This is a genomic window from Micromonospora arida (assembly GCF_003857035.1).
Classification (GTDB): domain Bacteria; phylum Actinomycetota; class Actinomycetes; order Mycobacteriales; family Micromonosporaceae; genus Micromonospora; species Micromonospora arida.
This window is the reverse complement of sequence record NZ_QGSY01000077.1, coordinates 1-50274: the sequence shown is the minus strand read 5'-3', so window position 1 is coordinate 50274 and position 50274 is coordinate 1. Positions and strand designations below refer to the sequence as shown.

Here is a 50274-nt window from a genome sequence, read left to right as displayed (position 1 = left end):
GTGGTGGGCGGCGGGGTCGTCGGTGGCGGCGTGGTGGGCGGCGGCGTGGTTCCCGAGCACGCGCCGAGGTCACGCCAGAGCGACGGGGTCGAGGCAGGGTTCCAGCCGGCGCCGGGGTGCGCGGTGTGGGTGACGAGTGCCTGGTAGAGCCGGCCGCTGTAGGTGACCTGGGCGCCCGCCTGGTAGGTGGGGCCCTCGGTCCAGGTGGGGGCGGCGCAGACGACCAACGGGACGGCGTTGGCCGAGGGCCCGGCCGCCATGCTGCTCGGGACGAAGGCGACGGCGGCCGTGACGGTCATCGCCGCCCCGGCCACCACTGCGAAAATCCGACGGCTTCTCATGGCCCACTCCCCAGGTTTCGGCGACCCGCGACCTCCACATATTGACGTTCGTGACGTTTAATATCAAGGGTTGTTTACAGATAGCGGGGCGTCGGGGAGCCTGGAGGATGTTGGCCGTAGACGTCGGGCACGGATCAGACGCCCTCTCAAGCACTACTGATCGGGACAGGGCGGTTCGTAGGGCGGCCCTGGGACGTAGGTCGCCCATTCGGCCGGGGTGATGTCGTCGCCGACCGCGGCACAGAGCTGTTCGGGGATCAGGTCCGGGTCGGTGTTCCAGAGCCAGACGGTATTGCCGGTGCCCCCGGCGCCGAGTGTGTGGCCGTTGCGGTGGAAAGCGACGGCGTAGGTGCCGCCGCCCGGGGCGGGCAGCACCGCGAACACCGAGGGCCGACTGCGGTCCCTGAGATCCCACAGCCAGGTTCCGGCACTGGTGCCAGCGGCTGCCAGCGCGGTCCCTTCGGGGTTGAACGCCAGCGCGTACACGTAGTTGGTAGGGCCGGTCAGTGGTGCCCCGACCGGAACGGGCCGATGGGGGCGGCTGACGTCGTAGAGGCTGATGGAGCTGTCGGCGCTGCCGATCGCAAGGATCCTGCGGTCGGGGCTGAAGGCGACGGCGTAGACGTAATGGCCGGCGGTCAGCGGCTCACCGAGTGGCACTGGCGCGTCCGGGCGGCTGGTGTCCCACAGGCGCACGGACCGATCGATGCTCCCGGCGGCGAGCAGGCTGGCATCGTGGTTGAAGGCGACGCTCGATACGTAGTTGCCGAAGCCGCGCAGCGTGGCCAAGGGTGTCGGCGCCGCCCGGCGGGTGATGTTCCAGAGGCGGACGGTGTGGTCCCGGCTGCCGGTCGCGAGGATCCGCCCGTCCGGGCTGATGGCGACGGTTTCCACGAGTTGGTCATGCGCTTGGAGGGTAGGGCCGTGAGGCACCGGACGGGTCGGTTCGGAGACGTCCCACAGCTGCACCCTGCCGGAGCGGGCAGAGACGGCCAGGGTGCGGTTGTCGGGAGTGAAGGCGAGCGCTCCAGAGAAACCGTCGGGGTTGGACAGGGCTGGGCCGATCGGTGTGGGCCGGTCGGGATACTCGACGTTCCACAGCTGAGTCGAGGTGCTGCCGACGGCCAGAGTCCGGCCGTCGGGGCTGAACAGAGTCGCGCTCACCACGCCGGGGGTGGCGAGCACCGGGCCGGGTAACGGCCAGAGTCGGGCCGTACCGTCGTTGGAGCTGGTGACCACCGCCCGGCCGTCCGGACTGAAGTCGACGGCGGTTACCGGAGCCGGATGAGGCAGTGTGGCGGTGATCCGACGGCTGGCCAGATCATAGATCTGGACACCGATGGCCGGATCCGAGCTGCCGACGCCGAGCAGGCTGCTGTCCGGGCTGAACGCGACGGCGTTGACGAAACTCTTCGGCCCGGTCAATGCCGGTCCGAGGCGAACCGGCCGAGCGGGGTGGCTGACGTCCCAGATGTGGGTTGAGAAGTCGGTGCTACCGGCGGCGAGGGTTCGCCCGTCCGGACTGAAGGCGACCTGGCCAACCTCCTTGGACGGCCCGGCCGGTTGGCTGAGCCGACCAGGCAGGTGTGGGCGGGCGACATCCCAGAGGCGGATGGTCCCGTCGACCCCGCCGACGGCGAGGATACGGCCGCCGGGGTGGAAGGTCAGCGACTTCGCACCAGATGGGGAGGCCAGACCGGCACCGATCAGGGTGGGACGGGCGCGGTTGGTGGTGTCGTACAGGCGGGCTGTTCCGTCGGCGCTGGCGGCGGCGAGCACACGTCCGTCCGGACGGTAGGCGACGGAGTACACGGTGTTTCCGGCATCGACCAGGGGCGGTAGCTGGACCGGGTTGGTCAAGTCGCTCAGATCCCACCGGTGCACCCGGTGATCGCCGCTGCCAACGGCAAGGGTGTGGCCGTCCGGACTGAAGGTGATGGAGTAGCCCGGCCCGGTCGGGCCGGTCAGTGGATCGCCCAGCGGCACGGGTCGTGGGCCGCTCACCACGTCCCAGAGCCGAATGGTGGTGTCGACGGCCGCGGCGAGCAGTCGCCCGTCCGGGCTGAGCGCGACGGTGTACATGGTCTGGTTCTTGCCCGTGAGCATTCTGATCGCGGGCAGGGTCGCCGACGAGCTGATCAGGCTCGACCGGGCCTCGGTGGTCGGGGCGATCCGGTGGGCGACCACCGCCAGTTGCCGGGAGAGCGAGACGTCCTTGTCGCGGAGTTGCTCGGCACGGCCTGCGATCAGCCGGGAGCGGGCCTCGTCACGCTGGTGGGCGACTTCGTGCTGCAGGGACACCGCCTCGCTGGTACGACGCACCGCGATCACCCCGGCGACCGTGCTGAGAAGGGTGAGGACCGTCAGGGCCGCGACGGTCTGGTAGAGCCGGCGGAGCCGACGGCGGGCATGCCGGGTGCTCGCCCGCAGGAATCGCGAGGGCAGAGCCGGTGGTGCCGGATGCCCGGCCAGCCACTGTTGGCCCGCGACCAGTCGACTGCCGCGCAGCAGCAGGGCCGGGTCTCGGCGCTCGGTGATCCAGACCTCGGCGGCGTCGGTGACCTGCTGCCCGATCAGCAGGCCGGCCCGGTCGGTGGTGAGCCAACCGCGCAGGTGTGGCCAGGCGATGAGCAACGCCTCGTGGCTGATCTCGACGGTGTCGTCGTCGACGGTGAGCAGCCGCCGGTCGACGAAGCGGTCGATCACCTCGTCGATGTCCTCGCTCGTGGTGCCGCTCGGGGTGCCCTGCAGGAGGTGGGCGCGGCGCACCCGCCGCCGGGTGTTGGCGGTGCCTTGACCGAGGTGCACGAGGCGAAGGAACAGACTCCGGATGAGCGCCTGGTGACGCGGGGAGAGACCGCTGTAGACGGTGTCGGCGGTCGCGGCGACCGCGCCGTCGATGCCGCCCGTGGCTCGGTACCGTTCGGCGGTAAGCCGGCCCCCGCCGGATTCCCAGGTGGCCAGCAGGGCGTGCGACAGCAGCGGCAGGGCGCCGGGATCGTGGGCCGCCGACTGGTCCCCAGAGCGGGGCGCGAGTTCCCTCAGCAGCAGGTCGACGAGGCCGTCCTCAATGTCGACACCGGCTCTGCGGGCCGGCTCGGTGATCGCCCGGCGCAGTTCGGCGGCGGTCATCGGTCCCACCGTGAGCTGGTGTTCCTGGGCGACCACTGCCAGGTTCGAAATGCGGAGCAGGTCGGCATAGAAGTCGGCTCGCAGCCCCAGGACGACGACGGCACCCAGCCGCTCGGCCCCGGTGGCCCGTGCCGTCGCGGCGGGCTCGCCCCGTTTCTCCGTCGCGGTGACCAGGGCTGCGACGAAGGCGTCCGACTCCGTGGCGTCGACTCCCGGTGCGAACACTTCCTCGAACTGGTCCACCACGATCACGGGCGCCCCCGCGAAGTCCAGGCCGGTGGCTCGTTCCTGCCACGCCCGCAGGGGCCGGGTCCCGGGAGTCAGGACGACGGTCTCGGGCGGTGCCGCGTCGCCGTCGGTGGTCGCCCTGATCGTGGAGATCAATCCGGCTCGGAGCAGGGACGACTTCCCGATCCCGGACGCTCCGGTAACCAGCAGGATGCCACCGCCGGCCTGTCGCAGGGAGTGAACCCGTTCGACGAGCTGGTCGGTCAGCCTCTCTCGGCCGAAGAACCAGCCGGCGTGGTCGGTGTCGAACCGGTTCAACCCGCGATACGGCTCCTCGCCGAGCCGGGATGTCCGGGTCCGGCGTACCCGGCGCAGTGCGGCCAGCCACCGCGAGACGTCGTCGTCGGTCACTCCGCACGCGCGGAGCACCTGTTCGAAGAGGGTGTGGGAGGACGGCTGGGGCAGGCCGCGTCCGGCGAACCAGTCGCCGATCGTCCCGTGCCGTCGCCCCTGGCGAGGAAGGGCGGCCACGACATCGCGGACCGACAGGCCCGCCCGTTGCCGGAGGTGCGTCAGCTCCCGGGCGAAGTCCTGCCGGGTACGGATCGAGTCGGGACCGGGCGGGGATTGTTCAGACACCGACGCCTCCCTGCTCAAGCACGGAATCGGCACGCCACGGATTCGGTGCGCCACCAATCGCGCACGGGACCAGGGCGTACGGCCTCGTACGGAGTCGCGCCCGAGGCTTCCCCGCCCTGGGGCGGCGGGCCAATTCTGGTGTCCGACCACCGGTTGTCCCAGGAATCAGACGGGAACCGGACACGCGATCTCCCGATCTGGAAGGAAGCCCGGTGATGAGAACCCGCACACTCCGAGGCGCCGTGGTGGCGGCCTTGAACACCGGCGCGGTGGCGAGCGCCCTCGTCCTGTCCGCCGCTCCCGCAGCCGCCTACCTGAGCAACTGCGGTGCCGTGCTCACCGACGGCGCCGCCGTGATCGGCTCCAACGGACAGGCGCTCGATCGGGTCTGCTGAGCGGCTTCCCCCGAAGACGGGACGTGGGGGCGGGACGGCAGCCGTCCCCACGTCCTCCCGGCCGTGTCGTCATCCTGACTATTTATGGCCCCGACGAACGCGCGTCTCCACCTGGTGCCGAGACCGGGTCTGCACGCAGTGAACGACCGCATGGCTGTCCCTCCACTGATCGCGAAAACCCACGTCATCCGGCATGTGGCCAAGGCCCAAATCCGTTTCCCACACTCCATTCGTGGTCCTCACCGACGAACCTGCCCTACACACGTCCGCCGCCGCTGGCGTCGCAGACCCATGGGTACGACGCTTGGTCAGTCGCCTCGACCGATCGGCGGTGGTCGAACCCGGGCGCGTCTGTCTTAAGGTGACAGTCCCGACGCGCTACGTAGACCCGACACGAATGCTCATCTTCTCCACCGTGCCCCCGACGATCGGAAGAGCGATGACCGGCCTCGCCGTCCTGTCCGACGCGCCCGTCCGCTGCGACGAGGACCAGCTGCGGTTCGACCGATACGTCGAGCCGATCCTCTCGTTGTTGACCAGCCCCACGAGCACGACACCCTTCACCGTTGGTGTGCTCGGCGAGTGGGGCAGCGGAAAGTCGAGTGTCCTCACGATGGTGGATCAGCGGCTGGGGGAGGAAAGCCCGGATGCCTTCGTCCGGGTGCATTTCAATCCCTGGGTGTACCGCAACGAGCCGAACCTGCTCGTGCCACTGTTGCACGCGTTTCAGGAGACACTGCTGGCGGATCGCAAGAAGCGATTCGCTCAGACCGTGACCCGGGTCGCCAGCGTCGCCGGAACCCTCACTGCGGATGCACTCCTGACCACCCTCACCGCCGGCTTTCTCACCATGGACAAGTACGACCAGGCTGTCGAACGTTATGTGGCGCAGCGGAGCCAGGTCGAGAGCCAGCTGCGGAACCTGCGAAACCTGCTCCGCGACGAGGTCGCGGGCATCCGCCGTCAGGGCGCGCAGGTCGTGTTCTTCATCGACGACATCGACCGCTGCGAACCGGATCAGATCGTGGATCTGCTCGAGTCGGTCAAGCTCTTCCTCGACGTGCCCGGGGTGTTTGTGTTGATGGCCATCTCGAAGGAACTGGTGGACCGCGGCGTGGCCATCAAGTATCAGGGCTTCGGCCTGGACCCTGACGGCATGATGGACATCGGAGACGAGTACCTCGAAAAGATGATCCAACTACCGCTGTACCTGCTGCCGCTGGACGCCCGCAGCGTCCGGCAACTGGTCGAGGCGCACGCTCACCCGGATCTGCTGGCTCGGCACGGCGACCTGTTGCAGGCGGTGCTGAGGCCGAATCCTCGCAAGATCAAGCGGGTGCTGAACTTCCTCACCGTCACGACCGCGATCGTCGCCGGGACTCCCGGCCTCGACGAGTTGCACGACGACCTGGTGGTTCGGTTGGCCGTACTGCGGGTGCAGGTGCCCAGGCTGTTCTCCGCCGTACTGACCGACCCGCGGGTGCTGCTGGTTCTTGAGTGTCTGTACCGGGATCGCCTCGAGTTCACCGAGGACGGCTTCCGCAGCCGATACGGGGACGACTCAGGCGCCCTCCTGTACCGTGCCGTCGCACCGCACTACCGACGACATCCCGAGCTGAAGGAGATATTCGACGCGTCCACCTTTGCGGAGGAGCACGACCGCATCCATGACTACCTCACCCTTTTCGGCGGGCGGGCGGCATGAGCGGTGGCGTCGGCTCTCGGGCCCGCAAGTCGCAGGGACAGGTGGACTTCAAACGGTACGGCCTCACCCAGGGCGACCCGTACCGTCATCGTGATCTTGATCCCCGGAACGAGCGGGATCGTGCCCTGCTGCTGGACTTCGTCGCGGCGCCGTTCGACGAAATCGAGCAGCAGCTCGGGCAGGCTGCGGCAAACGGCAGGGCCGCCGCCTTCCTGCTGTCCGGCCGCGAGGCCACCGGCCGAACCTCCTTGGCCAAGCTCATCGCGCATCAGTACAGAGAGCTCCATCAACTGGACGACACGTTCAAGCTGGTGGTGTACGACGAGAAGAATCACGACAGCCTCCAGCGTGCGCAGGAAGTGCTGAAGGCGATCCGGAACGAGCTGATGGAGCTGGGGGGCTGGGGCGAGCACCGCGACCGTCTGCTCGAGGTGGTCCCCAACGGCCCGACCCAGCCGGAGATTCTCGATCTGCAAGCCCAGGCCGGCTTCCTGGCGAACTACATGCGGAAGCGGATGAAGCCGGCCCACACGCTCGGCCTGTTGATCGAGGGCATGCAGGAAGACGACTTCCTCGACACGCTGGCCGTCGTGTTCGCACGGGTCGACCTTCTCATCGTCGTCACCCGGGACGACTACCACACGGCCGACACCGCCGACCTGGATCGAATGAACGAGCGTGAACGCTGGCGGCGGTGGGCACTGCCGGTGCAGGTGCCGCTGCTGAGCGGAGAGGACGTCGACCTGCTGGCCCGCAATCGGTGGCAGCACGAGGCGGCCGACCTGGAGTGTCCCTTCGAGTTGAAGGGTATCCGGGACACCTTCGACGCGCGCCGCCCGCCTGTCGGGCGGGCGCTGCACTGGCTCAGTTGGTTGCTGCAGTGGAGGCTGCGCAAGTATGACGGGGACGAGTGCTGGCCCGCCGCGCGGAACCTGCGCATCCCGGCGCAGTGGATCGAAGAATCCGTGCAACAGGCCGAGAGTGCTCCGCCCCACGCAGGAGGCTTGCGTCGTGTCCGCTGAGCTGCCCCGGCTGAATCCGTTTCCCGCGCAGGCCACCACCGCCATCGAGGAGGGGCCCTTCGCGGAGTCGTACCAGAGGTGGGCCGGCACCACGCCCACGCTGGACCTGCAACAGGTCCGCCGGCTGAGCCTGCTGGCGAGCAGGTTCCGCCGGTCCCACGAGCTGGGCGGCGTCTCCAGCGGCCAGGTCGCCTACGTCTACGGTGCCCACGGTGCCGGCAAGACCCACGCCATCCGGGTGGCCGTCGGCCAGATCGCCACCCACCCCGGCGACGCGAAGGTGCTGCCGCTGTACGTCAAGCTCGACGGCCCGAACTTCGTGCAGGCGTACCGACGGCTGATGGCGCAGCTCTCCCTCTCCGACCTCACGCAGCTGGCACTGCGGTTCCTCGGGTCCCTGTCGGCCGTGGCCGACCCGTCGCCGGGGACCTCCGACATCCAGGACGACCTCCGCGGGGATCCCGCCGTTTTGCTGCAGATGTTCGACAACCACCTGTTGGAGCGCGGTCTGCTGCTGGAGGCGCAAGCAGAGCGGATGCGGGACGCCGTACGCGACGAGAAGAACTTTCAGCGTGCCCTGACCTACCTGCTCGAACCGGACCTGAAGGATGCTGCGTACGACTGGTTGCTCGGGCGGCAGGTCAGTGAACCCGAGCTGCGGCGCGTTGGCATCTCGCGGCAGCTCGACACGCCGGACCAGTGCCGCTACGGCCTTCAGTTGCTGACGCTGGTCTGCGAGCAGGCGGGTCGGCCGCTCGTGCTCATCCTCGACCAGGCCGAGAAGCTGCTCCTGGATGCCCAGGAGCATGTGGTACCGGAGGGGGCTGGGCTGCTGCACTCCCTGGTCGAGGCGATTCCCGACCTCAGGGGCATGCTCATCGTCGCCAGCAACGACCGCGCGTGGGAGATGCTCCCGCAGGACCTGCGGCAACGCTTTGGCGCGAACGAGATCGCCTGCTCGACGTTGCAGCCCGACGAGGCGCGGGATCTGATCGGCCGGTACGTTGTCGCGTCCCTCGGCACGCAGATGTCGCCGAGCTACCGGGCCCCCTGGCCGTTCAGCGACGACGCCATGCGCAAGCTCCTCCGCAACAGCGGTGGCATTCCGCGGTCCCTTCTGCAGCTGGCATTTCAGTCCTTCGACGCGCTGGACGCGGACGCAAAGGAAATCGAAGCGGGCGACGTACCGGACGATCTCACGGTTCTCGACCGCGAAGGCGTCGACCGGGCCATCCGCCGCGTCCTGCGGCACATCGGGCCGGTCACCCGCGATCCGGAGTTGGGGTTCCACTACACGGTGGACACCCGGCACGGCGAACGCCTCCTGATCAGGCTCAGCGAGGCGATGTTCTACACCGACGAGACCGAGCGGGCCGAAGAGGACGTGGCGGTTCGGCTCACCATGCCCCCGATCAGGACTGACCGCACGGGCGGCCCCGCCGTGCCGGCCGGCATCCAGCCGAGACACGTCCTGATCGTGATCGGCTACGCAAGCACCGAGGTGCTGCGCCTGCTGCGGGATGTCTACGACGAGGTGCTCGTCTACCGTGATGGCGAATCCCTGGCAAGGGCCCTGGCGGCTCTGATCGGGGGAGTTCAGCAGCATGGCACGAGGCGAGACGAGCCGGTCGACTTCCCCAGGCTCTACGGCGAACTCGCCGACCTCGGGCTGGACCGGTCCCGTGACGCCGATGCGCTGCGGCGTTCGATCCACGGGGCGAACAGGCGACAGGTCGACAGCCAGATCGAACGGCGCTTCGATGAGTTGGCCCTCCGCTGGCCGGACGAGCGGCGGCGGTTGGTGGACAGGATCGAGGCGGTTCGGGCTCGGCGAGAGCGGGAGGAACTTGCCGAGATCCACGAGGTCTACCTGAGGCATCGGCGGCGCGACTGGTTCGTTGGTTCGCTGACGCTGCTGTCAACGACGGCTGCGGTGATCCTCTCGTTGGCGGTCGGTGAAGCCCTGCCGGACAACCTGCTGTATCTGGTGGCGGCATTCGCTTTCGCGTTCGCCTTCCTCGTGCTGGTCCAGGGCAACCGAAGCAGTACGGCTCGGGCCAGTGCCCCAGCGTCGAGGGCGGAACTCGACCGCATCGGTGCGGACCGGGTCCGAAATCGAGGACCTGCCCTGATACGGGCTCCACTGCAACTGCTCCGGTGGCTGCTGCAAGACCCGTTCTGGTCCGATCTCGAATCCGCTGATCCCTACCGCCGCTACGGCTTCGTGCTGACGAGTGCCCACCGCCGGTACGGCTTCGTGCTGACGAGGCCCCGTAAGGTCAATCGGAGGATGCTCAGGTCCGCGTTGGCCGTCGAGCGAGTGGCGGTGGTCCGCCGTGCCGTCATGAACGTCCTCGGTGAGTTGACCGAACAGGGTCAGCCCTCGTCGGAGGGCGCCGAGGCGGAATCCTCAAGCCCGTCTGGTGGCTCCCACGGCGTTACCGCGGCCGAAGCCGCCGATGTCGAGCTTCCGTATCAGATCCAGCATCAGCGGATCGACGGCTGGGCGAATATCGCCCGGCGGCCTCCGGCGCAACGGCTGCTCATCGCCTTGGCGAATCTCGATCGCCCGTGGGTGGGACGGCCAGAGCAGAGGGCGGACGAGAACGAGGCAACGCCCTCAGTCGGTGGGCCGGGTCAGCCGGCGTACCCGGGCGTCGTCGGCCAGGTCGACCGAAACGTACCGGGTGAGACCGACCCGGCAATCCTCTTCGTGCTGGATGTTGCGAGGGGCCGAGGTGCGGCCGGCGAGTTGTACGAAACGGGTCCTACCCGACACCCGGACCTGCTGTTGGACGCGCTGGCCGAGGTGTCCGAGGGCAGTATTCGGCAAGCCTCGCATCTGTTGTCCCCCTTCAGGCCATCGGGCCTGGGTTGGCACGACCAGCTACTTCTCACCACGGAGATCGAGCGGCTGTACCTCTTCGTCGAGCAACTGCTCTTCTTCCGAGACGGGGGAGTCGACCGCGGCACGGCCTGACCCCGACCGCTTACCGCGAGGGAATCGGGAGTTCCGGCGGAACCACGGCCGTTGTCGTCCATCCTCAGCAAGGCGCCCCGCCAGGTCTTTGGGGGTAGTCAGCGGTCAACCAGTGACGTACGCAACCTGCTCCACCAGCGCCTTCGCCGGCGCCCAACAGCAACGGTCACTTGATGATGAGCCGGCCCTGGACAGCCGTGGTCACGGTCCCTGTCCCGGCGCCTCGGCGATTCAGCCTGGGCGGCTGACGATGGTCAGCGTCTTACGGACGAACTCCAGTGCTTCGTCGCGGAGCGCCGGGGTTTCGGCCGACACGATGAGGTACCCAGCGCGTTCGGCGCTCCAGGTGGCCGCCGGCACGGCGTCGCCGGGGTTCTTCCACCAGCCGCACCTGACGAAGGCCGGGTGTGCTTCGATCTCGGCCATGCCCCGCATCTCGACCAGGATGCCGGGCGGCGCGACGGGGAGGTAGCTCGCCGCGTACGCGACGGGGCGTGGCGGTGGTTCGGGCAGGGGCATCGCCATGGCGAGCCGGACGACCATCTCGAACCAGTCCAGCCCGTAGGTGAGGCTGAGCAGATCCATCAGGTAGTCGCCGGGGGTCCGGACGGCGATCTCCATCAGGGTCGGCCCGTCGGCGGCGAGCCGGAACTCGAGGTGCACGATGCCGGTGCGCATGCCGACGGCGGCGACCACCGCGGTGCAGAATTCCGTCACCTCGGCCGCGGCCTCTTCGTCGAGCTGGATGCCGGTGCGATGCGCGATCTCGACGAAGTGGGGCGGCTCGGCGGTCTCCTTGGCGGTGAGGTTGGCCAGCCACACCTTCCCGTCGCTGAGCAGGGCCTCCCAGCTGTATTCCGGGCCGTCCACAGCCGTCTCCACCAGGAGCGGGCCCTCGTCGTTTCGGCGTGCTACCGCGTCCTGGAAGGCGTCCAGGTCTTTTACCAGCTCCACCCCCTCGCTTCCCGCGGAGGACAGTGGCTTCACGACAACCGGCAGGCGGGCGGCGGCCCAGTCGCGCGCCGATTCCAGATCGTCGGTCATCAGGTACTCGGGTTGGCGGATGCCCGCCGCCGCGAACAGGCCCCTCTGCAGGGCCTTGTTGCGCGAGAGGGTCGCGGCGTGCAGGGACGGGCCGGGAAGGCCGAGCCGATCCTGGAGCAGTGCCGCGCCGAGGACGTTGTTCTCGGTGAACGCCACCACTCCCGCCGGCTTGCGGTCAGCCGCGGCGGCCCAGGCTCCTTGGGCCCACTGCTCGTCATGATTGCCGGGGGCCACCCGGATGTGGTCGACGAGCCCGGCCGTGTCGGCGGCTCGGGACGCGCCCTCCACGGCTGCCACCTGCAGACCCAGCCGTCGCGCGGCAGTGAGGTAGGGCCTGCCCATGAAGCCGACCCCGACCAGCAGCAGCTCAGACATGGTTGTCCGCCTTGTCGGCAGCGGTGACCTTGATGGAGGCGAACATGTCCCGCAGGAATTGTTCGAGCACGGCCGTGGATGCCGGGCCGACGATACCGGCGATGGGTACGTCGTACTCGGCGTAGCTGAGGGCCTGACTGACCGGCTCGTCCTCGGTGCGTTGCACCCAGCGCCAGGTCAGCGGGCTGCGCCGGAACTCGTCCGCACCCTTGATCGTGCAGAACCTCCCGCCCACCGTGTGACCGGGGAAGATGAACCAGCCGTACCGGGCGTCCGGGCCGGCGTCGCGAGCCTCGGGGGCGGACGCACCGGGCGTCGAGAGGGCCCGCAGTTGCACCGACGGCATGTGCACGCCAGTCGCCAGTTCGAAGGTGTCGGCCACGCCGGCCCCGCCAAACCGGCTGGCGACCTCGAGGAAGACCAGGCCGTCAGGCGTCTCGATGCCTTCGAGGTGGAACAGGCTCGTGGTGATGCCGACGGCCTGTAGGCAGGCGGTGGTCCACTCCACGACGGCAGGCGGGGTGTCCGTCTGCACCGAGCCGAGCGGACTGCCCTCGGCGTACCCGAGGCAGGTGCCGACGTAGCGGCTGGCCTGGAGAGTGACCGGTATGCCGTCGACGGCCAGCCCGTCGACGTGGATGATCGGGCCGCCGACGAACTCCTCGATCTCGAAGCCGCTCGGGTCCGCGTCGGAGGGCAGGCCGCTCCGGCGTACCGCCTCGAGGGCTGCTTCGGCGGTGTCGAATACGCGTACGCCCTGGCTGGATGCGCCGTCGAGCGGCTTGAGAACCGTCCTGCCCGACCACGGGATGGCGGCTCCGGCGAGGGCCGAGGCCAGCGGGAGGTAGCGCGGCACACGCAGACCCGCCCGGGAAGCGGCGGCCTTCATCATGACCTTGTCCCGTACGGGAAGCACGTCGGCCTCGCGTGGGCCGGGCACGCCCAGCGCCTCCCGGATGCGGGCCGCGGCGATCAGGTCGAACTCGGACTGGGCGATGACCAGGTCTGGTCGTGGCTGGCCGGCGAGCGCTGTCACCACCTCGGTCTCCGTGGCGCCGGTCCCGGGCCGTTCGATCCGTGTGCCGGGCAGCCGTGCGGGCAGTGTCGCCATGCGCTCGGCCGTACCGATGAACGTCACCTCGTGGGCGTCGAAGTCGAGGCCATCCGCGTAGCGGATGATGTCATCGGTGATTCGGTGCAGGATCAGGATGCGCATGGGGATACCTCAGTTGAAGGACCAGTGGGAGCAACAGAACGGCGATGAGAACGGATCCGAGCACCGCGCCGAGTAGTACGGCCTGTGGGCCGTGCGCGGTGGCGAAGACGGCGACGACGAAACCCGAGATCGGCAGGGAGACCTGGTTCAGCAGGACGATGAGGCCGATCGTCTTGCCGAGGTGTTCGCGGGGAATGCGGCGGACTCGTTCGGCGCGGATGAAGACGTTCAGGATGCCGACCGTGCCGATCAGCATCGTGTAACCGATGGCGAACTGGGTGAACGTGGTCGCTTGGCTGATCGCGAGCCCGCCCAGGCAGATGATCACGAACGTGCCCAGGATGGCGACCAGCGGACTGATGCGCCGGGACAGTCGCGGGATGATGAAGAAGATCAACAGGGAGAGCACGCCTTCGGCGAAGGACAGAACCCCGAAGTAGCGGTCGGGCTTGCCGAAGGTGCCGGTGGTGATGGCGGCGCTGGTCGCCATGCCGACACCGACCATGAGGTTCACCATCATCGTCAGCCCGACCAGGCCCACCATCGGGGGGAGCTTGAACAGCGTCCGCCCGCCCTCGGCCACCGAGGCCAGCACGCCGCGTACCGTCGTGGGCTCTGCATTGGTGACCGCACTGCTCAGGCTGCCGCGCAGCGTCAGGACGTTGAGCGCGGTGAGCGCGAACAGCGCCCCGGTCACCAGCAGGAGATCGGTCGTCCCCAACAGTGTGGCCAGCAGGACCGCGAGGGCCGGTCCGAGCACCGTGCTCGCCTGCTCGGTGCCCTGGATGACGGACTGGGCCCGCACCATGTGCTCGGCGGGCACGAAACGGGGGAGGGTGGTCTCCATCGCGATGTACGCCTGAGCACTGGCCAGGGACATGGATGCGGCAAGAACGCTCAGCGTCACCACCGTCGCGTCCGGCCAGGCCAGCACGGCGGCGAAGGCGGCCGCGGCGAGGAGCGCCCGGACGCTGTCGGCGATCAGATAGAGCCGGTAGCCGTCGACCCGGTCGGCGAGCACCCCGGCGACGGGGACGAAGATGACCCGCGGAAGCCACTCGACCAGGAAGACGAGCCCGCTCGCGGCGACACTGCCGGTGGTCTTGAAGACCAGCAGCGGGATGGCGAACAACAGGAACTGGTCGGCCAGCGCCGCGACCCCGCGGCCTCCGACGAAGCGCACGATCTGATGCGGCCGGATGTCTGCTGTCTGGGGCTCTCTGGCGGCGGCACGCACTGGTCCATTCACGCAGAGATCCCCCGTCTGTCCATCGAGGAGCGTAACAGCGGTCGATCAGCGGCGACAGCCCCGTCCAATCGGTGCGCGGTGAGCAGACCGTGGCCGGTGGCCGGGTTCGGACTCGCGCCGCCGCACTCGTCCCCGGTGATGGAACGGCCCTGCGTAACCGGCACGCAGTCCGCGGCCAACGATTCCACAGTGCTCGCCCGGCCCTGCTGAATCACCAGTGCCACCACGCCGGCGGCGTACGCCGTGGCACCTGACGTGCCGCTCGAAACGAGCCAGCCGTCGTCCGCCCCCGTACCGTCGTACTTGCTGTTGCGGCGGTCGAACAGGCAACCGGGCTGGGTCGGGAACAGGATGTAGTTGCCGTTGGGCAACATGCCGCACGGGCCGGACACGTCCGGCACGGCCCGCCCGGGAAAGACCGCCGACCGGTAGCTGGAGGCGAGATCGGCGGCCCGCAGCGCGCCGTCGGGGCCGATGTGCACCCCGCCGACGGTGATCGCACCAGGGGTGGCGATGGACTGGAACATCGCTGTCGGCCGGTCGGTCGAGCCGTTACCCGCGGCGAACAGCACGGTGCAGCCCCGCCGGATCGCGTTGGCGACCTCGAGATGCAGGTGGGGTTCCGAGCGCAGGGTGCCCCAGCTGCAGGAGATGACGTCGGGTTCCAGCTGCACCGCCCGCTGGAACGCGGCGACGGGAAAGGAGAAGCCCTCGGTGGCCATCTTGACCATCGTGAGGGACACGTCGGGCGCCACCGCCAGGAGCAACGCCGACATCGCGGTGCCGTGGCCGCGTTCGTCGACGGCGGGATCGAGCTGTGGCAGTGCGGCCACGACGCTCGTCCGGTAGCCGTGCTGCCGGTGATGCGGATGGTCGTAGAGGCCGGTGTCGACCATGACGACCCGGACGCCCTGGCCGCGGATGCCGGCGGCGTGGAGTTTCTCGGCTCGGGCCACTCGGACCGCGTCGCCGGGAAGGTTGAGGTGGTGCCCGGTACCGCGCACCATTGGCGGCGACGCGGTCGCGGTCAGCTCGAATCCGGATCGCGGTGCCGAGACCGCACCGATGAGGTCGGTGCACACCCGGGAGCGCAGCGGGCCCTGCGCCACGAGTTCGTACCGCGGGGAATCGCGGATGTACTTGTTGCGGACCACGGCGACGACGCTGCCGAAGACGTCGCGGAGCAGGCCCTGCTCGCCGCTGACCGTCAGGCCCACGTCGGTTCGCGCATCGATCGCCAGGCCTTCCCGGGTGAGCGCCTCGGCGACCCGGTCGACGGTGGCCGGCGCGGGAAGGAACTCCTCGACAGGGTGGCGGAGCAGTTCGGTGGGGTCGTCGGCGAGGGTGCGCCCGGACGCCGCCCGTGGGACGACGGTCAGCACACCCCGCCCAGTGAACGCGGCGATCTCGTCATCGATCATCGGACGCCACCAGTTCGCGCAGGCGGCCCCGGTCGAGTTTTCCGGTCGGCGTCAGGCCGACGTCCCCCTCGTCGATCATGACGATCTCGGCCGGGACCATGTACGGCGGCAACACCCGGGCGAGCGCGGTGCCCAGTTCCGTCTCGGCTCCGGCCCGGTCGGCGCCGAGGACGAAGAGGGTGATGGCCCGGCCGGCGACGCGGTGCTGGGTCACCACCGCGCAACAGTCGACCACCCAGTCCACGGCGAGCGCGGCGGCTTCGACCTCGGACGTGTGCACGAGGTTTCCGGCGATCTTCACGGCGTCGTCACGGCGGCCGACGAAGACGAGCTGCCCGTCACCGGTACGCCGGACGAAGTCGCCCGACCGGTAGTACCGGGTCTCCGGAGAACCGCGCGTGATCAGCACCTGCCCGGTCTTCGCCGGCTCCTCGCAGTAGCCCAGCATGACCTGCGGGCCGCCGATGAGCAGCTCACCCGTATCGCCGTCGGGCACCGGTCGCAGGTCGTCGTCGACGATCAGGACGTCGACGGCGGGCAGCGGCGTCCCGATCGGCAGAAACTCCTCGTCGTGGCTGGCGATGTCGTCGGTGAGGTAGAGGGTGGCGCTGTGCGTGGTCTCGGTCGGACCGTAGCCGTGCACATAGGTCAGCCCGGGAAGCTTCTTGTCCAGGGCCCGCAGGAGCGAGGTCGGGCACGACTCGCCGCCGAACCACAGGCGCCGCAACGAACTCAGGTCGCGGCGGTCGATGTCGCTGAACCGCCCGAGGAGCATCCGGATGACCGAGGGCACCAGCAACACATCGGTGATGCGCCACTGCTCGCACGCCTGCGTGACCTGGCCGGCCATCGACAGCCGGGGCAGCAGGTGCACGCTACCGCCGACCAGGAAGGTGGAGTACAGATCGACCACCGACGCGTCGAAGAACAACGGCGCCACGTTCAGGTAACGCATCCGTTCCGGGAAACCGACCACCTCCTGTACGCCTTCGAGTAGCGCGCACAGACTGCGGTGGCTGATCATGACGCCCTTCGGGCCGCCGGTCGATCCCGACGTGAAGATGACGTACGCCTGGTCGTCCGGTGTCCTGTCCCCGTACGCCGAGGGCCGGTAGTCGGCCTCGGCCCGCACGTCCCAGAAGTCACCGGTGACCACCAGGGTGCCGGCCGCCGCCTCGGCGACCAGCCCGAGGTGCTGTGGATGCGCCACCGTCACCGTCGGGCGGCACCTGGCGAACAGCAGGGCCGTCCGGGCCGGCGGCGACGACTCGTCGACGGGGACGTACCGCGCGCCGAGCCGGAGCGCCGCCAACATGCAGACCACGGAGTCGACGGACTTGTCCATCACCATGGCGACGGTGTCGTGCCGCCCGACGAGGGGAGCCAGCAGGTCGGTCAGCGCCTGGGTGCGCCGGGCCAGCGTCCGATAGGAGACCTGAACGTTGGTGGCCAGGTCGACCACCGCCACGGCGTCGTCGTCGTGGCGGCGATCGAGGACCTCGTCGGCGAAGCGGAGCGGGCCACCGGTCACCGGTCGACCGTCGCGAGTTGCTGGCACACGGCCTCCAGCAGTTCCGGGAAGGTATCCAACTTCTGGTCGTAGGACCCGAAGTGGCCCATTCCCTCCATCAGGGTCAGGCGGCTGCCGGTCAGCCGATGCAGCTCCCGGGCCACATCGACGGGGACCCAGGGATCGTCCGTCGAGTGGAACTGGACGATGAAGCGCTGATTCCGCTTGATCGCCGCCCAGTCCCATGGCTGGTCGAAGAATCCGCTGCGCCGTTCGAGTTCGAAGCCGCAGTCGGTGTGGTGCCCGGCCACCACGAAGGTGCCCAGCAGCGGCGCCGACTCCGCGTACCGCAGTGCGGTCAGGGCCCCTGACGAATGCCCGACGATGACCGTCTGGTCGTCCGGCCGGATGACATCTGTCAGGTAGGGCAGCCAGTACCGCATCCGGCCCTTGATCGGATCGGGGAAGGTCTGTGCCACCACGTTGTGGCCACGAGCCTCCAGCTCCCGTTTGAGGTACGGGAACCAGATGCCGTCGATGGTTGCGCCGGCGTTGCCGTGCACCAGGACGACCCGGACACCATCAGACATAGGAGTCGTCGTTGAGCTGGTCCTCGAGCATTGTCGCGAGCGAGCCGAGGGTGGCGAAGTGCTCCACCGTCAGCAGCTCCGGTTCGAGCTCGATGTCGTAGTACGACTCGAAGGCCAGCGTCAGCTCGATCATCTGGGTGGAGTTCAGGGAGAGCCCGCCGTTGAACAGGGGTGTGTTCGAGGTCAGCTCGACGTCGTGGTTCGGGAAGACCTCCGCCGCGATCTTCCGCAGGTCATCCTCGATGTCCGCGCGGGTCTTCCGGTCAGCGCTCGTCACGTCAGCCCGCCTTCTGCCCGGTGCTGGAATCGGCGGGCCGGGTCGCCAGCTTGGACTGCAGGAAGACCGGAGTCCGGGGGATGTTCATCTCGTCCTGGTGGAACGGGTTGCGCTTGTTCTTCAGCGAGAGGTACATGGTGCGGCGCGCCCGCGCCTTCTCCTCGTCGGAGTAGAACAGGAAGGCAATGTTGCCGGCGTTCTCACGGCCGACCTCGGTGAGGGTGATGTCCTCGTCGGTCTCGATCGCGTACCCGCTGTCGACCATCCAGTTGATTTCCCGGCGGTACTTCTCCAGGTTGGCGACATCCGCTTTGCGGACGGTGCCGAAGACCGGGAAGAACACCATGACCCGGTTCTCGACCTCGTCCTCACTGCAGATTCGGCCCTGCTCGATGGGGATGATGCCGTCCTCGACATCCTTGATCCAGCGGTCCACGTTGGTGTGGTTGCGGTAGCTTCGCTCACCCATGTAGTTCTCGGCGGCCGGACCGATGCCCAGGGTGTAACTGGCGCGGTAGCCGTTGCCTCCGCAGGCGTGGTCCAGCCCGATCGGGCCGGTCTCGTCGAGGTGGGTGAAGAAGTTGATCAGAAGCTGCTTGTCGTACCCGTAGTCGGCAAGGCTCTCCTTGATCTGGCGGTACTGGACCCGCTCGATGCTGCCGGACGGCAGCACGTCGCTCACCTTGCCGGCCCGGATCTGCTTGTCGAGCCGGGTGCCCTCCCACTGGTTGAACCGGTACGTCTGGACGAAGCTGGGGCGCAGTTCGGCGCAGATGCCGTGGATGTCGGAGGCGAGAATCTCGTCGGTCTGACCGGCGAGGTTGTACATGAGGTCCAGGGCGAACGTCCTGATCCCGGCTTTGCGGATGTTCTCCGCCGTCTGGTACACCTGCTCGACGGTGGCCTTGATGGTCAGCTTGCGCCGGATCTCCTCGTTGAGCGTCTGCACGCCGAACGAGATGCGGGTGATACCCAGGGACTTGAGCATCTCGATGTAGCCGTCCGTGGACAGGCCGAGCGGGCTGCCCTCCAGCGAGATCCCGTCGACCTCGCTCAGGTCGAACTCGCGATGCACGGCCTGGATGATGGTCGCCATCGACTCCTGGTCGAGCGCGGAGGGCGTACCCCCGCCGAACTGGACGTACTTGATCTTCGTGCCCTGGAAGTACGCCGAGCGGGCATTGCGCTCGATCTCCTTCACCATGGCCTTGACGAACCGCACCCGCTGCTCGCCCTGGTACTTCGCCGAGGACTCCTTGAAGCAGGCACAGAAGTTGCAGAACGCCTCGCAGAAGGGGATGTGGAAGTACAGCAGGATGTCCGTCTGCTGAGGGTGCGTCTGACGGTCCAGGAAGGAGAAGTACTCCGCCTTCTCCTGCTCGGTGCGCAGCGCGTCCTGGAAGCCGCAGATCTTCGGATAGAACCAGGTGACGTTGGTGCGCTTCTCCGGGCTCTCGAAGTCGTCCTTGAGGTAGAAGTTCGAGTCGAGACCGAGCATGAACGAGTTCTCGGTGGTGGTCATGTCTGTCGATCCCATCCCTTATGAGGCGGACTTCTTGCTGACGGAATTGGCGTCGCTCTGGTAGATGACCGGGTACTGCTGGCTCATCTCACCGTTGATCTGGATCCACTCGAACTTGTCCTCGGGCAGTTCGACGTCGGCCCAGATCGCCTCCGGCGGGCATTCGGCAACGCAGGCGTTGCAGTCGATGCACTCCTCCGGATTGATGTAGAGCATCTCCGGGCCCTCGTGGAAGCAATTGACCGGGCAGACGTCCACGCAGTCGGTGTACTTGCAGCCGATGCAAGCATCGGTGACGACGTAGGCCATGATCTGGGTCTCCTGATGGGTTGCGCTGCCGTGGTCAGGCGTGGACGGTCGAAACTTCGGTAAGCCGTCGCATCCAGCCGAACCGGTCGATCACATCGCCGCGGTGGATGCCCTCGAGTACCTCTCGGAGGTGCGACGCCACGGCGGCGGTGCCGGGCAGCCGGTATTCCTCCCCGTTGTAGCCGAGGCCGTTGATGGAGACGACGCCCTCGACCGTGCCGGTGCCGAAGCACTCGGTGATCCGGCCGTCGGCGACGCCCTGCAGCACCTCCGTCAACGGAACCGGCCGTTCGTCGACTGTGGTCCCCGCGTCACGCGCCAGCTTGATGATCGAGTCGCGGGTGATCCCCGGCCGTACGGTGCCGTCCAGGGACGGCGTGGTCAGAACGCCGTCGATGACGAAGAACGCGTTCATCGCGCCGACCTGCTGGACCCTGCGCTCCGGATCGCCGCCGACCCACAGCACGTGGTGGTAGTCGTAGTTGGCGGCGATCTCCCGTGGGACCAGCCCCGGCCCGTAGTTCCCGACGGCGTTGATGTCGCCCGTGCCGCCCGGCCACGCCTGGACGTAGTCGTTCACCACCATCGCCCGTACCGGCAGCTCGGCCGGAGCCTGCCGCGTCAGCGGGCTCGCAACGATCGTGAAGAGGCACTCCTCGGCGGGGGCGACCTCGAGCGTCGGGCCGTTGCCGGCCAGGACGGAGTGCAGCAGCAGCGCCGATCCGGGCTCCGCCGGGATCCACTCCGCGTCCAGATCCACGAGCCGGCGCATCGCGAGCCAGACGCGGTCGAAGTCCAGTTGCGGGAGTGCCATCCGACGGGCCCCGTTGTTGAACCGCTTGACGTGGCTGTCCGGGCGGTACACCGCGACGGACCCGTCGGTCATCCGGTAGGCCGCGAGGTCGTCGAACACCGCCTGCCCGTAGTTCAGCCCCGAGGACGTGGGGCGCACCGACGGCAGTGCGTCGCGGTCGGCGATGATCATGCCCTGCCAGGACCGCCGCTTGCTCCACCGCATCGAGTACGCGTGATCGGTGAGGGCGCCGCCCGGGCGCGTCGGCGCGTCGGCCTCCGGCTTGGAGCGAGGTGTGGTCGTCGCCTCGACGACCAGGTCGTTGTCCTTGCTCACGATCAATTGCCTTCCTTGTCGGATATATCAACCCGCACGTCGCGGAGCACGGCGCCGACCAGGTCCTCGACCCGGCCTGGTTCGCCGACGAAATGGACCTGGGCGACCCGGTTGTGGAAGATGTCATCGGGATCGAGCGCCGCGCCGCGCTCGGCCTCGAAGACGATCCGTACGAACTCGTCCGCATCGAGGAACGGCTCGATGCCGGACAGGCTGCCGGCGAAGACGCCCGGCCGATCGGTGGTGACGAAGGCCAGCCCGGCGCTCACCGAGGAAACGGGCTGGTCCACGTAACGGCCGCCGCGAGCCGCCTCGGCCGCCGCCAGGTAGAGGTCCACCCCGGGCCCCGCCATGACCAGTTCGGGAATGCAGTCGCCGGCCAGCCGAGCGCCCACCTCGATCAGCACCGGGTGGCCGTCCGCGGCGATGCGGGTCTCGATGTGGAACGGCCCGACGGTGATGTCGAAGGCGGCGACCACCTGCGCGGCGAACTCGTGCAGCAGCCGTCCGTGCGGCGAGCGCTGCGGCGGTGTGGCGACGTGGCCCATCTCGAAGAACTGCGGCGGCGCGCTGAGGAGTTTCGTGGTGATGCTGACGATGTGCGGCCCGGCTGCGTCCACCCACCCCTCGAGGGAGAACTCGGGGCCGTCGACGTACTCCTCGACCAGGGCGACCCGTCGCGGATCGTGGTGGAACTTGACCTCGCCGTACCGGTGGATCTCCGCGCAGGCGCGCTGGTACTCGTCGGCGTCCCGGACGAGGCGCACCATCAGGCTTCCGCCCCAGTCGGCCGGCTTGACGACCGCCGGGAACGCGAAGGGGCATTCGCCCACCTCATCGGCCGAGATCGTGATCGACGCCGGGACGGCGATGCCATGCTTGACGCAGCGCTCCCGCATCACGTCCTTCTGCCGGACGGCCTCGGCCGTGTCCTGGCTCAGCGCCGGCAACCCGAGGGAGCGGGCCAGCTCGGCCGCCGCGCCGACGGCGTACTCGAAGCCCGCGATGACGCCGGTCGGCGTCACCCCCAGCCGGTCGACGAGGTCCAGCAGAGCGGGCACGCCGTGGTCCGGATGCCAGTCGACGACGCGCGCACCGGAGTGGACCTCCGCCGGCAGCAGGTCGGGGAACTGCGTCGGGATCAGGCACGGGACGCCGGCGGCCACCAGCCGGCTCGCCAGCTGGATCCCGGCCGACAGCGGCTGGACGACTATCAACACGCGGGGCCGGCCTTCCCCACGTGCAGGGTGAACACCATCGGCACCGGACCGAAGTTCTCGAGCGTCCGCAGCCCTTCGGCCTGCGCTGCCCGGTCGGTGGTCACGCAGGCGTCGTAGTCTCCGGCGGCGCAGACGGCAGCGGCCACGGAGTTGCTGCTCGCGTACGAGATCGTGCCCCGATTCGTGACCAGGCAGCTGGGGGCGGGATGGGTGACGATGGTGTTGACGGCCTCCTGGCCCGGACGTGCGGCGAGCACCATGTCGTACGTGTCCAGGATGAAGCTGTCGGCCATCGTGAGCCGATGCAGGTTGCCGAATACCAGGTCGTGCAGGCGCGGGTAGACGGCACAGGCGAGGATCGCCTCGGTGCCGTCGAACGTCATGACGTCGAGCCCATCCTCGACCTCGGCGTGCAGGATCACCCGGCCCGTGCGCTGTCGGTCGGCGAACCAGCGGTGAGCGGCTTTCTCCAGGTTCGTTCCCGTCGGTCCGAGCGTGTGGATAGTGGTGACGTGCGGCAGTGCGGTGGTGCCGGAACCTGCTGTGGAACGGCCGGTGGCGTCAGGCATCCGCCATCTCCCTTACTGTCGGTCGGTCGAGCTGTGAACGGATGCAAGGTCTTTGCGTACGCTCCGCAGCCATCCATGGGTGTCTGGACGGTTGCCGTGCTGGATCTCCATGAGCGTGTGCCGCACCCGGGCGGTCACCGCGCCTTCCTGCCCGTCGCCGATCACCGTGTCGTCGTCGCCGTCGGCGATCCGGCCGACCGGCACGACCACGGCGGCGGTCCCGCACGCGAACATCTCGACGAGCTGTCCGGACCGGGCACCAGTCATGAGGGCGTCGATCGGGGTCGGTTCCTCCGCGACCGGAATGCCGAGATCACCGGCCAGGGCGATGACGCAGTCGCGGGTCACGCCCCGCATGATCGTTCCCTGGCACGGCGGGGTGGTCAGCCGCACACCGTGACGCTCGTCGTCGTCGCGCCAGACGAAGAACACGTTCATGCCGCTGAGCTCCTCGACCCAGCGGAAATCGAGGCCGTCGAGCCACAGCACCTCGTCGTAGCCGCGCGCGTTGGCCTGCTTGCGGGTCAGCAGGCTGGCGGCGTAGTTGCCGGAACACTTCGCCTCGCCCATGCCGCCGCGTACCGCGCGTACCGTGCCTGCGGAGGTCAGCACGGAGATCGGTGTGAAAGCCCGCCCGAAACACGGGTCGGCCGGATACGCCAGGAAGGTGCACCGGTAGCGCCGGGAGTCGCGGAGCCCGAGCGCGGACTCGGTCGCGATCATCAGCGGGCGCAGATAGAGGCCCTGGCCAGGCCCCTCGGGAATCCACCTGTCGTCGGCGGAGACAAGGTGGGCGCAGGCGTCCAGGAACAGGGAGACCGGCATCTCGGCCATCGCCAGCCGTCGTGCCGATCGGGCCAGCCTGCGGGCATGGTCAGCGGGCCGAAACAACGCGGCCGAGCCGTCGGGCTGGCGGAACGCCTTCAGCCCCTCGAAGACGCTCTGTCCATAGTGCAGCACCAGGGTGCCGGGATCCATGGTCATCGGGGCGTACGGCTCGAGGGAATGGTCCGACCAGCCGTGGTCGGCCGACCATTCGACGACGACGGTGTTGTCGGTGTGGAAACGGCAGAAACCGGGATCGCGAAGGGCAGCGGCGCGGTCGGTGATGGTCAGGGTTCCGTCAGACATGGACCTCACTGCCCCAGAGGCTCAGGGATGCCCGGGGGCCGCCGTACCTGTCCGTCTTGTTTTCGGGCTCCAGGAGCAATCTCTCGTACAGGAAACCGGTGATCTTCTCGCGATAGGTCTCGTCGTCGGTGATCGCCTCGAATTCCTCGATTGTCCGGACGAGTTCCTTGGCCGACGCCACGATCTCCGCCTTGCTGGCCAGCCTGCGCCGGCCGTCGTCGCCGATCGTGAACAGGCCGTGCTCGGCAAGCCACGTGCCGAGGGCGAAGCCGGTGCCGGAGTCGAAGTTGCGCAGCGGGAGCGGCTCGGCCGGGTAGCGGAAGAGCCGTTCCAGGATGATGTACTCGAAAATGACATCGCCGTACGGCACGGATTCCTCGTAGCAGGCTATCGCCGATTTCAGATCGACCTTGAGCTCCTCGGAGAGGCCGGTGCGCCATTTCGTCTTCAGTGCCAGGTGCTGATCCAGCGGGCGGGGCCCCGTGTGGTGGTAGTAGTCGTGCAGGTAGCCCCAGACGCAGCGAGCCTGATAGACGTCTTCCGGGTCGACCTCGGCGGACGCCAGCACCTTCGTGTCGGCGAACGGGGAGCCGACGCCACAGAGCCGGGCCACGATCTCCAATGTGTGGGCGTAAATGGTCGTGTGCCGGTTGAAGAAGAACCAGGCGAAAGACTGATTCACTGTCGGTGTAGCTGTCGGAATGTTTTCCGGGAAGAAGACGACGCAGTTCCCGTCGCGCAATCCGGGAGAGGCGGAAAGGAGCCGGGTCGACTGGAACACCGCTTTGTCGTGCGGATAGCGGGACTGCAGCTCGGGGATGCAGTGCGGGTCTTGGCGAACGACGGTGAAGGCCTCGAGGAAGGCGCCGCGGGAGCCGTCGCCGTTCGGGAGGGTGACCGGTCCGACGAAGGCGGCGACCTCCCCGTCCTTTGGTGCGGGGACGGTGTCACGGGTGGCGTCGAAGGCCGGCTTCTCCAGGAAGCCGGCGTCTGACCAGGCCCGCAGGTCGTGAACCGTGGCCTCGATCTGGCTCGCCGGCATCAGCGGGTCGAGCTGCTCGACGTCGCGGCAGAGCCGTTCGAGCTGCGCGGTCGCCTGGTCGCCGTCGCCGCGGATCTGGGCCGCGCGGATCAGGCCGGCGACCGGCACTATACGACGCTCGAATTCCAGGACCTGAGAGAGCGTGCGTGGCTCCACATTATCCTCTCGGCAGCATCGACGCCGTTCGGCATCCCACCCCTGATGCACCTCGAAGTATGCACGAAGCAGCCCATCCCCCGAGGAACCCCTTGATCGGAATCTTGCGGTGCTGCTCCGGCTCCGTCAAACAGGCTCTCGACATCTGGGATATAGACGTCAGTGCCTTGACGAGATCGATGATCTTGCTCACTCCTCATTTTGTCCGATTGTGCTGCAATTATCTGCTCATGGTCAGAGCCGAACCTCGCCGCGCCGCTCCGCTAAAAGCCAATAATGCGGCATCGGCCCGTCAATCAAAGGGTATGAGCTGTATGTCCAACTTGGATTGACGGGATAATGGGACGGCGCTCAGGATGGTTGGCCGACACCCGCGACGAAGGCATAAGCCAAATGTCGGCTATGCGTCAAGGTGATCATCCATGAATGGACACCGGCCGCTGCGGCGAGCGCCGCCGCACGCCCGGCCAGTGCCAGTGCCGGCTGACCGGAGTGACGGCGGAGCACCTCGATCTCCCGCAGGGCCACCCCGGTCAGGCCGGTCCCGAGTGCCTTCAACACCGCCTCCTTGGCGGCGAAGCGGACGGCGAAGCGTTCCGCCGGGTCGCGCTCGAGCAGGCAGTAGGCGCGCTCTCCCGGGGTGAAATGCCGATCCGCGAACCGGGGCTGCCGGGCCAGCAGAGCCCGGATGTCATCGACGTCGACGAGGTCGGTGCCCGCACACACGACCACCCGGCCCACCACCTGGCGAGCGACGCTGTCGGCGGCCGCGGCGATCCATTCGTCACCCCGACTCACGGCCGCACCGTCCCTCCGAGTCGCCGCAGTCTGTCTACGATCGGCGACAATACGGTCGGTATTCTGCACCTGTCATCCCACAATCTTCCCCTGCGTGTTCGTCCTCGGTGACCTGAGCGCCCAGGGATGCGGCCATTGAGAGGACCCGGCGATGAGCCTGTCGTTCCCGTTGCATCAGAATCCGAGCCCGGCGAGCGCGCAGCGGCGAGCCGAGATCCTGGCGAATCCGGGGTTCGGCACGTACTTCACCGACCACATGGCACGGGCGGTGTGGAGGCCGGACGGCGGCTGGCAGGACTCCGAGATCGTCCCCTTCGGTCCGATCCTCATGCACCCGGCGGCAGCCGTCCTGCACTACGCCCAGGAGATCTTTGAGGGGATGAAGGCGTACCGGCACCGTGACGGCTCGATCTGGTCGTTCCGGCCGCAGGCCAACGGCGAGCGCTTCGCCCGGTCCGCTCGGCGGCTGGCACTGCCCGAACTGCCGGTCCCCGACTTCATGGCCTCGGTCGAGGGCCTGGTCCGTGCCGATCAGGTGTGGGTGCCGGACGAGGACGAATACAGCGTCTATCTGCGGCCGTTCATGTTCGCGTCCGAGCCGTTCCTGGGGGTTCGCCCGGCGAAGGAGATCACCTACATGGTGATCGCCTGCCCAGTCGGCGCGTACTTCTCCGGTGGCGTCAAGCCGGTCTCGATCTGGCTCTCCACCGAGTACACCCGGGCGGCGCGGGGCGGCACGGGCGAGGCGAAGTGCGGTGGCAACTACGCCTCCAGCCTGGCGCCGATGGTCGAGGCCGCCGAGCACGGCTGTGAGCAGGTCTGCTTCCTGGACGCCGCCGAGGGCCGCTACGTGGAGGAGCTCGGTGGCATGAACCTCTACTTCATCACGGCCGACGGCCGGATCATCACCCCGGCACTCGGCACGATCCTCGAGGGCGTCACCCGGGGGTCGATCCTCATCCTTGCCAAGGATCTGGGCCTGGAGGTCGAGGAGCGCCCGGTGGAGATCCGGGAATGGCAGGAGGGCGTGGCCTCCGGCGCGATCACCGAGGTCTTCGCGTGTGGCACCGGCGCGGTGGTCACGCCGGTCGGGCGCCTGGTCTGGGAGGGCGGCGAGGTGACGGCCCCGAAGGCCGGCGTCGAGGACTCGGTGACCATGCGGCTGCGCCGCCACCTGCTCGACATCCAGTACGGCCGGGCCGCCGACCCGTACGGCTGGATGACCCGCCTCGTGTGACGAGGACCGTCGCCACGGCCGCTCAGGTCAGCCTCTGCTGCCGCGGTGGCCCCGTGGGCGCGCGGCGGGTGTCACGGCGTGCGGTAATGGCCGCTGAGCCGACCGAGCTTCATGGCCAGGTGCAGGCACAGCCGTTCGTTGCCGTCCTTGAGGTCGGTCCCGGCGAGCTGTTCCACCCGTTGCAGCCGGTAGTAGAGGGTCGTCCGGTGCAGTCGGAGCTTCTCGGCGGTCGCGTGCGCGTTGCCCGCCAGGTCGAGGTAGGCCTCCAGGGTCTCCAGCAGCACCTGGTGGGCGTCGTCGCGCAGCAGCCGCTCCAGCCCGGGATGGACACCGGCGACGTCGAGGTGCTGGCTGTCCAGCTGAGACAGCACCCGGTAGATGCCGAGGCCGGCCCAGGAGACCACCCCGCCCAGCGCGGGCAGTTGCGTGCCCACCCGGGCGGCCTGCGCGGCCTCCTGGTAGGACTCCACCGCGCTGGACAGCCCGGCGCGGGGCTGGCCGATCCCGGTCACCGTCCGGTCCACCGAGGCCAGGCCCCGGGTCGCGGTGCCCAGTGCGTCGTTGAGGTGCCCGGCGGAGGCTTCCGGTGAGGGCCGGCCGGCGACCCGGTCGCCGCAGACCAGCAGCACGCCGTGGTCGTGCCAGACCAGGTGCAGCGTCTCCCGTACGCCGATCCACCGGCGGGTGGTGACCAGGGCCTGTTCCAGGGCGATCCGGGCCACCTCGTCGGGCTGCCGTCCGGCGGCCGGCACGAGCTGGGCGACGAGCGCGACTGTCGACCCGTCGGCGACCACCACGCCCTCCTCCAGCAGCGCCCGCGCCGCGTGCTCGCGCGCCTGCCGGCTCTCCACCAGCAGGGTGCGGGTCGCCTCGGTCTCCCGCTGTGAGGCGAGCTCACCGAGCAGGTTCTCCCGGTACAGGGCCAGTGACAGGTCGGTGAAGGGGCCGGTCGCGGTGGCGATGTCGGCGTCGGTCATCGAACCGTCCGCGTCGATGAACCAGACGAACCCGAGGAGCAGGTCGTCGTGCCGGATCGGCACGCAGACCCTCGCCAGCAGGTCCAGCTCGGCGCACGCGGGGGTCCGGATCGGCGCGTGCGCCGTGAGCACTCCCATGCCCCGGAACCAGGCGATCACCTCCGGCGTCGTCTGCCGGCGCAGGATCGACGTCCGGCGGACGTCGTCCATCGGGCCGTCGTGCTCGCTGTAGGCGACCACCCGCTGTCGCCGGTCCTCGATGAGGGCGGGTCGCCCCACCCGGGCGGCGACGGCGTCGACGATTCGCTGGAGCTCACCGTGCATGTAACTCCCCTGGTTGCGCTGCGTGACAGGGATCGCGCGACCGCCAGTCCTTACCCTCCGGTGCGGGTGGGTCATCGCGCAAGGTCCACTGTCGAAGTCGCGACAAAAAGACGGGCGGCGTCGCGACTGTTCCGGCATCTGTCCGAAGACCGGGGGCGACAGACGTTCCTAGGGTTCCGGTACGAATCGCACCAGCGCCGCCGCGCACGGTCCGGGCGGGATGACGGGCGGCGCCGGTGGGGAGGGGATTGCCGAGTGGGAACTGGTAGGCCCTGGCGGGGCGTGCTGGTCGCCATCACCACGCCGTTTCGCGCCGACCTGTCGGTCGACTTCGACAAGCTCCAGGAACACGTCCGTTGGCTCGCCGCCGAGGGGTGCCACGGGGTTGCGCCCTGCGCGTCGATGGGGGAGTACCGGGCCCTCTCCGACGACGAGCGGGCCGCCGTGGTGAGGGCGACGGTGCAGGCCGCGCCGTCCGGCTGCGCGGTGGTGCCCGGCGTCGGTGGCTACGGCAGCAGGCAGGCCCGCCGTTGGGCGGAGCAGGCCGCCGAGGCAGGCGCCCACGGCGTGCTCGCGCGGCCACCCGACGGGCCCGCCGCCCGCGCCGCCGACGTGGTCGCCCACTACCGGGAGGTGGCGGCGGTCGGCCTGCCGGTGGTCGTCCACAACGACCCGTACGACTCCCGGTTGGACCTCACACCAGACCTGCTGGCGACCGTCGCCGAGATCGACGGGATCGTCGCGGTCAAGGAGGTCACCGGCGACGTACGCAGGTTGCACCGCCTGCGCGACCTCTGCCCGCACGTCGACGTGCTGGTCGGCGCGGACGACGTGGTGCTCGAACTGGTGCTGTGCGGCGCCACCGGATGGGTCGCCACCCTGCCCAACGCGCTGCCCCGCCAGGCCGTGCGCCTGTACGAGCTGTGCGTCGCCCGCGACCTGGGCCGGGCGCTGCCGCTCTATGCCGAGCTGCACCCGATCCTCGGCTGGGCCTCCCGGCCGGAAGCCGTGCAGGCCGTCAAGCTCGCCATGGAGTGCGCCGGACGGTTCGGTGGGCGGTGCCGCCCACCGCGCGGACCCCTGTCCGGGACTGCCGCCGACCGGGTGCGCCGGGACGTGCTGCGGGCCCTCGGGGCAACGTCCGATCCGGCTTCCGGGGCCGGTCCTGGCTGATCCCCCGGTGGGCGCCGGTCATTCAGGTGTCGGAAGTCGCCGGCCCACCTGCCGACATCTGCACAGTGACCGGCACCGGCCCGTACTCCTAGATTCGCTGCGCGGCCTGCTGACAGATGTTCCGTTACACCCCCACCGGGACGCCAGCGCCGTGTTCCCTCCGACGAGAGGTGGTTCCGTGCACCGTGCTACCCCCCACCGCACCCGGCTGAGGCGGGCCGTGCTGGCCGCAGCCGTGGTGACCACGCTCGTGGCGACCGGCGCGGCGCAGGCCGCCGCGGCCCCGGCCAATCCGGCCGGCGGCACCGCGCCGTTCCAGGTCCTCGATCCGCAGGCCTGGCAGAACCCGGACACCATGACCTGGAACGACTACAAGGCCGTGCCCGGCAAGAACTGGGCCGACCCGAGCGTGTCCGGCTCGGTCCGCAACTTCAAGATCGCCCTGGTGGCGCTCGACTATCCTGACGAGACGTTCGCGGTCTCCCAGCGGGCCCGCTCGACGGTCTTCGGCAACCCCCAGTCCGTCGCGACCAACATTCCCCGGGCGGACGTGCCGAAGTTCTACCAGGACTTCCTGAACACGCCGAACACCCTCAACAAGGGTCACACCCTGCACGAGTACTGGATGCAGGACTCCAACGGCCGCTACGGCGTCGACCTCACCGGGTTCGGGCCCTACCAGATGCCGTCCAAGTCCTACCAGTACGGGCTGGACAACGGGTTCAACCCGGGTGCCTGCCCGAGCGGGGACGTGTGCGGCAAGAACATCCGCACCGACGGCCTGGGCGCCTGGCGGGCCGCCGTCGGCGAGGAGGTCGCCAACCAGTACGAGTTGGTGTTCATCCTCAGCGCCGGCCAGGACGAGTCGTCGACCTGGCAGGAGTTCGGGCAGATGATCTTCCAGAACAAGGAGGACGTGCCGGACGCCTGGGGCCCGCCGGACCCCAACCTGCCGAACTGGGCGAAGACCCGCTACGTGGACTGGACCTCGTGGAAGGCGGCGGCGACACTGTGGCCGAACGCCGGCGGCGGCTCCTCGACGCAGGGGGAGAGTTCCGGCATGGGCGTCTACGCCCACGAGCTGTCCCATCTGCTGGGCATCGGCGACAACTACAACAACCCGTACGGCGAGCCGCTGCGCAGGGCGTACACCGGGATCTGGAGCATGATGTCGCGCGGGTCGTTCAACGGCCCGGGCGGTCCGCACACCCGCTGGCAGATCCCGCCGACCAACGGCGGCTCGATGGGTTCGCTGCACACCCTGCGGGACAAGATCAAGATCGGCCTGGTCGGTGAGGAGCACGTGCTGCGACTGTCGCGGGAGTCGTTGGCCTCCTCGGGTCTGGTGGTCGCGCAGGTCACGGCCCGGGCGGTCGACGCCGGCCCGAAGGGCCTGAGCGGCGTCAACATCGCGCTGAACAAGGACCTGTCGCCGACGTGTGGTGTCAGCACCGACCCGTTGTGCGACGGTGGCAACTTCAACAACTACACGGTCGAGGTCGTCGACCGGATGGGCGCGGACTCCTTCACCCCGGACAGCGGCGTGCTGGTCAGCAAGACGAAGAACGCCGACAGCGCGCCGTTCCAGTGGGTGGTGGACGCCAACCCGCAGGACATCGACATGATCGACTTCTACCGCCCCGACGGCACCCCGCAGAAGATCACCATGGGTGACTACCGGCAGCTCTCCGACGCGCTGTTCCACGCCGGCGCGGACACCGGCAGCCAGTACGAGTACGTCGACGAGGCGAACCGACTGCACTTCTACATCATCGACCTCAAGCGAGACTCGGCCGGCTCGCTCTCCTACACCGTGGCGGTGCGTTCGCTCGACGGCACCGGCGGGCCGAGCACTCACGGCGTGCTGCTGGGCAAGGGCGAGGTGAACGGCGGCGGCAAGCCGACCAACCGCGGGGTGACCTGCTCGTTCGAGCTGACCAACACCGGTTCCTACTCGGCCGGCGGTCAGCAGCACCCGGAGAACGTCAGCGCGTACCTGAAGTCGGACGTCTACCGCCTGTCGGCGGAGGTGGCCGGCAAGGGCTGGCGGACCTGGCTGCCCAACCAGCTCGCCACCGCGCAGTTCGGCAAGGCCACCACGGTCAAGGTGTCGGTGGGTGCCACCGCCGCCGCCGCGGACACCGGTTTCGTGAAGCTCACCGCAACCTCGGAGAGCGACCCGACGAAGACGGTGACCAAGCAGTGCCGGGTCGAGAAGTCCTGACCGACGCCCGAGGTTGACCCCGTTCCTGCCGGGTCCGTGGCGGTAGGCCGCCACGGACCCGGCAGGCGGACGGAAGGAGGATGACGTGCGGCGAAGCATCATGACTCTGCTGCCCCTGCTGCTGGCCGGCGCGACCGGCTGCGGCACCGTCGGCGCCGCCCAGGAGGCGGTCGATCCGACGACCGTCCGGGTCCTGGTTCGCGACATCAACATCCGGGCCGCGGGCGTGGACTGCGCCGGCACCGGTCCGTACCAGCACTTCCACAACCGGGCGCCGTTCCGCGTGCTCGACCCGGACGGAGCGGCGCTGGCCAGCGGGCAGCTGCCGGCGGGGACTGCGGTGGCCGCCTTCGCCGAGGATCTGGGGGTCGAGCGCCTGCCCACCTACTGCGAGTTCGCCGTCGGAGTGCGCGTGCCGCAGCGGACCTCCTATCGGCTGGAGGTGGACGGCCGCCCGGCGCTCGACCTGACGCCGGACAGCAGCGAGGGTCCGGCGCTGGTGGCGGTGGTCCCGTCATGAGGCGGGTACTTCTGCCGCTGTTGCTGGCGCCGGCGCAGGCGAGGGCTCGGGCGTGCTGCATCCGCCCAGCAGCGCCGCCGCCGAGCTGTGGGCGCAGCGTCCCGTCGTACTCACCTTCTTCAGCTCCTGGTGCACCACCTGCGCCAGCAGTCAGGCCGCGCTCAGTGAGCTTGCCCGCAGCTATCGGGACCGGGTGGTCTTCGTCGGCGTGGCCGGCGCGGACCAGGCCGACGAGGTCCAGGACTACCTCCGCGCTCACCGGGTGGAGTACCCGGTCGTCCTGGACGACCAGCAGACGATCTGGCGTTCGTACGCGGTGCGGGAGCCCCCGGCCGTCGTGCTGGTGGCCAAGGGTGGCGCCCTGCTCCGAGGCTGGCCGGGTGGGCTGGATGCCTCGACACTCGACCAGCGGCTGAGGGAGCTGGTGCTGGCCGACCAGCCGTAGTTTCGTCGCGCAGGCACCTCGGTGCGGCCCGCGTCGAACCACACCCGGTGAAGTTCCTACACGTGCAGGTGGTGGCACAGGCCGTCGGCTCGTAGCGTACGCAGCCTCGGACACATCAAGGAGATTGCATGCCTACAGTGGGAACGCGCTGGCGCACAGGCGTGGCCGTACTGTCCGCGACTGTGCTCGCCGCCCTCGGCGCGGCGCCGCAGGCGCTGGCGGCGGACGGTCCGCCGTCGATCGTCGTCCAGGACGGCGTCACCCAGCCGGTGTTCGGCTACGCCGACGCCATCCGGGAACGCCTGTTCATCGACTCCACCTTCGACAGCGACAACGACGGTCTGCGCGACATCATCGCGTTCGACCTGATGCGGCCGGCGGCCACCGCGCAGGGGCTCAAGGCCCCCGTGGTGATGGACGCCAGCCCCTACTACTCGACGGTCTGCCGAGGCAACGAGTCCGAATGCAAGGCGGACCTCGACGGCGACGGGCTGCTCGACAAGTGGCCGCTGTTCTACGACAACTACTTCGTGCCGCGCGGCTACGCGGTCATCCTGCTGGACATGGTCGGTACCAACAACTCCACCGGCTGCCCGACCACCAACGCCAACCAGGACAACCTGAGCGCCAAGCAGGCCATCAACTGGCTCAACGGCCGGGCCACCGCCCGCAACGCCGCCGGTGAGGTCGTCAAGGCGGACTGGCACAACGGCAAGACGGGGATGATCGGGAAGTCGTACGACGGCTCGCTGGCCATGGCCACGGCGGTAACCGGCGTGAAGGGCCTGACCACGGTCGTGCCCATCAGCGGACCGACCGAGTACTACGACTACGTGCGCAGCAACGGCGTGGTCACCCGTGGCAACAGCTACGTGGCGTCGCTGGCCAACACCGTCACCAACCCCGAGCGCCGGGAGTACTGCAAGCCGGTGCGCGACGCGATAGGCGCCGCCGACGGCGACGAACACGGCGACTACACGGCCTTCTGGAACGAGCGCAGCTACGTCAAGAAGGTCCCCAACGTCACCGCCAGCGTGCTGCTCTACCACGGCCTCAACGACGACAACGTCCGACCGGACCACTTCAGCAAGTTCTGGTACGCCCTGGCGGAGAACAACGTGCCGCGCAAGCTGTGGCTGTCGCAGGAGGGTCACGTCGACCCGTTCGACTCGCGCCGCGCGGTGTGGGTGTCGACGCTGCACCGGTGGTTCGACTTCTGGCTGCAGAACGTCGCCAACGGCATCATGGACGAGCCGCGGGTGGACCTGGAGCGGTCCGCCGACGTGTGGGAGACCCACGCCGACTGGCCGATCCCCGGCAAGGCGGACACGGAGGTGTTCCTGCAGCCCGGCACCACCGGCGCGGGCGGTCTCGGGCTGGTGCCCACCGCGAAGCCGGCGACCGGCGCGTTCCAGGACAGCCGCACGCAGAGCCAGAACACCATGATCCTCAACCCGGACGTGGTGCAGCCCAACCGGCTGGCCTTCCTCTCCGCGCCACTCTCCGCGCCGCTGCACATCTCCGGCACACCCACAGTGCAACTGCGAGCCTCTGCCGACCAGACCGACACCAACCTCGGGGCGATCCTGGTCGACTACGGCACCGACGAGCGGGTCGCGCACCGGGCCTCCGGCGAGGGGATCATCACCCTGACCACGGAGGACTGCTGGGGTCAGAGCAGCCCGACCGACGACGGTTGCTACAAGCAGACCACGAAGCGGGTGGCCACGGCCGACTACGAGCTGGTCACCAAGGGCATCATGGACGCCCAGAACCGGCAGTCGATCCGCGTCGCCGTGCCCCTGGTGCAGGGGGAGTCGTACAACTTCAGCTTCCCGCTGCTGCCGGAGGACTACGTCTTCAAGCCCGGCCACCGGATCGGCGTGATCATCGTGGCCAGCTACCCGCAGTACTCCAGCCAGGCGGACACCACCGCCGCGAATCTGCAGGTCGCGCTGAAGAGCAGCAACATCGTCCTACCCGTGGTCGGCGGTACCGCCGCCGCGCACGCCGCCGGCCTCTGACCGGCTGACCGGCGGGCCGCCACGCGCGGCTCGTCACCGGGACGGCCCGGCGATCAACCCTCCGGCGAGGGCCGACGATCGCCGGGCCGTCTCGCTGCCCGCACCTGGCTGCTGCGCGGTGCAGACTCGACGAGTACTGGTAAGCGGCCGCCTGGGAGACCCCGTACGCTGGCTTGGTGATCGACTTCCGCGCGGCAGTTGAAGCACGCGATCCCGATGCCATCACGGCGGCCCTTGCCGACGATGTGGTCTTCCGCAGCCCGGTGGCGTTCAAGCCTTACCCGGGAAAGGCCATCACCGCAGCGATCCTGCGCGGCGTGCTGCGGGTCTTCGAGGACTTCCGGTATGTCCGTGAGCTGAGCGGCGACGGGGGTCGCGATCACGCGCTGGTGTTCGAGGCGAAGATTGGCGACGTCGCCATCGAAGGTTGCGACTTCCTGCACCTGGACGAAACCGGCCTGATCGATGAGTTCACGGTCATGGTTCGCCCACTGTCCGCCGCGCAGACTCTGGCCGCCGCGATGGCCGCCCAGTTCGAGCAGATCCAGCGTGAGGCGACCGCCGGTTAGCTCGGCCGCAGCCGGTCGCTCGTTGCACGCCTCCGTCTGGTCCACACTCCCCAGGTCGATGATCTAGCACGAGCGCCGGGCCACGACCGCGCCGGCAGCAGCGGAAGTGCCACCGCCGGCGCGGCCCGACGTCAGAGCCGGGAGGTGAAGGTGGCCAGGAAGCGGTGCGGGGTGACGACGCCGGCGTTGTCGAAGCAGATGACGTCGACGTCGGCGTTCGTGGTGTACGTCCAGGGCTGGGTGAGGTGGCAGTAGTTGCTACCGGCGCCCTGCGCCACCACCTGGGCGTGTGTCTCCTTGATGCCGACCTGCGGGAAGGTCGCCAGATAGCGGCCGGAGGGCGCCAGCGGCGCCACGGTGTTCGCGCCGACGCCGAGCACCGAGTTGTCGTTGGTCGGCCCGCCGACAGCGGTACCCAGGTAGCCGAAGTACGAGGGCGGGCCGAGGGAGCCGATCACCGGCCGCCGACGGTGGTACGAGAGGACGAAGTCGGTGTTGATGAACGCGCCTGCCTGGTCGTAGCAGAAGACGTACACCTGCACGCCGGTGCCGACCGCGCTCCAGGAGTAGACCTTGCAGCGGCGGGGACCGGCGTTCGGCTGCACGGCGGTGACCTGCACGTTGCCGGCGAGCAGATCGGCCAGTCCCACCCCGGGCAGCCGCACCAGGTACTGCCCGACGCCCAGCGGCCCGACCGTGTTCACGCCGCCGGTGGAGTTGTACGACTGCGCCACCAGGCCGCTGCTCCACTGCACGTACGCGTGGGAGGTGCCGGCCGGCAGCACGCCCGAGCTGGTCGTCCAGAGCACTGTGAACGGAGTGTCGTCGCGCGTGCCGCCCGGTTTGTGGCACTGCACGTCGACGATCTCGTCGGTGCCGGACTGAAACCAGCGGACCACCTCGCAGTAGTGACCGGTCCGGTTCACCGGGGTCACGTGCGGCACGCCGCGTGAGCTGGCACCGATCTGCGGGAAGCGGACCTGGAACCGGCCGGGTGCGAGCTTGATGCCGTCGGCCCAGGCGGCCGGGAAGGCGGTCTTCCAGCTGCCCCACTGCCGGCTGGTGTCCAGCACGGTCCAGACCGGCACTGTGGGGTCCTTGACGTACGCGAAGCCCCAGCGGTCGGCGGTGGCCGCCGCAGCCGGCGTCGGCGGCGCGAGTGCGCCGGCGGCCAGGACGGCGGCCAGTGCCGTGGTGACGAACGATCGGAGACGCATCTGTTCCTCCAGTCGACGGGAACATGTCGGAGAGGAGTGTGCGCGTAGTGACGTGATGGTCACAGTCGGCTACATCGCGCTCTGGTGTCGGCTGTCCGCCACTCGTGGCCCAACTTCTGAGCAGTGCAACCGAGACCTCAGGCAGCCCCGGGATCGGTGCCCCGGACGGCGGATCCGGTGAGCGACGCGGAGCAGCCGGCGCCTGACCGCCTGCTCGGCGGAGGTGGTCGGCCAGCTGGCGCACCGCGTCAGTGAACGCCTCCTCGGATTCGCAGGGCCGGTGTCCTTTGATCGGCGGCGGGAAGATGTCGCCGGTCGGAGGTGTGACGCCGTAAGGGTCGCGAAGCCGACGGTCCACCGTCGCCTCCCGGTCGCACGCCGCGATGAGAGCGGCGATCAGATAGCTGCCGACACCGATGCTGAAGTTGACGAAGCTGACCGGCAACCCGACGTAGCGCTGGACCAACTCGCCGGGAGGCGTCGGCAGCAGGCCGAGCGCGACCGCTGCTATGCCGATCCCGGCGAGGCAGGCGTAGAGCACCGCAAGGCGTGTACGAGGCTCACACCGACCCGCTCGGGTGATCCGACGGCGCCCGTGTGGCGCAACGGGCGTACTCCGCGAAGGCAGGTGCAACCCCGTGCTCGTAGCGCGACGCTTCGTGCCTGTTACCGGGGGTGGACCGACCCGACGGAGGAATGGGATCGCGACGCCTACCAAGCGGTGGGTGGTCCGCTGGCATTCTTCGTGTATCGACTCGACGGCCGGCCCGGCGTGGTACCAATACCCAGATAGGCGAAGCCGGCAGGAATGGGCGGCCCATGTCGACAAGGGCAGCAGCGCTGCTTCGGAAACCCGGGCAACCGCAGCGACCGAGCCTTCTGGAACTCTTCTTCGACCTGGTCTTCATCTTTGCCCTCAATCGGGTCTCGCAGCGGCTGGTCGAGGAGCTTACCGAGCAGCGAGTCGTCCTCGTCGAGGCTGGCGATACGCTGCTGTTGCTGCTGGCCTTCATGGTGCTGTGGTTCGTCACGGCGTGGGTTACCGACCTCTACGATCCACAGCGGCCCCAGCTTCAGGTGCTGGTCTACACGGCCATGCTCGGCGCGCTGGTGATGGCAGTCGCGGTGCCGCACGCGTTCGGTGACAGAGGTCTGGCCTTCGCTGGTGCGTACGTCGCCGTCCACATCATCCGTGGGCTGGTCATCGTGCCGACGCTGCGCGGCCACGAAGCTCAGCGCCGAGCGGCTGGAGTGTTCTTCTGGTTCACGTTGTCGGCCGTGCCGTGGATCGCCGGCGCGATCGCGACGGATCTGGCCCGCAGCCTGTTGTGGACGCTCGCGATCGCCATCGACGGCGCGGCACTGCTGCTGTTCTATCCCGCGCCGTGGTCCCGCCCCACCCAACGGCAATGGCCCGTCCTGGCCGAATACCTGTCTGAGCGCTACCGACAATTCTTCATCATCGCCCTCGGCGAACTTATTCTGACGACCGGGTCGGCCTACAGCGACACCTCGTTCCGACAAGGAGGAGCCGCGGCAGCCTTCGCGGTTTCATTCATCACGACTGTGCTGCTGTTTCGCGTCTACGTTTTCAGGGCGGGCCAACTGTTGCCCGAAGCCATCAGAGCCGCCGCTGAGCCCGCGCACCTCATCCGGGAGGCTTTCCTCGCGCACGTACTCATGGTGGCCGGGATCGTCGCTGTTGCCGTCGGATATGAAATTGTGATCGAACATCCGTTCGGGCACACCAACGCGGCGTGGATCCTCGTTGTCCTCGGCGGACCGATGCTCTTCCTGATCGGACGAGCCCTGGTGGAACATGCCGTATTCGCCCGGGTGTCCCACTCCCGGATCGTCGGCGCGCTGGCGCTTGCCGGCGTCTCGCCGTTCATGATCCTTCTGCCGCCGCTGGCCGTGGCCGTCACCGCCGTCGTCGTCCTCGCCGGCATCGCGGCTTCCGACGCCGTCCACGCTAGAGGGAAACCGCCCGAACGGCCGCACCCGGCCAACTCCAGGCCGTGAGCGGCGGACGCGCCCTAGCTTCGCGGCAGCACGGTGATGGCCGCGACGGCGCTGTTGACGACGGTGGCCGTCACGGTGCGGGTCACGGCCGCCGCCGCGGCGTCGGCGCCCCAGTCGCCCCGCTCGAGTTCCTTGGCTCGGCTGATCACCGGTGACGTCCAGGGGATCTCGCGGTGGAACTGCGGGAGCGTCCCGCTCGCCGAGAGCAGCGCCGCCAGCGCGGCAACACGGGCCTGCGGCTCCGCGCCGTCCACGAGGACCCGTCGAACGTCGGCGAGCAGGCGGGCCCGTCGTTCGGTTCTGCCGTCGCGCAGGGCCGTCGTCCGGAACAGGCCGAGCACCTTACGGGGCTCCTGGTCGATGTCGCCTCGCGCGATGAGCCGCTCCAACACCGGCTTGCGCAGGGCGGGACCGATCGCGGCCAGGGCCGTCTGCACCCCCCTCGGTTTCTCGGCGAGGTAGTCCCACGCCGGGCGCAGGAGACCGTCCGATGGTGGGTGACCCGCAACGCTGCTGACCCGCCCTCGGCCCTCGGTGGTCAGGTGACCGCCGAGGGCGAGGTCCGCGAGAACCGCCCCGCCGAGGACGTAGAAGAGGGTGTTCTCTCCCGCGATGGTCCCGGACCTGGGTTGGAACAGGAGCAGCAGGAGATCTTCCACCAGGGTCGGCGCGTCCAACCGGGCTTCGGTGGTCATCGGCGGGGCTCCCAGCGGAAGAGTCGGGTGGCCAGAGCGACGGCGACGACGACCCAGCCGAGCGTGGGCGCGAGCAGGAGCAGGGAGTCGGTCACGGCGACGCCGCCGTTCCAGGCGTTCATGGTCAGTTCAGTGGCCGCGCCACCGGGCAGCAGCCGCTTGAGCGCGGCGAGATTCTCGGTGCCGGTGATGCCTACCCAACTGGCCACGGAGATCACGCCGAGGGAGACGGGAAGGGTGGTGACCTGGGCGTGTTCGGGTGAGTTCGTCAGCCCGGCGGTGGCCAGCGCCAGGGCGATCATCATGGCCAGGGTGGCGGTGGTCGCGACCACGAGCAGGGCGATGTTCGCCGGTGCGCTGGCGACCACGGCGAGGGCGGTCAGGATCGCGGTCACCTGCACGCCGGCGAGGACGACGACGGGTAGTAGTAGGCCGGCGAGGATGGTGGTGTCGGTTGCGGCGGTGGAGCGCAGGCGTTTGAGGAAGAGGTTCTGGCGTCGGGAGGCGAGGGTGGTGACGGCGGTGGTGTAGAGGCCGAAGGCGGTGATCGTGAACAGGATGATCGCGGCGATGTAGCCGAGGCTGCCGAGGCCGGCGAAGGTGTCGTGTTGGCGGACGAAGTAGGCGCTGACGACGACGGGGATGATGAGGCTGGTGATCAGCACTAGTCGGTTGCGGAAGATCTGGATCAGTTCGCTGGAGGCGATGGACAACACGGTGGCGCTCCTGTCGAGATGGCGGGTCAGTTGTTGATGGCGCGGAAGACGTCGTCGAGGCGGGTTGGCCCGGCCGCCAGGTCCCGCAGGTCCATGGCGTGGTCCTGTGCCCAGCCGAGTAGGAGGTGCAGGTCCTTCTGCAGCTCGAAGGTCTCGATTACGACCTTTCCGTCCACGTCGACGGCGGCCTGCAGCGGCAGCGCCGGTGCCGGTGCCGGTGCGGGGATGGTGAAGCGGATGACGGCGGGCAGGGTGCGGGTCAGTTCGGTAACGGTGCCTTCGCGGTGCAGGGTGCCCTGGTGCATCAGTCCGATGCGGTCGGCGCGTTGTTGTGCTTCTTCCAGGTAGTGGGTGGTGAGCACGATGGTGGCGCCGTTTTCGCGGAGTCGGTCGACGCTCGTCCAGACGGCGTCGCGGGACTGGATGTCCAGGCCGGTGGTTGGTTCGTCGAGGAAGATCAGTTCTGGGGTGCCGTAGACGGCGGTGGCGAAGTCGAGTCGGCGTTTTTCCCCGCCGGAGAGCTGCGCCACTTTGCGGCGGGCTCGGCTGCTGAGGTCGACGAGGTCGAGTACCCGGTCGACGTCGTCGGTGCGTCCGGTGAGTCGGCCGATCAGGCCGACGGACTCACGGACGGTGAGGTCCGGGGAGAATCCGCTCTCCTGGAGCATGACACCCATTCGGGGACGTACCGCTCGGCGGTTGTCGGGGCTGTGCCCGAAGACGCGTACGGCGCCCGAGGTTGGCCTCCGGTGTCCCTCGACAACCTCCAGGGTCGAGGTCTTTCCGGCTCCGTTGGTGCCCAGCAGTGCGTAGAGCTCTCCGGGCCGTACCTCGAAGGAGAGGTCCTTGACGGCGTGGAAGTCGCCGTAGGTGAGGTTCAGCTGTTCGACTTCGATCACGGGTGTGGTGGACATGCACCTATGACAGCGCGGGCGCGGCCGACCCGTCAGTGGCACCACGTCATCACCGCATGTGACGTGGTGTCACTGGTCGGCGCCCCTGGCTGCCGGATACTGGGGTGGTGACCGGGAGATCGCCGCGCTTCACCGAGTCGACGCAGGGAAGGCTGCGCCGGCTCAACCTGGCCACGTCACTGCCGCCGGTGGTGTTCGCCGCGGTGGTCCTGCTCTACACCGATGCGCGTACCTGGTGGCACGTCGTCGTGCTGGCGCCAGGGGCCGTGGCGGCCGTGGTGGCCTTCGAACGGTGGACGGCCAACGACCTCGCCCGGGTCGCGCTGCCCTGCCTGGTCGTAGCGGCAGCGGTCTGGCCGCTCGGAGTCCTGGTGACCGGCAGCCCCAACGCCTACTGGGGTTTCTGCGCCGTAGGTTCGCTTGCCCTGCGCGAGGTGCGACGACGCCGGAAGCTGGTGATGGCCGGGCTGTTCACCTACGTCGCCGCCGTCGGCGCGGCGCGGCTGCTGGTGCAGCGAGACGACATCGGTCACGTCCTGGTCACCTACGTTCTCATCCCGACCGCCCTCACCGTCGTCGTGACGGCCTTCACCGTGGTGGGCGAGCGGTTCTACGACCTCATCCGGGAGCTCGAACAGACCCGGGAACGCGAGGCGGAGCTGGCCGTGGTCCGGGAGCGCGTACGGTTCGCCAGCGACCTGCACGACATCCAGGGCCACACCCTGCACGTGGTCAAGCTGAAGATCGCCCTGGCCCAACGACTGCTGCTCCGCGACGCCGCTCGGGCGGAAAGAGAGCTGCGGGAGACGTACACGCTGGTCAGCGACACCATCGCGCAAACCAAGGAACTCGCCTACGCCCAACGGCGGCTCAACCTCACCGCCGAGATGGAGAACGCGAAGAACCTGTTCGAGGCCGCCGGCATCCGGGTCCGGGTGACCCGGGAGGCCGAGGTCGATGCCCGCGCCAGCGAACTGCTCGGGCAGGTGCTGCGGGAGACGACCACGAACATCCTGCGGCACGCGCAGGCCACCCAGGTGCAGATCACGCTCGCCGCGTCGGGCATCACCATCGTCAACGACGGCGTGACCGCCACCACGGCCCCCGAACTCAGGGGACTGGCGGCACTGAGGCAACGGGTGGCGGGCGACGGGGGTGAGCTGACCGTGGAACAGAAGGACGGGCGGTTCCTGACCGCCGCGGTCTTCCCACCCACTCGGGCCGACGCGGCCCCGACGGTCAGCGGGAAGGACGGCCGATGACCACCATCGTGCTCGCCGACGACGAGGCGCTGCTGCGCACAGCCCTGGCCGCGCTGCTGCCGATGGAGGGCGACATCACCGTTCTCGCCGAGGCGCAGGACGGCCGGACGGCAATCGACGCCACCCTGCGGCACCGGCCCGACGTACTGGTCATCGACCTGGAGATGCCGGGCGTGGACGGCCTGGGCGCGGTCGCCGAGATCCGCCGCGAGCGACCGGAGCAGGTGATCCTCATGCTGACCCGGCACGCCCGCCCCGGCGTGCTGCGCAAGGCGCTGAAGCTCGGCGTCCAGGGCTTCGTCAGCAAGTCCGCCGAGCCGGCCCACATCACCTCGGTCATCGCCACCCTGCACTCGGGAAAACGCTGGATCGACCCGGACGTGTCCGTGCTCGCCGTCACCGAGGACTGCCCCCTCACCGACCGTGAAGTCGACGTCCTGCGGGTCACCGGCGAGGGCTACTCGGTCGCCGACATCGCCGCTCGGCTCCACCTCGCTCCGGGCACCGTGCGCAACTACCTCTCCAACGCGATGCGTAAGACCCAGACCCGGACGCGCCACGAAGCGGCCCGCTACGCCCGCGAACACGACTGGCTGTAGACGCGTCCATCGTCGCGGACCGCGAGTTCCGGCTGGTTGGTGGCCTTCGCTGTCGACGCCGGCGCGGGCCGGACGGTGGGGTACCAGGCGAGGCCGGCGCTGCTGGCTACGACAACGCCCTGACCGCGCGCAGCGGCGCTGCTGGTGGGTGCTGGGATCGGTGTTGTGGCGCTGGTCGCGCCCGACGCCCCGGGCTGGACCGCCTTCGGCGTCACCGGTACGACGGTCGGCATGCTGGTGATCGTCGTGCTGAGCACCCCGGTGCAGGCCGTCGGCGAGGAGTTGATGTTCCGAAGTGCCGTGCTGCCCGCCGCCGCGTCCTGGGTGCGTGCGGTTCGCCCGGCCCTGGTCGTCGGGCTCGTCGTCTCCGGCCTGGGCTTCGCCGTGGTCCACGGCTCGGCTGACCCCTGGCTCTTCGGTTACTACACAGTGATCGGCATCAGCACTGGCCTGATGGCCGTCGTCAGCCGCGGCATCGAGGCACCGGTCGCCTTCCACGTCGCCAACAACGTCCTGTTCACGACCGTCAACACGGTGATGGCCGACGGCGAGGCCTTCGCGATCGACCGGTCCACCGACTCCGGTGACGCGTCCCTGCTGATCCTCGGCGCCGTCAACGTCGCCATGGTGGTGCTGGTCTGGCTGCACGAGCGGCGAGCCCGGGCCACACGAGCGGGCTAACCGGCCCGAGCGATCAAATCGTCAGTAGTCGGTGAAGGCGTTCACCCAGGCAGGCAGCTGTTCGGACGGGAGGAAAGCCCGGAGGTCGCCGACTGTCTGGGTCGCCGTGCCCCACACCTCGTACGGGCTCCCCGCGCTGATCGGGGTGCGGTCGTGCAGCAGTCCGTGCAGCAGCTCCAGCGTGATGTCATCCACCCGGCCGTGGAGCCGGGCGGTGTGCATCAACGCGAGCAGGCCCTGCCGGCGGGTCTCCGGATTCCGCGAGCGTAACCCGCGGGCGACCCTGGCCAGGACCGCGTCGGTGTCGGGGTTGTTGTAGACCAGAGCGATCAGTGCCGCCCCGACGTGCTCTTCCCCGCGGTCGAAGGCCGCGTCGATGTCCGTGGGCTCCTGGCAGCGGTTGAGGTTGCTGGCCCGCTCCCAGTCAAGGTCGACGGGCTCGGCGTCGTCGCCCTCCGGTGCACTGTCGCCCGCTGCCGCATAGATCACCGGCCGAGTGTCCGCCAAGGCGGGCAGGACATCCAGCAGGGCGGTCAGCAATCGCCGCCCGACCGCCGGATCGGCGACCGATAGAGCAGTGGTCCGTTCAGCACGCCGGTGGTGCGGGCGGTGACTGGCGGCCGGACGGATGACTCCCTTTGGTCCCTTTTAGAGCGCTGACCGCTGCATTTCCAGTTCGCGCAGAACTGTCGAAGTCTTCGTGAGCTGAACGGCCAGCGGCCCGCCGGTGGAGGCATCCGGCAATTCTGCTGATTTCGCTGACGGAGTTGACGAGGCAATTCGCCAGCGCTATGTTCCCTGACGCTGTACAGGATGTTCCTTGTCGCTATACAGCGCATGGCGTCCATGACAGCCGCGGCAGCACACCTGCACAGCTGGGACCTTCCGGCCTGTCAAGGCTCCGGAAGGTGAACCACCACGACCGAGAGGCAAGCGAATGTCGAACCAGAGCCCCGCGCCGGGTTACGTGCCTGCGCCGCCCCCGCAGAAGAAGAGGATGTCGACGGGGCTGAAGATCTTCCTGATCATCGCTGGCCTGTCGGTCATCCTGTGCGGCGGCGGCTTCGTCGCTTGCAGCGCCCTGGTCGGCAAGGCGGCGAGCGACGTCAGCAAGGATCAGGAGGCCAAGGCCGGGCACGTCGTGCTGAAGACGTGCGAGATCGACTCGGCGGACAGCGACCTCCTGCCGAACGTGAAGTTTGACCTGGAGGTGAACAACTCCAGCGAGAACCAGAACACCTATTTCATCGACGTCTTCGTGTACGACGCCAAGGGCACTCGGGTCGGCAACACCAGCAGCATCGTGTCCGACGTGCGGCCGGGCCAGAAGGCCGTCGAGCAGGGCTCGATCCTGCTGAGCCAGAAGGTCACGGGCAAGATCACTTGCAAGGTCGACAAGGTGTCCTGATACGGCTGCACCGGATCGCGCCGATCACGCTGGCCGGGCTCGCGCTCGGGCGGGCGCGCTCGGCGGCGGTGACGCCAGACAGGCGTTGCGCCGATGTCCACCGACTCGTCTCGGTCCAAGAGCACTGCCGAAGTCCGGGTGTACCACCCGAGGGCAGCAGTTCGAGCAGACGCTCGGCCCAGCGAACGGCCCCCAGCAGGCTGCTGGGGGCCGTTCGGCATTTCTGCTACGCGGTGCCGGGGTGGCCCTCAATGCGCTGAGGCGTCCGGCCGTGCCCCGGTGCGCTGTCCGCCACGAGTCCGTCGAGGACCGGGGTGTTCTCATCTTCAGGCACCTCGATCGGGTCAGCCAGGGGATCCCCGGCCGGGAGGTCGCCGGGCTGAGCCGGCCCCTGCTCCGGCTCACCTCCGCCGATGCCCTCCTGCGGCTGACCGGCCGACCCGTCATCCACCGGCTCGTCCGGCCCGGTGGGCTCGACTACGGGGTCCATCGGCCGGCCCGGCTCGTCGCCAGCCCCATTGCCAGGGGCCTCACCCTCGGGTATGTCGGCACCGGGCGTCTCGTCGCCGGGCGCGCTGCCGGGAACCTGGCCACCGGGCTCACCGTCGGTCGGCGGCTGGTCAACCGGCGCCTCGTCCCCGGTACCGGTCGTCGGCGGTGGAGTTGGTCCGGTGACCGGCGGGGAGGCTGGAGGGGGAGCGGGCATCGGTGGCGGCTCGGCCGGAGTCGCCGGGGGAGGCGGGATCACTCCGGGCACTGGACCTTCCTGGACTGGCGCGAGCACCTCCTCAGCCCCGCCCGGACCCGGCGTGACCTCGACCGGGGTCGTCGTAGGGATCGGCAGCGACTCATCGCCCACGAGAATCCGAGCCGCCGCCTTGCGAATCATCTCGTCCACGTGGGCCATCTCGCGGGCGTTCGACTCCGCCCGGCGTGGTGCGGGAAGCAGCCCCATCTTGAAGGCCACCTCGGAGATGTCCGCCGGCAGGACAACGTCCTCGCTCAGCCGCTCGGCCCACTGCTGTAACCGGTTCCGATCGCTGCCGTACATGAGCCACCGGTCGCCGACGACGAGGTCCGGCAGCAGAGCCTTGTCCGTTGGGCTCGTCTTGATCCACGCCTGCACGCCACCCTCGGAGGCGAAGACCTTGAGGGTGTTGCGGTGCTGCAGACCGGTCTTGGCGTCCCGGTAGGTGAAAATGAAGGTCAAGGAGTTCGGCCCAACCCACGCCTCGGCGTGCATCACCGTGCCGTCCGGAGTGGTGCAGGTAGCCACCAGGTCGGAGTTGTCGGTGCCCTGGCAGTCCCAAGCGGACCCGACCTCCATCCGACTGAACACGGGGTTCTGCCAGGCTTCGGCGGCGGCCACGGGCGTCGACCCCGCGCCTTGGACGAGCGGCACGACGACCACCCCCAGGGCGGCCGCCGCGGCCATGGACGTCAGCTGCATGCCGGCACGGCCGACCCTGCTGGCGGCGTGCCGGCCGCTCTTGGACCGGCGCTCCCGCCGGCTTGGTTTCGGGACGGCGAGGGGAGTCGTGGAGGGCATCGCGGCCTCGATCCAGTGCCCGACGGCGTCGGGATGGACCTGGGGCAGCGCTGTTCGAATGACCTCTGCCATGTCCTCACGGGTCAGGACTGGATCGACGAAAATGACCTGCTCATCGGGCAGGGTCACACATGTCGAGCCGGTCTTCAACCGGACGATCTTCAAGGTGCAACCTCGGGGAGGGGGGATGGGACGGGGCGGTGCCGGCGAACCTTACTTCCTGGACCGCAGGTACGCCTGAACAACGGTTGCCACCGCGTCCAGCTCGTGTGGCTCCAGTTCTTCGATGTTCGCGATGATCATTTGTTTGGTCGGGTCGTCCGGTAGCGCCCGCTCCCAGACGTGGTAGCCGCACGCTGACTGGGCTGCTCGGGTCACTATCGCCAGGTCCAGGTCCAAGCCGCGGGCCAGGCCCTCCAGCGTGCCCGCCTCGGGCATCGCCTTCAGCGGCTTGGTAGCGAGGTTGTAGACCGTCATGTGACTTTTAAGGCCACCGCTCTCGGCGATTGCCCGGTAGCTCGGGTTGCTCAGCTGCCTTCGGCGTTCTTCGATGAGGTTCGCGAGCGCCATGCCGGCGACCGTCTGATCTGGCATCAAGACCTCTTCGCGGGTGGATGGACGATCAGGCTGAGGGTCGGTACCGGCGTTGCGGCACGGGTAGTGAACTGTTCTTCGGGACTGTACAAGATATTCCGAAAGTTTCCACTCTGCGCCCTTATACGGTGCGCTGGCGAGGCCGGTGACGCCGCTGGTGCGGCCGCCGCTCTCAACCCTGATGTCGCTGGAGGCCTCGCCGATCACCGGAGTGAGGCGTACCGTCGTCCGCGCGGGCGATCTCCTGCCGCAACAGCGCTGCCTCGTCGTCGCGGTCGCAGAGCAGCAGCACCGTGAACTCTGGCTGGCCGAACGGGCTGGCCCAGTGATGTACGGCCTGCGACAGGATCCGGAACAGTGTGTGCCGATCCTCGGCACTGCTCGACAGCACCCGGGGCGCGTTCTCGACGACGATGAGATACCCGTCCGCGGGCAACCAGTTCAGATCGCGGAGACAGTCGGACAGCGCGGCCCAGTTCCAGCCGAAGTAGCCCGGAAAGAACAGCGCGTCGGAAAACTCGTAGAAGGCGTGGTCCGCGTCCGTCATCCTCGTCCCGTCAAGCCGGGCGACGACGAACCTGCCCGCTGCCGGTAACACCGCCGCCAGCTCGACCAGGGCACTGCGCGAGCAGACCACGACCTGATCGGTGGAGCCGTTCCACCGGCTGCTCATCCCACGATGACCAGGTTGGCCATGTCGACGACCGGCCGGTAGCCGAGGGCGGCGTAGATCCTGTTCGACGTCGGGTTGGCTTGGTCGGTGAACAGGCAGACCCGCGCGCCCTCGGCCTGGATTCGGCGGGAAACCTCGGCTACCGCGTTGCTGGCCCAACCGCGCCCCCGCTGGGCCGGCGGTGTGTACACCGGGCCCAGGCGGGCCACCCCGAACGACGGTGGGTTGGCACCGGTGAGGTGCACCGGCTCTCCGGTCTCGTCGAGCCAGAACCACAGCCGTCCGGCGTGGATCCGACGCAGCACCTCCGCGTGGTCGGGCGCTTCGTGCGCGCTGGCACCGCGCGGGCGGCCCGCCTGTTCGTCGGCGTCGCCCACGAACGCGGTGAGCCACTCGGTGACCAGTCCCGCGTCGTCCTCGGTCGCGGCCACCAAGCCGCCAGGCACTGGTGGCGGCCACGTCAGCTCGCCGAGCTCGTGCAGCCGTGTGTGCAGGGAGACCTGGACTTCACCCCCGCCGAGCCGGGCCAGCGTGGTGGCGCACAGGTCGACCGCGGGCCGGGCCCCGTTGACCGCGAGGACCTCCTCCCCGCGATCGTGCAACGCGTGGGCCAGCGCAACGGCCGCCTCGTCGGGCATGGGCAGCAGGAATGGCGGATAGGGGGCATACGGCGCCGAGCGCATCCCGGCACCGACCACGGTGCCGGAGTCGTCGCTGACCACCAGCCACCAGTTGCGGTCGGGCTGCGGGATCCCCTCGGCTCGCTGTGACAACAGCCGGTGCGCGATGGTGGTCACGACTGTGCTGACGACCGGATCGGTGCCGAGGTAGTCGCCCGCAGCGGCCAGGAACTCGCCCGGATCGCTGAGGAATCGCAGCCGTATTCCGGTCCTCGGGACAATGCTCATCCGCGTACGCTAGCCACCGCCTACCACATCGACACACGAATTTTGTGCGGCCGAGGACCTGTAAGCGCCGGAACAACCGTGCGGCGGGCCCACGGTTGGTGCCGGCCCGGCGGACCCGGCGCGACGCCGGGTCCGCCCGTTCCAGACGTGCTGGATCTCGCAGTGCCGCTGGTCGATCTGCACACCCTCGAAGAGGTGCTGTGCGGAGTCAGAGGGCGGCGAGCCTGAACTGCTGGTTGGTTTGTCCGTGGCAGTCGTAGAGCTGGATCTGGGCTCCGTTGGCGGTGCTCCAGGCGTCCAGGCATCGTCCGGACTGGACGTTGCTGATGGTGCCGTTGGAGTTGACGTTCCACTGTTGGTTGGTCTGGCTGTGGCAGCTGTAGATCTGCACTGCCGCGCCGTTGGCGGTGCCTGCCGCGTCGAGGCACATGGTGCCGTACACCTGGAGTTGTTTGTTCGAGGTGTAGGTCCATGCCTGGTTGGTCTGCTTGTTGCAGTTGTAGAGCTGGACCCGCGTGCCGTTGGTGGTCGAGGCGTTGGGTACGTCGACGCACCGGCCGGACTGCGTACCGACGATCTCACTGGCGGAGCCGGGTGGGACGGTCGGCGGATCGGTGGGGGTCGGCGTCGAGGGCAGCAACGGGCAGGTGCTGCGGTAGGTGACCACGCCGCTGGAGTCCAGCAGCGGGCAGAGGAACTGGCTGTACCGTGCGTCGTTGTCGATGAACATCTTGACGAACGGCAGCATGGTCCGGACCATCACCGGGTTCGACCGCCCGACCATGAAGCCATGATCCGCGCCGGCGACCTCCAGGTAGACGCTCTCCGTCGTGGCCGGGAGGCTGTTGTACAGGCCGGTGGCGTAGGACGGGGTGACCACCGTGTCCGCCTGCCCGGCGAAGATCATGGTGGGCACCCGGTCGTTGGCCAGGTTCGACGACGGCGAGTACGGCGCGATGCCGACCACTGCCTTCAACGACGAGCGTCGGGTGGCCGCACTCAGCGCCCCACCGCCGCCCATCGAGTGACCGGCGACCGCCAGCCGGTTGGGGTCGACCCGGTCGCGTACGGGGCTCTGCTGTGTGAGGTAGTCCAGTGCGGCGAGCAACTGGGTGCCTCGGGCCGTGTCGAAGTCGTTGCGGCTGTTGGTCTCGATGCCGATCACGACGAAGCCGTGGGAGGCCAACCACGGTCCCATCCAGGCCAGCTCGGCGGAGAACAACGCGGTGTAACCCGGCGAGATCGCGATGGCACCGAAGGTGCCCTGGCTCGTGTCGGTCGGGTAGTAGATCCGGCCGCCGTTGAAGCCGTACCCGGTCGGGACGCTGACCGACGTGTTGGCGAAGGGGCCGTTCACTGCGGTGACGCTGGTCCGGGTGGGGTCCGGGCCGCGTTGGTAGGGGTTGTCGGCGGCCGACGCGGACCCGGTCGTCAGGGTGATGGTCAGCAGGCCGACCGCGGCGGCGATCCCGGCCGCGGCGAGCTTGAACAGCCGGCCACGAAGGCTGGGCGCCACGTGGTCGGCGGGGGTGTTCCCCGCGGG

At 68.9% G+C, this 50274-nt stretch carries 44 protein-coding genes; 16 read left to right on the top strand and 28 right to left on the bottom strand.

Going from position 1 to position 50274, the window contains the following annotated elements; translation table 11 throughout:
* Positions 1-341: carbohydrate-binding protein (locus DLJ58_RS02340; protein ID WP_341869891.1), on the bottom strand; the 341-nt coding region annotated here is incomplete at its 3' end.
* A gap of 153 nt (positions 342-494) precedes the next feature.
* Positions 495-4340, bottom strand: coding sequence for an nSTAND1 domain-containing NTPase (locus tag DLJ58_RS02335; RefSeq protein WP_124853636.1), 3846 nt, complete (start codon positions 4338-4340; stop codon positions 495-497).
* A gap of 215 nt (positions 4341-4555) precedes the next feature.
* Here DLJ58_RS02335 and DLJ58_RS02330 point away from each other — a divergent pair, with 215 nt between their 5' ends.
* From DLJ58_RS02330 to DLJ58_RS02315, 4 genes are all read left to right on the top strand, one after another.
* A complete protein-coding gene (locus DLJ58_RS02330) occupies positions 4556-4735 on the top strand; it encodes a hypothetical protein (RefSeq protein WP_124853635.1) in 180 nt (59 codons plus the stop codon).
* Positions 4736-4967: 232 nt separating this feature from the next.
* Positions 4968-6440 carry a KAP family P-loop NTPase fold protein gene (locus tag DLJ58_RS02325; protein WP_158629536.1) on the top strand — a complete coding sequence of 491 codons (1473 nt, stop codon included), beginning with the start codon at positions 4968-4970 and terminating at the stop codon, positions 6438-6440.
* On the top strand, positions 6437-7462 hold the full coding sequence (locus DLJ58_RS02320) for a hypothetical protein (RefSeq protein ID WP_124853633.1): 1026 nt from the start codon (positions 6437-6439) through the stop codon (positions 7460-7462). Before DLJ58_RS02325 ends, DLJ58_RS02320 begins: the two co-directional genes overlap by 4 nt.
* A 340-nt stretch (positions 7463-7802) precedes the next feature.
* Complete coding sequence (locus DLJ58_RS02315; protein ID WP_148097968.1) at positions 7803-10442, top strand: hypothetical protein; 2640 nt, start codon at positions 7803-7805, stop codon at positions 10440-10442.
* Between the two features lie 231 nt (positions 10443-10673).
* Here DLJ58_RS02315 and DLJ58_RS02310 read toward each other — a convergent pair whose 3' ends face one another.
* The 15 genes from DLJ58_RS02310 to acpS form a co-directional block, all read right to left on the bottom strand.
* Positions 10674-11861 carry an ATP-grasp domain-containing protein gene (locus tag DLJ58_RS02310; protein WP_124853631.1) on the bottom strand — a complete coding sequence of 396 codons (1188 nt, stop codon included), beginning with the start codon at positions 11859-11861 and terminating at the stop codon, positions 10674-10676.
* Positions 11854-13077 (bottom strand): ATP-grasp domain-containing protein, encoded by a 1224-nt coding sequence (locus DLJ58_RS02305; RefSeq protein WP_208740799.1) that lies wholly within the window; start codon positions 13075-13077, stop codon positions 11854-11856. Before DLJ58_RS02305 ends, DLJ58_RS02310 begins: the two co-directional genes overlap by 8 nt.
* Positions 13043-14260: an MFS transporter gene (locus DLJ58_RS02300; protein ID WP_208740797.1), complete on the bottom strand. Its 1218-nt coding sequence runs from the start codon at positions 14258-14260 to the stop codon at positions 13043-13045. Before DLJ58_RS02300 ends, DLJ58_RS02305 begins: the two co-directional genes overlap by 35 nt.
* Before the next feature lie 62 nt (positions 14261-14322).
* On the bottom strand, positions 14323-15747 hold the full coding sequence (locus DLJ58_RS02295) for a S8 family serine peptidase (protein ID WP_124853630.1): 1425 nt from the start codon (positions 15745-15747) through the stop codon (positions 14323-14325).
* Positions 15737-17278 carry an amino acid adenylation domain-containing protein gene (locus DLJ58_RS02290; RefSeq protein ID WP_124853629.1) on the bottom strand — a complete coding sequence of 514 codons (1542 nt, stop codon included), beginning with the start codon at positions 17276-17278 and terminating at the stop codon, positions 15737-15739. The genes DLJ58_RS02295 and DLJ58_RS02290 overlap by 11 nt, the downstream gene beginning before the upstream one ends.
* Positions 17275-17847, bottom strand: a complete 573-nt coding sequence (locus DLJ58_RS02285; RefSeq protein WP_124853628.1) for an RBBP9/YdeN family alpha/beta hydrolase — start codon at positions 17845-17847, stop codon at positions 17275-17277. The genes DLJ58_RS02290 and DLJ58_RS02285 overlap by 4 nt, the downstream gene beginning before the upstream one ends.
* The gene (locus DLJ58_RS02280; RefSeq protein ID WP_091404973.1) at positions 17840-18124 is read right to left on the bottom strand and encodes an acyl carrier protein; all 285 of its coding nucleotides are present in this window, start codon (positions 18122-18124) and stop codon (positions 17840-17842) included. Before DLJ58_RS02280 ends, DLJ58_RS02285 begins: the two co-directional genes overlap by 8 nt.
* A gap of 1 nt (position 18125) precedes the next feature.
* On the bottom strand, positions 18126-19646 hold the full coding sequence (locus tag DLJ58_RS02275; protein ID WP_124853627.1) for a coproporphyrinogen-III oxidase family protein: 1521 nt from the start codon (positions 19644-19646) through the stop codon (positions 18126-18128).
* Between the two features lie 18 nt (positions 19647-19664).
* Entirely contained in the window at positions 19665-19955 is a 291-nt protein-coding gene (locus DLJ58_RS02270) for a 4Fe-4S dicluster domain-containing protein (RefSeq protein WP_124853626.1), read from the bottom strand.
* Between the two features lie 34 nt (positions 19956-19989).
* Positions 19990-21084 (bottom strand): aminotransferase class IV, encoded by a 1095-nt coding sequence (locus DLJ58_RS02265; RefSeq protein ID WP_124853625.1) that lies wholly within the window; start codon positions 21082-21084, stop codon positions 19990-19992.
* Positions 21085-21086: 2 nt separating this feature from the next.
* The gene (locus DLJ58_RS02260; protein WP_124853624.1) at positions 21087-22304 is read right to left on the bottom strand and encodes an ATP-grasp domain-containing protein; all 1218 of its coding nucleotides are present in this window, start codon (positions 22302-22304) and stop codon (positions 21087-21089) included.
* A complete protein-coding gene (locus DLJ58_RS02255) occupies positions 22298-22873 on the bottom strand; it encodes a type 2 periplasmic-binding domain-containing protein (RefSeq protein WP_124853623.1) in 576 nt (191 codons plus the stop codon). The genes DLJ58_RS02260 and DLJ58_RS02255 overlap by 7 nt, the downstream gene beginning before the upstream one ends.
* Positions 22874-22885: 12 nt before the next feature.
* Positions 22886-24004 (bottom strand): branched-chain amino acid aminotransferase, encoded by a 1119-nt coding sequence (locus DLJ58_RS02250; RefSeq protein ID WP_124853622.1) that lies wholly within the window; start codon positions 24002-24004, stop codon positions 22886-22888.
* Positions 23997-25154, bottom strand: a complete 1158-nt coding sequence (locus DLJ58_RS02245; RefSeq protein WP_208740795.1) for a DUF6421 family protein — start codon at positions 25152-25154, stop codon at positions 23997-23999. Before DLJ58_RS02245 ends, DLJ58_RS02250 begins: the two co-directional genes overlap by 8 nt.
* 399 nt (positions 25155-25553) lie before the next feature.
* On the bottom strand, positions 25554-26069 hold the full coding sequence (gene acpS / locus DLJ58_RS02240) for a holo-ACP synthase (RefSeq protein ID WP_208740794.1): 516 nt from the start codon (positions 26067-26069) through the stop codon (positions 25554-25556).
* An 82-nt stretch (positions 26070-26151) separates the two neighbouring features.
* Here acpS and DLJ58_RS02235 point away from each other — a divergent pair, with 82 nt between their 5' ends.
* Positions 26152-27237 (top strand): branched-chain amino acid aminotransferase, encoded by a 1086-nt coding sequence (locus DLJ58_RS02235; protein WP_124853621.1) that lies wholly within the window; start codon positions 26152-26154, stop codon positions 27235-27237.
* A gap of 71 nt (positions 27238-27308) precedes the next feature.
* Here DLJ58_RS02235 and DLJ58_RS02230 read toward each other — a convergent pair whose 3' ends face one another.
* The gene (locus DLJ58_RS02230) at positions 27309-28538 is read right to left on the bottom strand and encodes a PucR family transcriptional regulator (RefSeq protein WP_124853620.1); all 1230 of its coding nucleotides are present in this window, start codon (positions 28536-28538) and stop codon (positions 27309-27311) included.
* Positions 28539-28793: 255 nt separating this feature from the next.
* Between DLJ58_RS02230 and DLJ58_RS02225 the strand changes: the two genes are divergently transcribed.
* From DLJ58_RS02225 to DLJ58_RS02200, 6 genes are all read left to right on the top strand, one after another.
* Positions 28794-29711, top strand: a complete 918-nt coding sequence (locus tag DLJ58_RS02225) for a dihydrodipicolinate synthase family protein (RefSeq protein ID WP_124853619.1) — start codon at positions 28794-28796, stop codon at positions 29709-29711.
* Between the two features lie 178 nt (positions 29712-29889).
* A complete protein-coding gene (locus tag DLJ58_RS02220; protein ID WP_244218745.1) occupies positions 29890-31935 on the top strand; it encodes a M6 family metalloprotease domain-containing protein in 2046 nt (681 codons plus the stop codon).
* Between the two features lie 85 nt (positions 31936-32020).
* The gene (locus DLJ58_RS02215; protein WP_124853618.1) at positions 32021-32455 is read left to right on the top strand and encodes a hypothetical protein; all 435 of its coding nucleotides are present in this window, start codon (positions 32021-32023) and stop codon (positions 32453-32455) included.
* Between the two features lie 52 nt (positions 32456-32507).
* Positions 32508-32900, top strand: coding sequence for a TlpA family protein disulfide reductase (locus DLJ58_RS02210; protein ID WP_124853617.1), 393 nt, complete (start codon positions 32508-32510; stop codon positions 32898-32900).
* Positions 32901-33028: 128 nt separating this feature from the next.
* On the top strand, positions 33029-34924 hold the full coding sequence (locus DLJ58_RS02205; RefSeq protein WP_124853616.1) for a CocE/NonD family hydrolase: 1896 nt from the start codon (positions 33029-33031) through the stop codon (positions 34922-34924).
* 176 nt (positions 34925-35100) lie between these two features.
* On the top strand, positions 35101-35493 hold the full coding sequence (locus tag DLJ58_RS02200) for a nuclear transport factor 2 family protein (protein WP_124853615.1): 393 nt from the start codon (positions 35101-35103) through the stop codon (positions 35491-35493).
* A gap of 131 nt (positions 35494-35624) precedes the next feature.
* Here DLJ58_RS02200 and DLJ58_RS02195 read toward each other — a convergent pair whose 3' ends face one another.
* Positions 35625-36710 carry a hypothetical protein gene (locus DLJ58_RS02195; protein WP_124853614.1) on the bottom strand — a complete coding sequence of 362 codons (1086 nt, stop codon included), beginning with the start codon at positions 36708-36710 and terminating at the stop codon, positions 35625-35627.
* Between the two features lie 819 nt (positions 36711-37529).
* Between DLJ58_RS02195 and DLJ58_RS02190 the strand changes: the two genes are divergently transcribed.
* A complete protein-coding gene (locus DLJ58_RS02190) occupies positions 37530-38732 on the top strand; it encodes a low temperature requirement protein A (protein WP_124853613.1) in 1203 nt (400 codons plus the stop codon).
* Positions 38733-38746: 14 nt separating this feature from the next.
* On the opposite strand, the gene DLJ58_RS02185 is transcribed toward DLJ58_RS02190, so the two are convergent.
* The 3 genes from DLJ58_RS02185 to DLJ58_RS02175 are packed head-to-tail and all read right to left on the bottom strand — an operon-like array spanning position 38747 to position 41057.
* A complete protein-coding gene (locus DLJ58_RS02185) occupies positions 38747-39427 on the bottom strand; it encodes a GOLPH3/VPS74 family protein (protein ID WP_124853612.1) in 681 nt (226 codons plus the stop codon).
* A complete protein-coding gene (locus tag DLJ58_RS02180; RefSeq protein WP_124853611.1) occupies positions 39424-40143 on the bottom strand; it encodes an ABC transporter permease in 720 nt (239 codons plus the stop codon). Before DLJ58_RS02180 ends, DLJ58_RS02185 begins: the two co-directional genes overlap by 4 nt.
* Positions 40144-40169: 26 nt before the next feature.
* The gene (locus DLJ58_RS02175; RefSeq protein WP_124853610.1) at positions 40170-41057 is read right to left on the bottom strand and encodes an ABC transporter ATP-binding protein; all 888 of its coding nucleotides are present in this window, start codon (positions 41055-41057) and stop codon (positions 40170-40172) included.
* 107 nt (positions 41058-41164) lie between these two features.
* On the opposite strand from DLJ58_RS02175, the gene DLJ58_RS02170 reads away from it, so the two are divergent.
* The 3 genes from DLJ58_RS02170 (at position 41165) to DLJ58_RS02160 (ending at position 43599) form a co-directional block, all read left to right on the top strand.
* Complete coding sequence (locus DLJ58_RS02170; RefSeq protein ID WP_124853609.1) at positions 41165-42319, top strand: sensor histidine kinase; 1155 nt, start codon at positions 41165-41167, stop codon at positions 42317-42319.
* Complete coding sequence (locus DLJ58_RS02165) at positions 42316-42918, top strand: response regulator transcription factor (protein WP_124853608.1); 603 nt, start codon at positions 42316-42318, stop codon at positions 42916-42918. Before DLJ58_RS02170 ends, DLJ58_RS02165 begins: the two co-directional genes overlap by 4 nt.
* A 165-nt stretch (positions 42919-43083) precedes the next feature.
* Positions 43084-43599, top strand: coding sequence for a CPBP family intramembrane glutamic endopeptidase (locus DLJ58_RS02160; protein ID WP_208740792.1), 516 nt, complete (start codon positions 43084-43086; stop codon positions 43597-43599).
* A 21-nt stretch (positions 43600-43620) separates the two neighbouring features.
* Here DLJ58_RS02160 and DLJ58_RS02155 read toward each other — a convergent pair whose 3' ends face one another.
* Entirely contained in the window at positions 43621-44088 is a 468-nt protein-coding gene (locus DLJ58_RS02155) for a hypothetical protein (RefSeq protein WP_124853607.1), read from the bottom strand.
* 508 nt (positions 44089-44596) lie between these two features.
* Between DLJ58_RS02155 and DLJ58_RS02150 the strand changes: the two genes are divergently transcribed.
* Positions 44597-45007, top strand: a complete 411-nt coding sequence (locus DLJ58_RS02150; protein ID WP_124853606.1) for an FxLYD domain-containing protein — start codon at positions 44597-44599, stop codon at positions 45005-45007.
* 226 nt (positions 45008-45233) lie between these two features.
* Here the strand turns inward: DLJ58_RS02150 and DLJ58_RS02145 are convergent, their stop codons facing one another.
* The 5 genes from DLJ58_RS02145 to DLJ58_RS02125 all read right to left on the bottom strand — a co-directional run.
* Positions 45234-46721: a hypothetical protein gene (locus DLJ58_RS02145; protein WP_124853605.1), complete on the bottom strand. Its 1488-nt coding sequence runs from the start codon at positions 46719-46721 to the stop codon at positions 45234-45236.
* Positions 46722-46769: 48 nt separating this feature from the next.
* Complete coding sequence (locus DLJ58_RS02140; protein WP_124853604.1) at positions 46770-47357, bottom strand: hypothetical protein; 588 nt, start codon at positions 47355-47357, stop codon at positions 46770-46772.
* Complete coding sequence (locus tag DLJ58_RS02135; RefSeq protein ID WP_124853603.1) at positions 47323-47823, bottom strand: barstar family protein; 501 nt, start codon at positions 47821-47823, stop codon at positions 47323-47325. The genes DLJ58_RS02140 and DLJ58_RS02135 overlap by 35 nt, the downstream gene beginning before the upstream one ends.
* Entirely contained in the window at positions 47820-48731 is a 912-nt protein-coding gene (locus DLJ58_RS02130; protein ID WP_124853602.1) for a GNAT family N-acetyltransferase, read from the bottom strand. Before DLJ58_RS02130 ends, DLJ58_RS02135 begins: the two co-directional genes overlap by 4 nt.
* A gap of 208 nt (positions 48732-48939) precedes the next feature.
* Positions 48940-50274 (bottom strand): poly(ethylene terephthalate) hydrolase family protein (locus tag DLJ58_RS02125; protein WP_341869890.1); only part of this gene is annotated, 1335 nt, incomplete at its 5' end.

Coding starts and splice junctions, on each gene's coding strand:
- DLJ58_RS02330 (WP_124853635.1), top strand. CDS start 4,556: ATGAGAACCCGCACACTCCGAGGCGCCGTGGTGGCGGCCTTGAACACC.
- DLJ58_RS02320 (WP_124853633.1), top strand. CDS start 6,437: ATGAGCGGTGGCGTCGGCTCTCGGGCCCGCAAGTCGCAGGGACAGGTG.
- DLJ58_RS02315 (WP_148097968.1), top strand. CDS start 7,803: ATGGCGCAGCTCTCCCTCTCCGACCTCACGCAGCTGGCACTGCGGTTC.
- DLJ58_RS02310 (WP_124853631.1), bottom strand. CDS start 11,861: ATGTCTGAGCTGCTGCTGGTCGGGGTCGGCTTCATGGGCAGGCCCTAC.
- DLJ58_RS02305 (WP_208740799.1), bottom strand. CDS start 13,077: ATGCGCATCCTGATCCTGCACCGAATCACCGATGACATCATCCGCTAC.
- DLJ58_RS02295 (WP_124853630.1), bottom strand. CDS start 15,747: ATGATCGATGACGAGATCGCCGCGTTCACTGGGCGGGGTGTGCTGACC.
- DLJ58_RS02285 (WP_124853628.1), bottom strand. CDS start 17,847: ATGTCTGATGGTGTCCGGGTCGTCCTGGTGCACGGCAACGCCGGCGCA.
- DLJ58_RS02275 (WP_124853627.1), bottom strand. CDS start 19,646: ATGACCACCACCGAGAACTCGTTCATGCTCGGTCTCGACTCGAACTTC.
- DLJ58_RS02270 (WP_124853626.1), bottom strand. CDS start 19,955: ATGGCCTACGTCGTCACCGATGCTTGCATCGGCTGCAAGTACACCGAC.
- DLJ58_RS02255 (WP_124853623.1), bottom strand. CDS start 22,873: ATGCCTGACGCCACCGGCCGTTCCACAGCAGGTTCCGGCACCACCGCA.
- DLJ58_RS02250 (WP_124853622.1), bottom strand. CDS start 24,004: ATGTCTGACGGAACCCTGACCATCACCGACCGCGCCGCTGCCCTTCGC.
- DLJ58_RS02235 (WP_124853621.1), top strand. CDS start 26,152: ATGAGCCTGTCGTTCCCGTTGCATCAGAATCCGAGCCCGGCGAGCGCG.
- DLJ58_RS02230 (WP_124853620.1), bottom strand. CDS start 28,538: ATGCACGGTGAGCTCCAGCGAATCGTCGACGCCGTCGCCGCCCGGGTG.
- DLJ58_RS02205 (WP_124853616.1), top strand. CDS start 33,029: ATGCCTACAGTGGGAACGCGCTGGCGCACAGGCGTGGCCGTACTGTCC.
- DLJ58_RS02195 (WP_124853614.1), bottom strand. CDS start 36,710: ATGCGTCTCCGATCGTTCGTCACCACGGCACTGGCCGCCGTCCTGGCC.
- DLJ58_RS02190 (WP_124853613.1), top strand. CDS start 37,530: ATGTCGACAAGGGCAGCAGCGCTGCTTCGGAAACCCGGGCAACCGCAG.
- DLJ58_RS02185 (WP_124853612.1), bottom strand. CDS start 39,427: ATGACCACCGAAGCCCGGTTGGACGCGCCGACCCTGGTGGAAGATCTC.
- DLJ58_RS02175 (WP_124853610.1), bottom strand. CDS start 41,057: ATGTCCACCACACCCGTGATCGAAGTCGAACAGCTGAACCTCACCTAC.
- DLJ58_RS02165 (WP_124853608.1), top strand. CDS start 42,316: ATGACCACCATCGTGCTCGCCGACGACGAGGCGCTGCTGCGCACAGCC.
- DLJ58_RS02150 (WP_124853606.1), top strand. CDS start 44,597: ATGTCGACGGGGCTGAAGATCTTCCTGATCATCGCTGGCCTGTCGGTC.
- DLJ58_RS02135 (WP_124853603.1), bottom strand. CDS start 47,823: ATGAGCAGCCGGTGGAACGGCTCCACCGATCAGGTCGTGGTCTGCTCG.
- DLJ58_RS02130 (WP_124853602.1), bottom strand. CDS start 48,731: ATGAGCATTGTCCCGAGGACCGGAATACGGCTGCGATTCCTCAGCGAT.